Source organism: Priestia sp. HNGD-A6 (assembly GCF_045784335.1).
Classification (GTDB): Bacteria; Bacillota; Bacilli; order Bacillales; family Bacillaceae_H; genus Priestia; species Priestia zanthoxyli.
Genome location: NZ_CP138621.1, coordinates 2,422,672 through 2,480,342, shown reverse-complemented (window position 1 = coordinate 2,480,342; position 57,671 = coordinate 2,422,672). Strand labels below are relative to the sequence as shown.

Sequence of the window (57,671 nt, the reverse complement as noted above, 5' to 3'; positions counted from 1 at the left end):
ACGACGTTGGAGTAGAAGAGCGTGCGCGCAGACTGCTGTTCTTCATTCAAAATATGCTAAAGAGCTTAGTGGAAAAGAGAAATCACACAGAAAATCATTTGATTGAAAGTATTAAATGGAACGAAGATATGCTTGTGCGATTAAATGGCTTCTTGCATCGAGTGGATGACTTAGAACAAGAAAAAGCGAGTAGTATTGTTTCAGCTTATCATGGCATTAAAGAGGATATCAGCAAAAAGCTAAAAAATAAAATTCCTCGTTTACTCAAAAAGTCTTCAGAATTAGTGAAGGAAGACAGTGATTTTAGTACAGTTCATATTGAACTGAATAAACAAATGAATATGCGCGTGGAAGAGCACTTGCAGCAAGATGTTCTACCTAAGTTCCGCATTTCTTTAAAGGACTGGATTGCTACATCAAATGAAGAGCTGATTGCGAGTCAAGTAGATATTGAAGAAGTAGCAGAGTCATTAAATAAGATGTACAATGAGCAAAAATTAACGTTAGCCTGCGATTTTAAAGTGTTGGACGACTGGCGCCGCGACGTTAATCGTATGGCTAATCGGGTTCAGCTGGATGAAGAAAATATTTTACTTCGCGTTAATCCAACGCAGCTTTTGTTAAAAGGAGCAGGAAAACTGTTTTCTTCCATTCTTCAAAATCAAACGCTACTTTATAATCAATATAAAAAGTACATTGAAAGTCAAGACTATCAAGATATCACAGAATCTATGCTGGCAAAGTTTTTTATGCAATTTAATTTATTTGAGAAAAATTTAGAAGTTGATATTGAACTATTCTTTGAAAAGCCAAAAGAGGTTCTAAAAGAAACGATTGAAGAAACACAGGCACATATTAATGAAAATCAAGACGTATTAAGTCATATGAAAGCCAATCCTGAAGCTTACTATGATCCGTTAACATTATTTCAGCTTCGCTTGCGTCAGTATGAGTTAATGGTTAAAGCTACAGAAGAAGTACACTATAACGTCTAAAAGGTGGAGCAGGATGTATTTAACGATAAAAGAAGCAGCAGAGTATCTATCTTTTCCTGAAGAATATGTACAGAAATTGATTCAAGAAGGAAAAGTAAGGGCTATATTTGATGGTGAAAACTACTTATTAAATAAAGAGCAGTTTAACACCCATTTAGAGCAAATGGAAAAGTACAAAAAACAAATTGAAGAATACCTAAATGAGCCAATCCCTGAAGATATGGACGTAAAAGATGAAGATTGAAGGCCGAAGCAGAAAACAGATGTTTTCTGCTTTTTCTTTTGGAGTGAAAGTGTTAAAAAAGGTAAGATATGAAAGAAATGTCGAAAAAAGTTGGAATTTCGTTAAAGATGTAGTCTTTTTAGATGCTTTTTTTATATAATGAAAGTATGCTAAACAAAAAGGAGAAGGTTTATGCAACGATCAAGACAGTTAAGGCTGATTTTATTGCTTGCCCTGATTGTTGTCGCTTCGTTTTTAATTATTATTATTTCGAAAACACAAGGGATTATAAGTCAGCAAACGACAAAAAAAGTAGAAAACACAAGCGTTGCAATTCTCACCTCTGATGTACTGACAGATCAAAGCTGGGGCAGTCTGGCTTATAAAGGGAAAATCAACATCGAGCAGAAGTACCCCGTTTCGGCTCAAGTTATTAGCGAAGTAAATACGAACCAAAAAATGAAGGAAGCTGCTGAAAAAGTTATTCAAAATGGAACAAAAGTCGTAATTGGACATGGAAGAGAATTTTCTACCGTTTTTACAGAACTCGCTCCTAAGTATCCTCATGTTCATTTCGTCACCATTCACGGTACTTCACGTTATAAAAACCAAACTGTATATACATTTGATCAAACAAAAATAGAGTATCTGGCAGGCACGGCAGCTGCCATGAAGACACGAACGAAAAAAATTGGATTAATTGATGCATTTGAAGCACGCGAAAAAAATCCAGGGTTTGAAAAAGGCCTAAAAGCGTCTGATTCCTCAATTGCTTTTTATTATCGAGTGGTAAACAGCCGAGACGATGGAGCAAAAGCAGTAAAGCTGCTCCGTGAGTTAAAAGATGAAGGCATCGATATCGTCTATGCTAAAGGAAATTCATATAATCAAGAAGTTATTCAAGAAGCGAAAACACAAGGAATGTACGTAATAGGATATTTAGATGATCAGGCGTATATGGGGAGGTCTGTTATTTTAACAAGTGTGATAAATGATGTTCCTCAAGCTTACAACGCGATTATGAAGAACTATTTTAGTAAAAAGGGCCTTCCATCTGGAGAAGTCAAACTTGACGCCCGGGATGGTGTTTATAAGCTTGCGCCTTTTGGACCAATGTACAGTAAACAAGAAAAACAAATATTATATTCGAAAGTTAGAATGTCTACACAGCCGAAGTAACTATGAAAAAGAAAGAGATGATTATGAATCAATTATTTCGCAACATGTCATTCCGTAGCCAAATATTAACGATTCTTCTTTTGATTACATTCATGTTAAGCGGGTTCTCTTTAGTTTTAGTGCATGCCATTGATAAAATGAATCATGTAAGCAACGAAATTAAAGATGAAGATGTTCCTCAAATGGTATGGCTTTCTTATTGGGAAGAGCAGCTGAACATAAAAGAATACATTGTGAAAAATAATCTAAAGAACCCCACTGTCTCTTTGATAGAAGAATATCAATCATATGATACACGAGTTATTGAAGACAATGAAAAGTATAAGCAGCCTGTACCAAAATTGCTGATTCCATTAAAGGAAAAAATTGAGCTGCTGGATTTTAAGATTTCTAATAACGTGCAGGGACTACTGAAGTACGGAGATGTAGAGGGAGCACAAGAGTATCTTAAGGGAAATTATTTGCCGGATCTGCATCAGATAAAAAAAGATATTAATAGTTCAAAAGAAGAGACGGTTGATTCACTTGATACACTATCAGATACACTGTCTGTTATTATTAAAGATTCATTAATTTTACTATTGATTTTAACAGTAAGTGCTATTGTCGCTTCTCTTTATGTTTCGTATCGTATGAGTGCGAGCCTCACGAAACCAATTGAACAAATGATTGAAAAAGTAAATGACATTGCAGACGGAGAATACGGTCTTGTTCTTCAAGACACAAAGCAAATCGAGCTGAAGCAACTTTCGGCTTCTATCAATCAAATGTCGGTTAGTTTAGAAGATTCATTTTGGAAAATCATTAAAGATAAAGCATATCGCCAGCAGATCTTAAATTCACTGCCTGTTGGAATTATCACAATAGAAGATGAGACAAATAGTATATTTGCTAATACCTCAGCAAAACAGTTTTTAGATCTCGATGAAAAGGATATTTGCGGGTATATGAAGGAATGTCCTGAATATAATACTGAATTTTGGAGCATGTTGAATTCGGGAGAAATTCACGAAAATAAAAAAGTATTATTTGGAACGAAAGAGACGTGCTATTGCTTTTTAGCCTCTCAAACGCAGCTGTTTAATGAGAAGAACGAAAGCATTGGAAGGATTTTTTATTTCATTGATATATCGGATACCGAAGAATTAGAAAAGCGAATGCATCAGTCTGAGAAACTTGCCTTGGTTGGAGAAGTGGCAGCCGGAGCTGCTCATGAGATTCGTAATCCTCTTGCCGTGATTCATGGATTTATATCTCTTATGAATCAGTCTCTTTCTGATGAGGAGAAAAAGCGTTTTTACCTGCCTCTGCTTATGAAAGAGCTAGAGAGGATTAATTACATCATTGAAGAAATGCTGTTGTTATCAAAACCTGGGACTCCGGTGATGAAAAAAGTCAGCATGCAGGATATTATTAATGAGTTATTGCCTTTGATTACTCACTCAAGCAAATTTACAGAAAAAGATAAGCTTATTTTCGATGTGAAATTGCAGCCGCATGTATTAAAGGTAGATGAAAAACAAATCAAACAAGTTCTTCATAATTTAATTCGAAACAGTATGGAAGCCATGGATGGAGAAGGAGTCATTACAATCTACTCGCAGGTTCATGAAGATAGCTACTGTCTATACATTGAAGATACTGGAAAAGGTATTCCGGTTCATATGCAGCAGTCGCTGTACCAGCCTTTTTCCACTTCGAAGGATAGCGGCACAGGTCTTGGTCTGCCCATTGCTCAGCGTATTCTAGAAAGCCACGGAGGACAGATTAAATTATTATCTACTTCTTCCCGCGGCACAGTTTTTGTTATTAAATTTCCTCTACATTAAGAAAACAGCCTCAAAAGGGCTGTTTTTTAATGTGCTGTTAAAATAAGAGGACCGTTTTTCGTAATCGCAAGCGTATGTTCAAATTGAGCGGATAATTTACCGTCTGTTGTACGAGCAGTCCAACCGTTTTTATCCATTTTAGAATGCCATGTACCAGCGTTTACCATTGGCTCAATTGTAATAACCATACCTTCTTTTAAACGTGTACCTTTGCCAGCTTTTCCGTAGTGAAGAATTGTAGGCGCTTCGTGCATGGTATTTCCAATTCCATGTCCTGTGAAGTCGCGTACGACAGAGAATTTTTCGCCTTCTACATAGCTTTGAATAGCGTGGCCGATGTCACCTGTACGGTTTCCTGGCTGTGCTTGCTCGATTCCTTTTAAAAGCGCTTCGTATGTAACATCTACTAGACGCTGTGCTTCGTCTGAAATGTCTCCAACGGTATGAGTCCATGCGGAATCTGCTAAGCCTCCGTTTAAATTTACAACCATATCAATGGTTACAATATCCCCGTCTTTTAACGGTTTAGTTGTTGGGAAACCGTGGCAAATTTCATCATTTAAAGAAGCGCACGTTGCATATTGATATCCTTTGTATCCTTTTTGTTCCGGCGTTGCTCCGTGCTTTGCTAAGTACTCTTCAACAAATTTATCAATTTGCATTGTTGTTATGCCTGGTTTGATCATTTTAGCGATTTCTTTATGACAAGAAGCTAATAGTTTACCTGCTTCGTGCATTAAATTAATTTCGCGTTCACTTTTTAATGTGATCATTGTTGTTCACTCCTTTTTTGATGTAACTTTACGAAAAAAGTTGAGCAGCGGTTATAGCGATGAAAGTCGACTATTCATCAGTCGATTCTTCTTTATTTGAAAATCTAAGAAATACAGGAACCGTCTGCTATTGGGCGATATAAAATCATCCTTAATCATAACGCCCAATAGTAGGAAAATGCAAGATGCAGGCTTAAAAAGGAAGGGTTTGACGCTAGGCATGTAGGGAAAACTGATAAATGAACGTTGAATTGGAGCATTCTCTATAACAAATGCGGTATGATATAGTAAAATAAATGAAACAAAACAATTCTTTAGGAGGGGTATAGGAAAATGAGTGAACATGGAAAATTTATTGGATTTGCAGGTACATATACAAAAGCAGGCAGTGAAGGTGTCTATACATTTACGTTAGATACAAAGGCTAAAAAAATTGTAGAAGTAAAAGCCGTGGCTAAAATTGAAAATCCTACATACTTAAATGCGAGCAAAGACAATGAACATCTTTATACAGTTATTAAAGAAGGAGAAAAAGGCGGCGTAGCTGCTTTTAAGATTGATCCAAACACAGGGCAATTGAAATTTGTAAACAAACAGCTGCTAGACGGCGCGCCTCCTTGCTACGTTTCAGTGAATGAAGATAATACGCTTGTTTTATCTGCTAACTTTCATAAAGGGAGCGTTGAGACGTATTCTGTTAATGAAGAAACAGGAGAAATTGAATATGTAGCATCCGTAGTGGAACATCCTCATTCAGACCTTAAAAAAGGACAACAAGGAAAACCACACGTACACTATGCCGATTTTACTCCTGGAGAAAAGCACGTGGCGGTTGTAGACCTAGGTATTGATGAAATTGTGACATATGAAGTGGAAGAGAATAAATTGAAGGAAGTCAACAGCCTTTCTACATCTGTTGGTTCGGGTCCTAGACATTTAACGTTCCATCCAAATGGCCGCTATGCGTATGCAATGACAGAATTCAGCTCCGAAGTTTTATTTTTAACGTATGACGAAAGCACAGGAAGCTTTACTCAACAACAAGCTACTTTAGCAATTCCGGCTGATTTTACAGAAAATAATCAAGGGAGTGCGATCCACATTTCTTCAGACGGCCGCTTTGTCTATGCAGGAAACCGCGGACATAACTCGATTGCAACATTCAAAGTAGACCAGGATTCTGGACAGTTAACATTCGTAGAATGGACAGGCACTGAAGGCGACTGGCCGCGCGATTTTGTTTTAGATCCAACGGAACAATTTATTGTGGCGTCTAATCAAGAGACAGGAAACTTGGTGCTGTTTGAAAGAGACCAAGAAAATGGAAAGCTAACGCTTCTTCAATCTAACGTTACGGTTCCAGAAGCTGTATGCGTAAAGTTCCTCCACTATAAGTAATCGATGTAGAAAGCCAGACCTGATCCAAAAACAATCAGGTCTGGCTTTCTAAACCTAAGCGGCTGTCACTCCCCTTTCGGGGTTAGTGCCATCCGCATAGGTGAACCTTTGAGGGAATAGTCAGGTAGTGCGCATTCCTAAGCGTCATTTATGATCCCAATTTTTGAAATGAGCATAATCTATATATGGAAGAAAAGCCCTTTTGGAGGGCTTTTTTTTTCTGGTTTTGTAGTAGAATGAAGAGAGAACGCATGAAGGGCTGAGGTGATAAGTGTGGAAAATATATGTGAGTATCCAATTGTACAAGCTCCTATGGCAGGAGGAGTTTCGACGCCTAAACTAGCTGCAGCTGTATCTAATAGCGGAGGGCTAGGGTTTTTAGCCGCAGGATATAAAAGTGCGCGTGAATTGGAGCAGGAAATTATAGAGATGCACTCACTTACGAAAAAACCTTTTGGAGTAAATCTGTTTGTTCCGACAAATGAAAAAGTAGCAGTTGATGCACTTGATTGTTATCAAAAAGAATTGTCAAAAGCCGCTGGATATTTGGAGTGTCAAGTTGGCATACCAAAGAATGATGATGATGAATGGAGTGCCAAGCTCGACATCATTCAAAAACATCGAGTACCTGCTGTGAGCTTTACATTTGGGTGCCCGGATCGAGAGATTGTAGCAAGCTTAAAGGGAATTGGAAGTCATATTTTCGTTACGATTACAACACCTCAAGAAGCCGAAGTGGCTTTGAGAGCAGGAGCAGATGCGCTGTGCTTGCAAGGAATTGAAGCCGGCGGCCATCGGTCTACTTTTTTAGAGAGTTCGGTGGACTTTTCGCTTATAAATTTGCTAAAAGAAGTCCGTCTAATCACTAAAAAGCCATTAATTGCTGCGGGAGGCTTGATGACGGGGTCTGACATTAAACGCGTGTTACAGGAAGGTGCTTCTGCTGCGCAGTTAGGTACGGCTTTTATTTGTTGTCCAGAAAGCGGAGCGAGTGCTCTTCATAAAGAAAGCATTCTTCAAAAGCGTTTTAATGAAACAGGTGTTACAAGAGCTTTTACAGGGAAACGTGCTAGAGGATTTGTGAATGCTTTTTTTATTTCCTATGATAAATCAGCACCATCCGCTTATCCTCATATTCATTACATGACAAAGCCTATTCGAACAAAAGCTACACAAATGAATAATCCAGAGTACACTTCTTTGTGGGCAGGAACTGGATTTACGCTGGCAAAAGAACTGCCTGCACATCTTATTGTGGAAGAGCTTGTACAAGAACTAAATGAACGATGAGAATTACGGTGTTGCTTGCTTTAAGTGCAAGCAGCTTTACATAAAGAAGGTGAACTTATAGTGCAAAACAAATTTACGATTGGGCAAATGGCCAGACTGCACGATATTCCAATTAAAACACTTCGCTATTATGATGAAATTGGCCTGTTCGAGCCTTATGAAGTTGATCCGCAAACTGGATATCGTTATTATACGTTAGAACAATTTAAGAAATTAGATATCATTGTCTATTTAAAGCTGATGGGGGTTCCGTTAAAAGAAATTAAAAGAAAAATGGAGCACAGCAGCTTGGACGAATTTATTGAAACCTTAGCGGAATATCAGAAGGTAACAAAAGAAAAAATTCGTCACCTTCAAAGAGTGAATGCGCAGTTAATAACTCGAATGAAGGAATTAGAACAGACGAGACATATTAACCAAATAGGAGCCCCGTTCATCAAACACCTTCCTTCTCGTGAAGTTGTGCAAGTAAAAGCAGAGGTAGGTACGTTAGACGGAACTGAAAGTGTTCTGCGTGATTTAAAAAAGAAAATCAGTCATATTACCCCGATTATGATTGGGAAAGTAGGGTTTATACTATCTGTAGAAAACACAAAAAAACAACAATTTACAGATTACGATGGCATTTTTTTATTGGTCGAAAGCGATGTTTCTTTTAAGCATGAACTCGTTACGTTAATACCTGAAGGCGATTACGCATCTATTTATATGAGAGAAAAGAGAGATACCACAGGAGTCTATTACGATACGTTACTGAACTTTATTAAAGCCGAAGGATACAAAGCAGAAGGGCCTTTTTTAATTCGGCGAATTGTAGATTCATTTATTTCTCATCATGAAGAAGAGCGGCTGACGGAAATTCAAATTCGAATTACGTCTTGACTATCCAGTTGCTGGAGGGTTTAAGATGAGACTATTGTAAAACTGCTGAAGGGAGAGACAACAATAGATGAATCAGCAAAGTATTTCCCAAGGAATGTCTTTAAGCCGAGGAAATCGCATTTTATTTATTTTAATTTTGGGTTCACTAAGCGCATTTGGACCGTTATCAATCGATATGTATTTGCCAGCGCTGCCGACTCTTGCTAAAGAACTGCATACGTCAGCTTCTTTAGCCCAGGTCAGTCTGACAGCTTGCTTATTAGGCTTGGCATTTGGGCAAGTGGTAATGGGGCCATTCAGTGATATCCGGGGAAGGAAAAAGCCGCTTGTAGCAGCATTAATCACCTATGCAGTTGCCTCTGTGTTATGCGTGTTTGCGCCTTCTATTTGGATTTTTATCGTTTTACGATTTATTCAAGGTATGGCGGGAGCAGCAGGAATGGTTATTTCAAGAGCAAGCGTGCGAGACTTGTTTTCAGGTTCGGATTTAACAAAGTTTTTCTCCATGCTCATGCTCGTAAATGGTTTAGCTCCCATTTTGGCTCCGGTTGCCGGCGGACAGCTGCTGACGGTTATGTCGTGGCGCGGAGTATTTGGTGTGTTAGCCGTAATTGGTGCACTAATGTTTTTTGCCGTTTTATTTGGCTTGAAAGAAACGCTGCCGGCTGAACGCCGTAAAGAAGGTGGATTAACAGAAGTACTGCGTACATTTAGCGTATTGCTAAAAGATAGTGTCTTCGTGGGATATGCACTGGCGCAAGGTTTTATTATGAGTGCTATGTTTGCTTATATTTCAGGCTCTACATTTGTCCTTCAAGACATTTACGGGCTGTCTCCGCAGATGTTCAGCTTTGTTTTTGCTATTAACGGTTTTGGTCTCATTATAGCTACTCAAGTGACAGGACGTTTAGCTGGTAAAGTAAAAGAAGCCACTCTTCTCATGTATGGATTGCTTCAAGCAGCCGTTGGAAGCGTGCTTTTAGTGGCTGTAATTGCTACTCACACGTCCGTTATTTTGGTCTGCATCTTGCTTTTCTTTGTTGTATCAAGCGTAGGAATTGTGAACACCACCGTTTTTTCACTTGCTATGCAAAATCAAGCTTCCAATGCGGGAAGTGCTTCAGCGCTTCTTGGATTGCTGCCGTTCTTGCTCGGAGCAGCCGTAGCTCCTCTTGTGGGACTTGGAGGAGGGCAAAATGCTCTGCCGATGGGCATTGTGATTATGGTCTGTGATTTATTAGCATTAGGTGTATACATGGCATTAGTGAAACGGAAAAATGAATCATAAAAAAGCTACTTGGCTCTCAACAGCCAAGTAGCTTTTTTTAGTTATTGAACTTTGTGCTCGTTCTTTTCAAACGGCATTGTGACACCGAGTTTTTGAATTTCTTTTTTTGCATTTTCTAAAATGGTTTCGGCCTTAGCTTTTGTTTCAGCATCTAAACCATTTAGAAAATCTTTCTTTTTAGCAGGAAGATCTACGCCAAGTTCTTTTAATTTGGCTTCAGCTTGTTCCTTAGTCAGGGTGCCGTCGCGAAGCTGATCCATAATAGCTTTGGCTTTTTTCTTAGTGGCTGCATCTAGATTGCTAAAAGGACCACCTTTATGTTCAGGGAAGTCTACGCCAAGTTCTTTTAATTTGGCTTCAGCTTGTTCCTTAGTCAGGGTGCCGTCGCGAAGCTGATCCATAATAGCTTTGGCTTTTTTCTTAGTGGCTGCATCTAGATTGCTAAAAGGACCGCCTTTATGTTCAGGAAAGTCTACGCCAAGTTCTTTTAATTTGGCTTCAGCTTGTTCCTTAGTCAGGGTACCGTCGCGAAGCTGATCCATAATAGCTTTCGCTTTTGCCTTTGTACCAGCATCTAAATTGCTAAAGGGGCCTTCTTTATGATGCTGAGGTAAGCTTACGCCGAGTTTCTGTAATTTTTCCTGTGCTTTTTTCATAATATCATCAACTTTTTGTTGTGTTGCATCACTCGTAGTTGTTGTATTGCCATTTGTTCGCTCTACAACCGTTGAAGAGCTTGTTTCATCTTTGCTTGCTGCAAATGCCGTGGAGTTTGCAGCGGCCATAACTCCTAGTGTTAAACCGCTTGCCATGATATAACCGAATAGTTTCTTTTTCATGCTGTTGTCACTCCTTAAAAGTTATAGGGGTGTGGTACAGAGCTGTCCACAATTGTTAATGTAACCACCAATAGTGAAAAAATGGTGAAAATAGATAAAAAACGAAAAAATATAGACGTTTGTTGAACACTACAGCTCTTTTATTGGATAACAAAATGAAATTCGATATGATTTTATCTAAGTAACAGCAAAAAAGAATGGAGACTTTATATAGATGAACGTTCTTAAAAAATTGGCAATAGCTTTGATAGTTGTGATAGCGGTAAGCCTGTTATTTTTGTTTCGCGATGAGTTAAAGCCAGGTCCAACGTTAAAAGATTTTTCAGGAGCAGCTGAGTTGCATCCTGTCGTAGAAGAAAAGAAAAATAAACTTGTTCAACAAGCAAACGACCAAGGAATCTCGATTGTCATTACGGAAGGTTTCCGTTCAAAAGAAGAACAAGATAAGCTTTATGCAAAAGGCAGGACGGAAGAAGGCAACATTGTTACCTATTCAAAGGGCGGCCAGTCTTATCATAACTATGGACTAGCTATTGATTTTGCTATTGGGTTAAAAGACGGACAAGTTATTTGGGACATGAAATATGACGGTAATAACAATAATCGGTCTGATTGGATGGAGGTTGTAGATATCGCAAAAAGTTTAGGGTTTGAATGGGGAGGAGATTGGCAAGGTTTTAAAGACTATCCGCATTTTCAAATGAGTCCGGAAAATATAAAAGGCCACACACGCTAATAAAGCGTGTGTTTTTTAGAGAAATAATATAATTTTACTATATTTATGTCAGAACCTCTAACATGAATGGAAGCTTGTATTTACTTTTTTTATTAATTTATTGCTAAGAGAATTATATATATTAATATAATAAAATGATAGACAGATAATTAGAAAAAGGGCTGATTAGAGAGAACTGCCCTAGAAAAATGAAAGACAATTCGTATAAAGATATGCGTTAACTAATATAATCTATTGATTAAGCTGATACAAGTACCTTCAGCCTAGCGAACGTATGCTTACATATCGGCAAATGCCAACAAAACCTTTTATTTTTCTAGCATATTTTATTTGAAGATAGTTCATTTTGATTACAAAAAAGAGATAATTTGTCAACTGTTGACTTTGCTTTAAGGGTAAGAATATAATTTTTAACATATTTTAAATATTTTAAAAATTTAAATATTTATCATTGTTCGTAGATTAGGAGGAGGAAAATGATTGTTTTTGACGGAGTGAACAAATATTACGGTGATTTTCACGTATTAAAAGATATCAATTTAACGATTAAAAAAGGTGAAGTTGTCGTCGTAATTGGACCTTCGGGTTCGGGTAAAAGCACGATGCTGCGATGCATAAATTATTTAGAAACAATATCTAACGGACAATTGACGGTAAATAATATATTGGTTGCAGATAAAAAAACAAATATTAACAAACTGCGCCGCAATATAGGTATGGTTTTTCAGCATTTTTATTTATATCCGCACAAAACGGTTTTAGAAAATATCACCTTAGCGCCTATGAAAGTACTGGGACAGTCGTCAGAAGAAGCTAAGAAAACAGCTCTATACTATTTGGATAAAGTAGGAATCGGTGAAAAAGCCAACGCCTACCCATCCCAGCTTTCAGGTGGCCAGCAGCAGCGTGTAGCCATTGCGAGGGGACTTGCGATGAAACCAGAGATTATGCTTTTTGATGAGCCTACCTCTGCTCTTGATCCAGAAATGATTGGAGAAGTGCTGGATGTCATGAAAACATTGGCTAAAGAAGGAATGACGATGGTAGTTGTAACTCATGAAATGGGGTTTGCTAAAGAAGTAGCAGACCGCATTGTATTTATGGATCAAGGAAAAATCTTAGAAGAGGCAACTCCGGCTGAGTTTTATGAAAACCCGCAAGAAGAAAGGGCACGTTTATTTCTTAGCCGTATTTTAAATCATTAATTGTTTAATAGGGGGAGTAATATGAAGAAATCAAAAACGTTTTTAAAGGCAGCCGTGCTTTCATTAGCAGCGGCTATGATGTTAGCGGCTTGTGGAGGAAAAAGTGAAGAAACGAGTGGATCATCAGCTAAAAAAGATGCGCTCATTGAAATTAAAGACAGAGGGAAAATTATCATTGGAGTTAAAAATGATACGCGCTTATTTGGCTTAAAGAATCCAAAGACGGGTGAAGTAGAAGGTTTTGATGTTGATATTTCTAAGCAGCTGGCTAAAGAGATTTTAGGAGATGAAAACAAGGTAGAATTTAAAGAAGTTACGTCCAAGACAAGGGTTCCTCTTCTTCAAAAAGGAGATATTGACGCTGTTGTTGCAACAATGACCATCACAGATGAGCGTAAAAAAGAAGTGGATTTTACGGATGTGTATTTTCAAGCTGGCCAGTCTCTTCTTGTGAAAAAAGGCAGTAAAATTAAAAGCGTTGATGATTTGAAGAAAGGTACTAAAGTGTTGGCTGTTAAAGGATCAACTTCAGCTATTAATATTCGCGAAAAAGCACCGGAGACAACGGTATTAGAGTTTGAAAACTATGCAGAAGCATTTACCGCTTTAAAATCTAAGCAAGGAGATGCTTTAACAACTGATGATGCTATTCTTTATGGAATGGCTGATGAAGATCCTTCTTATGAATTAGTAGGAAAGCCGTTCACAGAAGAGCCTTATGGCATTGCTGTGAAAAAAGGAAACAAAGAGCTTGTAGATGCATTAAACGATGCGCTTAAAAAGATGAAAGACTCTGGAAAATATGATGAAATTCACGACAAGTGGATCAAACAATAAGCGTACAGTTTTCTTTTCTCAGGATGAGCAGCATTATGCTCATCCTGCTTGTTTAGTTGAAAGGAGGAAGAAAATTGCTGGATTTTTCAATTCTGACGAACAATATGGATCTTTATTTAGAAGGTTTTAAGTACACCATTATCGCCAGTCTGATTGCTTTAGTGGCCAGTTTTGTACTTGGTACAATCATTGCGGTAATGCGAATAGCCCCTCTCAAAATAGTAAATGTAATTGGCACTGTCTACGTAGAGTTTATTCGAAATATTCCACTTGTGGTTATCGTCTTTTTTATTTTTATTGTGGCAGGAATCAGCGGTACAGCAGCCGGAGTGCTGGGATTAACTATTTATACGGCAGCTTTTATAGCCGAAGCCATACGAGCGGGAATTATGGCAGTTCCAAAAGGGCAGCTTGAAGCGGCGCGTTCATCCGGCCTTACGTACGGTCAGGCTATGCGATTCATTATATTGCCTCAAGCCATTAAAATTGTCATTCCTCCTCTTGGGAATCAATTTATTAATTTAGTGAAAAACTCATCCGTGTTAGGGATTGTTGCTGGTTTTGATTTAATGTATCAGGCAGATCTTGTTTCCTCTCAAACTTATGTAGTGTTTGATGTGTATATTTTTGTTGCTCTGTTTTATTTAGTTCTAACCATTCCGTTGAGTTTAGGAGTTGGTTATCTTGAGAAACGTCTTGGTAAAACAAGCTGAAAGGAGTGAAAGTGATGGATTTTATGGGTGCTTATTCTCCTGATCACCTTTCCTTCTTAATGGAAGGATTTTGGGTCACTTTAAAAGTGGCATTCATTTCGATTGTGTTAAGTTTTCTTATTGGAAGTATAGTAGGTATTTTAAGGTATGCCCGCATTCCAGTTCTGTCTCATGTACTCGCTTTTGTCGTAGAAATTATCCGGAATTTGCCGCTTCTTTTAATCATCTTTTTTACATACTTTGCTTTACCTGAAATCGGAATTGATATGGAAATTACGTCAGCAGCGATTGTGGCCCTCACTGTATTTGAATCTGCTATGATTTCAGAAATTATCCGAAGCGGATTAAAATCAATTGAAAAAGGACAAATTGAAGCGGCACGTTCATCAGGTTTAAACTATTACCAAACGCTTCGTTTTATTGTATTGCCACAAGCTTTGCGACGAATGGTACCTCCTTTAGTTAGTCAATTTATTTCCTTATTAAAAGATACGTCGCTTGCAGTAGTGATCGCACTTCCTGATTTGCTGCATAACGCTCAAATCATTTACGGACAGAAACAAAGTTACGTAGTCCCAATGTTTTTGATCATCGCGATGATGTATTTTATTGTAAACTATGCTTTATCCATCATTGCAAGAAGACTAGAAGTCAAAAGGGTGTAGATACTCTTTTGACTTTATTTTTGGAAAATAAATAACATTGACAATGTATTAATTCAACGCATAAAATGACTAAAGTAACAGTGGTAAAATCAGATCATTTTCATTCAACATAGAGAAGAAAAACAGTGTTGGTTCACCCCCTACTGAATATCCGGTAGGGGTTTTTGCGCAAGAAGTGATTTGGTTAAACTAACACGTAAAATGAACAGAAGGGACGGGCATCATGGAAAAACAAGATCAAAATTTAAAAAAAGGTCTGTTGCCTCGTCATGTGCAGCTCATTGCGCTTGCCGGTATGATTGGGACAGGTATTTTTAAAGGTAGTGCTGATACGCTAGGTATTGCAGGACCAAGTGTGGTACTGGCGTATTTATTTGGCGGTCTTATCTTATTTATTGTAATGACAGCATTGGCGGAGATGGCAATTGTCTATCCGAATATGAACGTACAAAATTTAGTGCATAAGGCATTCGGTACGCAAACCTCTTTTATTGTAGGGTGGCTGTATTGGGTGAACTGGATTGTCGTGACAGTTGTTGAACTGCTTGCGGGAGGAAGCTTTTTGAAGTTTTGGTTCCCTTCTGTACCTCTTTGGCTCTTAAGCTTTCTCTGTGCAGTGCTGATTGTAGGGATGAATTTATTTCAAGTTAAGTATTACGGAGAAATTGAGTTTTGGTTTGCCGGTATTAAAGTAATTGCTCTTACCGCTTTTATCATTTTGGGAGCTTTCATTTTATTCGGTGTGATTCCAAGTGATGTGCAAAACCCCTGGGCAAATTATACGGCTCATGGAGGCTTTTTCCCTCACGGCATGAGTGGTGTGCTGAGTGCCTTTTTAATTGTGATGTTCTCTTACGGCGGAGCTGAATTAATTGGTGTGGCCGTAACGGAAACAAAAGATGTGAAAAACGTGTTACCGAAAGTGATCAAAGGCACAGTATGGCGGGTGATTGGCTTTTATATTTTGCCTATTTTAATTATTTGCGGCCTTATGCCCTGGAATTCTGTATCAGGACAAGACAGTCCATTTGTGCAAGTGTTTAGTATCACCGGACTGCCGGGTGCGGCTCATATTATGAACTTCGTTTTATTAACGGCTGTTTTATCAGCAGCGAATTCAGGGATGTATGCAACTTCGCGTACGCTCTATGCTATGGCTCAAAGCGGAGAAGCATCAAAGCGCTTCTTGAAAGTTTCGAAAAACGGTATTCCGATTAATGGTTTGATGATTACGGCTGTTTGTATTTTAATGGGTGTGTTTTTAGCTTATAAAACACCGGATAATGTAATTAGTTATTTAATGACCATTCCCGGCTTCACGATTATTCTTATTTGGGTAAGTATTTGTTTAGCTCAATTAAAGCTGCGTAAAGGGTATAAAGAAAAGCCGTTTTTCGCATTAAAGTGGTTTCCTTATACAACGCTCTTTGCAACAGCAGCACTGCTTGTTATTTTTGTATCATTTATGTTTAACAAAAACAATGTGATTGGATCCAGTGTATGTGCGGTTATCTTGGTCGTACTCCTCATTTTTTCATTTATTAATAAAAGTCGAAAAGAAAAAAAGTTTGAAGTATAGCAAAAAGGCAATATACTAGAAAGACGAGGGTAAAAGCTTGTCTTTCTTTTTTTGCGAAAATTTCTGTATCACGTTACATATTTCTAGATGAAATGTTTAGTTAAATAAATAAAGGATGAGGACTACAATGGAATCAAATAATGTATTTACAACAAATCCAAAGAAGAAATCAAAGCACTTAGCCACGATTTCTTTGGCGATTATGGGAGTGGGCTTCGTTGCCACCATGCCTTTTGGTGATTCAATTTGGGGTCGGTTGCTTCAAGGTGGGTTCGAAGCTGGATTAGTCGGCGGATTAGCGGATTGGTTTGCCGTTACGGCTCTTTTTCGTCACCCTTTAGGCATTCCTATTCCACACACTGCGCTGCTTCCTAAAAACAGACAGCGTATTACAAGAGGGCTAGTCTCAACCCTTGAAAACGACTGGCTGTCAAAAGAAAGTATTCAAGAAAAAGTAAAAAGAATTGCGTTTACACAGCGTTTGCTTCCGATTGTTCGAAAAGGTGTTCATTCGGAAACGATTCAACAAAAAGGAACCGCACTGCTTGTTGATGCGATTAATCGTGTGGATACAGAGAAAGTCGTTCCTATTATTGAAAAAGAGCTCAAATCATCGCTTTCAGCAATAGAGTTAAAGCCTATTGTGCATTCGATTGTTGGAGAAGTGGTGAAAAATCAGTATGATGAAAAAGCGCTTGATGTTCTTTTAAATAAAGGGGAGAGCTGGATTAAAAAAGAAGAAACGCAGTATCAGCTCGGAAGTATTGCTAAAAATGCGCTTGATAATATTGAGCTTGATGGTATTTTACAATTTGCTCTCAAATCATTTCAAAGCATGATTAATGAAGAGAAGCTAGGGTCTATTTTGCAAAATTTATTGCTTTCTATTACAGGGCGTCTTCGTAACGAAGAGGATGAATACCGCCTTGCTTTGGTAAACGGAATTAGAAAAGAGCTGCAAGGCTTGGAGCACAATGAAGAGCTTCTTGAGAAATTAGAAGCATGGAAACAAAAAACGATTAATGAATTAAATGTAACGAATAAATTAACAGAAATCGTCGATAAAATGAAAGCGAAAGTGGCGGCATTTATTGAAAGCCCTGAATTTATGAAAAGCTACGCCGTTCCTTACGTAGAGAGCTGGCTGGATGCTCTTGAAGGGGATGCACAGCGTCAAGAAGCAATTGATACGGCTATTCAAAAGCAAATCATGAGTTTTGTAGACGAGAATCATTCAAAAATTGGGCAGCTTGTTCAAGAAAACTTAGATAAATTAGATGATGAAACGCTTGTGGATATGATGGAAAACAATGTCGGAAAAGATTTGCAGTGGATTCGAGTGAACGGAGCTCTATGTGGATTCTTGATTGGTATTGTGTTAACGGTTATTAAATTAGCGGTATAAAAAAGAAGCACGCTCCTTTTGGAGCGTGCTTTTTCTATTAATCATCTATTTCTACACTGATTACGTCGCCGTTTTTGGCATCTACTGAAACAGTTGCTTCACGTTTATCGGCTGTGTCAATTTCGATTTCATATACTAAACGGTTGTTTTCTTGGTCTAAATCCGTTTCGTTAACGGTTCCTTTAGCACTCTTTAAAGCTGTTTTTATCGCTTGATCTAATGAAATAGCAGGGGAAGCGTTTTGGAGATTCTCTTCTTTCTTATCTTCATCGTCTTTTTGGTCTTCATCAAATTCAATGATTTTACCACTGCTGCTGTCAATATCTACATCGTATTCTTTATTACCTTTTGTGATATCTACTTCATATTGTTTAACGCCGTCATCTACGGCTAATTGGATATTTGTAATGTCACCGCCGTCTGTTTTTTGAAGAGCAATGTCTTTTGCCTTTGCTTCTTCAATCGTTTTGGTTTGCTTCTTGTCATTGCTTTTGGACTGATCCGTCATGGCATATGCACTTGCACCTAATCCACCGACTAATACTGCACTGGCTAAAACGGTTGTAATAACTTTCATATATTACGGCCTCCTTGATTTGTTGTTAAGACTATCTTAGCCCATGAACTTTAAAGGAAAAGAAGAAGAAGTTTAAAATTTTCTTAGAAATAAATAAAGGTGTATAAAAAAAGCACAGCTTTCCGCTGTACTTTTAGTCGTCGTCATTTTCGTAGGTGATGGAATCTACATGCCCAGAGTAAGCGTTTATCATTACTTTAGCTTCTCTTGTTTTAGACTGATCAATTTCGACTTCGTAGAAGGTTTGGCCTTCTTCCTCTTCTATTTCAACTGAGGAAAACGTTCCTTTTACTTTTTGTAAAGCAATATCTCTTGCTTGTTCCATTGAAATGAGAGGCTCGTCGGATGTAGGAGAAACGGGTGGCTGCTCGCTCTTTTTTTGTTCTTTTTCTGTATTATTTTTAGTTTGAGTAGACGTTTGTTTCTCTACTTTTTGTTTGATTAATGACTGGACTTCTCCATTTTCTCCATTTACTGTGATGTGGTATGGAATATCATCTTTAAGCAAAGTAATTAGATAAATCGGTTCATCATCTTTTTGAGAAAAGCTTGCATTTTCAATTGTGCCGCCATATTTCTGCTGAATCATACGGCTGATTTCAGACTCGGATAAAATGGTATCAGATCGATTCATTGCTTTTGCTATTCCGTAAAAGCAAGCTGAACCAACGGCAAGAAAAATAAGTATAAAAAGCACCGTTTTCTTCATACATTCACCTCCAGTATTATGAAAAATAGTATAGCAGGCAATTCTTAAAAATCTCTAAGAAACGGTGAGAAATCAAAGAGGAAAGCAAACCGTTACGGATGTCCCTTTTCCTTCATCGCTGCTAATCTCAATACGTCCGCTATGGGCTTCTACAATCTTTCGAGCAATGGATAATCCAAGCCCTGAACCACCGGTTTCTCGATTTCTTGCTTTATCTACGCGAAAAAAGCGTTCGTACACGTTTGATAAGTCTTCTTTTGGGATACCAATTCCTTGATCTGTGACCGTAATCATAAAGCTTTCGCTTCTTGCTATAGTTACTTCTACTGCTTTTTCACTATATTTAATGGCATTATCTAAGAGGATGTACAGCAGCTGCTTTAAGCGTTTTTCATCCGCTGTTACGACGGGATGATCCGTTTTTATATTTAAATAAATGGTTCGTTCAAAAGCTTGTTCTAGATGCTTGATTGTTTGGTTACAGACGGCCGCCGCATCTACGTGTTCCATGTGAAGCTCCCGCTGCGACTCATCTTTCGCAAGCACCAGCATTTGAGATGTAAGCTGTTTCATGCGTAAAGACTCAGAGTGAATGGCTTCGATGGCTTCTTCTAAAATATCTGGACGCTTCATCCCCCATCGTTTTAGCATATTGGCATAGCTTTCTACAACGGTCAGCGGTGTTTTTAATTCATGAGAAGCATCGGATACGAACTGCTCTTGCTTTTTATAGTTTTCCTCTAATAAATCCATCATATTATTGAAGGTATTGGCCATTTGATCTAACTCATCTTTAGAAGAAGAAGAGAGGTCAATTTTTTTAAATGTGCGAGACACTTGAATTTCTTCCATAGTATGAATAAGAGATTTGATAGGCCGCAAAATAATTTTACTTAAAAGCCGTCCGGCAAATATGGTCGGAATTAATATAACAAGAGAGGCAATGAGCAAGATAAATTTTAATGTCTGCAGAGATTGTTCCACATCTGCCAGCTGTTCTGTGACTTCCAAAGAAACAACTTCGCCGTCCGTCCAAATGACGGGAGTATGCGAAATTGCGTATAGGTGGCCGTCGTCTTCTTTGATGGTTGTTTGTTCATTTGAATAATAAGAATAAGGTAAGTCCTGAAGTTCTTTGGTTTGATCAGTAACCGATACAACTAAAGGACTCCCTGATTTAGGCAAAATGCGAATCATCCCGTTAGGAGGCAAATAGGCACGAAGCAAATTGGCTTGTTTAACTGTCGCACTCGTTTGTTTTAGCCCATTTGTTACGTTGCTTGTTTCTGCTTGCAAACGTTCAATTGCGTTGTCTTCCATGGTTTTCTTGAAAATGAAGTAAATCGAACTGTTTGCAATTACTAAGAGAATAAAAAGCAGGGCAGTTGATGTAAGGATAATCTTTGTTTGCAGTTTCATAAGCTACTCCTTAAGCATATAGCCAACGCCGCGCACTGTTTGAATGTAGGGTGTTGAAAATGGAGCATCAATTTTTTTGCGCAAATAACGAATGTATACGTATACAATATTCGTGTCTCCGTAGTAATCGAATCCCCATACGTTTGTAAGAAGCTGTTCAAAGCTTAGCACTTGATTGTTGTTTTGAAGCATATAGACAAGTAAATCATATTCTTTAGGAGTCAGCTCAATAGCTTCATTTTCACGCGTGACTTCTCGCGTTTTTTCATTAACAACTAAAGTTCCTAGCTGCAGAGTATCTGCTTCTTTTTCAGCAGGAGATGCTGATGCAGGATGGCGAAGCCAGACGCGGATACGTGCAAAAAGCTCCTCAATTTGAAAAGGCTTTGTAATGTAATCGTTCGCTCCTAAATCTAGTCCGCTTACCTTATCAGGAAGGGCGTCTCGAGCGGTTAATAAGATAACGGGCGTCTGATCATCGTTTGCTCGAATGCGACGAAGTACTTCAAGTCCGCTCAGTTCAGGAAGCATCACATCTAAAAGCAGCAAATCCCAATTGTGTTCTTGAAACTCTGCCAATCCTTCTGTCCCTGTATAAGCCATGCCCGTTTCGTACCCTTCGTGTTCAAGCTCTAGCTGAATTAAACGAGCAATTTTGCGCTCATCTTCTACAATTAAAATTCTGCCTTTACTCAAAAAAATTCCCCCTTGTGTCTATGTATAGTTGCGTACATTATAGCATGGAGAGATTCGGGGTGTATAAATGATAAGGAAATCAATGGTTATTTACTAAATATATCAATAATAGCCCGAGAAATAATGTTCATTTTCTTCAGAAACTGATAAGATAGCTAATGACATTTAAAAATAAGAAAGGATTTCGATTATGTTATCAGCTATTAATTCAGTAGACTATACCATTTTCCATGCGGTGAATCAGTACGCCTCGCATGTGAAGTTTGTAGATTCGCTGATGGTATTCTTTGCAGATTATGCCCAGTATGTACTTATTGTTTTACTCGGCTTGTTTTTACTTATTAATAAAAACGGCAGCCGTGTTGTAGCATTCCAAGCTTTATGTGCTTGTGCCACAGGAGTCATTATCAATAAAGTGATTAGTTTATTTGCTTATCGAGATCGTCCATTTATCTCTCACCACGTGAATCAGCTTATTGATCACGCCGCGAATTCTTCATTTCCAAGCGATCATGCTACGTCTGCATTAGTTATCACTTTTACCATTTGGCTACATTTCAAACGTTCAGGGCGCATGTGGGTTGTAATGGGTGCACTCATTGCATTTTCACGCGTATGGGTTGGCGTTCACTATCCATTCGATGTGTTAACAGGAGCTATTCTAGGCTGCGTGCTCGCGTTGTTTATTCATTATGTTATTTTTAATACCAAAATTATGAGAGCTATTACCAATCTGTCTATTTTTCGAAAATCAGCTTATGACGGGCAGTCTCAATATTATTAAGAAAAAGCCGCAAATACGCGGCTTTTTTTATTGGGAAATTTTTAATGCATTTAATACTTGTTTTTTAAAATTAAATTGTGTACAATTAAATTACAGAAACGATAAACAAAAAACTTTTAATAAAATTACTAAAAAAGAGGAGAGATTTATACATGAAAGCTTTATATGAAACAACAGTCGTTAACACAGGTGGAAGAACAGGAGAAGTTCATTCTTTAGATAATATCTTTAATTTAGATGTTGCAACACCTCCAGCACTTGGTGGAGAAGCAACAACAGCAACAAACCCAGAGCAGCTATTTGCAGCTGGATACAGTGCTTGTTTCAACAGTGCGTTAGAATTTATGTTGAAAAAACATAACGTAGAAATCAAAAGCAGTGAAGTAAAAGCTACTGTTCAGCTGCTTCCAGATAAAGCTGATCAAGGAGTAAAAATTGCTGTAGCGCTTGAAGCTCATATCGAAGGCTTAGATTTAGAAACAGCGAAAAAATATGTAGACCTAGCCCACTCATACTGCCCGTATTCAAAAGCAATCAGCGGTAACGTAGACGTAACGGTAGAAGTAATTTAATTGCTTTAAAAATCCCTGCTAAGCATGTAAAGCTTAGCAGGGATTTTTTATTTGAATTTTCTCTATTCATTTGTAAGCGGTACTAGTATAATGAGGAAGAAAATGAATTATTCGCACAGTTTAGGTGCTCTTACATAGCGTAAGAGGTAACAGGGAATCGAGTGCAAATCTCGAGCGGTCCAGCCACTGTAAGCAGGGAGTTTTCTATCTTATCGTCACTCAAAACGGGGAAGGCGGTAGAAAATGATGATCTCAAGCCAGGAGACCTACCTATTCTGTACACTTGACTCTTCTAGGAAAGAGGCGGTGTATCAAGGTACGCAGTGAGCAATTGCTGTTTATTTTCATATGCCGACACATCCTCAATTTCTATAGAATTGAGGCTTTTTTACGTTTTATTTTAAAAAAAGGAGTGTAGGAAATGGAAGGTTTATCAGTTTTTTTACTTGTCTTTTTATTAGGAATCAGGCACGGATTGGATGCAGATCACTTAGCTTTTATTGATGGCCAGACCCGATATAATTGGCGAATGGGGAGCCGTTTTGCCCCGTGGGTCGGCACGCTGTTTTCACTAGGTCACGGAGGAATGGTGGCCGTCACGGCCGGGGTGCTTGGCGTGGTGATGAAGAATTTTACGTTTCCATCGTATTTCGATCATTTTGCATCCTGGGTATCCATTATCTCCCTCTTTCTAATCGGGACATTAAACACATATCATTTGCTTCGAACTAAAAACAAAGAAGAAGAGTTTCAGGTGAGCGGGTTAAAAGGGAAGTTTATTCCGAAAATCGCAAAAGGAACAACGAATCCTTTTTTAATTATTCTTGTAGGAGCGCTGTTTGCCCTAGCGGCTGAAACGGTCAGTCAAACGGCCGTGTGGTCTCTAGCTGTAGGGAACGCAGGCAAATATACGCCGCTTTTATTAGGACTAGTATTTATGTTTGGTATGATGCTGACAGATACAATCGATTCACTGATTGTACATAAAATGGTGAATGAATCGAGTAAGTTTGGGCAATCTGCTTCCCGCTTGATGGGCTGGGTTATTGTTATCCTCGCATACGGGGTGTCCTTCTACTTAGCATTCACTTTCTTTAATCCATGGGCCGAAGTAAACTTTGAAATGGTTGGCGTTATTTTGTTTGTTTTTTTAGTGTCTATGTTTGTTTTTGTAAGTGTGAAGTCAAAAGGGAAAAATATTAAAATAAATGTCAATTAGTCAAACGAAAGCTTTAATCTGTTGAAGATTGAAGCTTTTTTGTATGAATTTGTTGAAGTTTATGGCTATTTTCGGTCGGTTATGAATAAGTTAAAGTATTATCTATATTTAAAGGATGGAAAATTGTCTGAAAACCATTATAATTAAGGATAATTTAAGGTCGTTATGTGAAACGTAGAACATAGTTATACGTACGATAAATAAAAGCATTTAATGCAAGCAGCAGGGGTTGTTTGGAGGAGGAATTGATTTGAGTCAGGTAATGGTAGAACAAAGTGTATTTAGTTATTTAAAAGAACACGAACAAGAGATGCTTGAAGATTTAGTTGGATTTGTGAAAAAAGAATCACCGTCCTACAGTAAAGAGTTAGTAGATCAGTGTGGAATGTATTTAACGGAGCTGTTTCAAAAGCGTTTAGGAGTAGGCTACGAAATTATAGAAGAAAAAGAAGTAGGAAACCATTTGAAATTTACGATTGGAGAAGGAGAAAAGCAGCTTTTAATTATCGGTCACTTTGACACGGTATGGGAAAAGGGAAGGCTAAGTCTAAGAACAGAGGGAAACAAGCTGTACGGTCCGGGAATTTTAGACATGAAAGGCGGCATTGTGCAATCTATATGGGCGATTAAAGCGATTCAAGAGCTTGGCTTATCGCTCGATAAAAAAATTGTGTTTTTCTGCAATTCGGATGAAGAGATTGGGTCAATTTCTTCTAAAAAATACATTGAAGAAGAAGCACAAAGAAGTGAAGCAGTGCTAGTAGCAGAACCGGCGGTGGCGGGTTCAGGTGCGTTAAAAACGTCGCGCAAAGGAGCGGGAATTTTCACCGTAAAAGTATGGGGACGAGCAGCACACGCGGGTAATCACCACAAAGAAGGAATCAATGCGATTGAAGAGCTTGCGCGCCAAGTGATTTTCTTGCAGGGCTTAACAGATTATGAAAAAGGTACAACGGTGAACGTTGGAACATTTACGGGAGGCAGCGGTACAAATGTAGTGCCTGAATATGCAGAAGCACACGTAGATTTACGTGTTTCTACAGAAGAAGAAGCGAAACGTATGACGGATATTATTTTGAACTTAACACCCATCTTAAAAGGGATAAAGCTCGAAGTAACGGGAGGCATGAACCGTCCTCCGATGGTGAAGTCTAAACAAACGGAAGAGTTATTTGAATGCGCTCAGTCAATCGCGGCCAAACTGGGTATGAAATTAGAAGAAGCGGCTGTTGGCGGCGGAAGTGATGGCAATTTTACAGCGGCCATTGGTGTTCCCACGTTGGATGGATTAGGAGCATGCGGAAAAGGAATACATGCGGAATATGAACATATTCAAATTGATACGTTGTCCGAGCGCTCTTCTTTATTTGCGAATTTACTGCTTCAAATATAAAAAAAGCCCGCCTCAAACGGCGGGACTAACCTGAAAGCTTATATTGGGAGAGTATAAGCTTTCTTTTTTATTTACTGCTTTCTTCTTGAAGAGAAAAAGCAGTTTCTTTCTTTTTAAATACCACTTTATCAAGAGCAAGGAACTGGCTTCCTGCAAGAAATAGGTGAGCAGACATTGCAATTAAGGCGATATCAAACTCAAATCCGCCAACAAATCCGCTTTTAAGCTTGGCTGTGAAAATAGCGCCGAGCATTACTGCTATAAATAAAGCGCCTATGACTCTTGTTGCTAAACCAAGGATAATAAGAATACCACCTACAAGTTCAATTGTTGCCACAATATATGCCATGAAACCAGGGATTCCTAAGCTATCGAAGAACCCTACTGTATTTTCAATCCCGCCTTGCCATTTTTGAAAGCCGTGTACTAAAAATGTAAAACCTAATACTAAACGAATAATAAGTGAACCAATTTCGACGTTTTTATTCACTTTACTTCCTCCTTTAAGTGTATTTGAAAAACACTACATTATGTAGTGTGAAAGCCCGAAAAAAGAAATGTAGCAATTAAATCAGAAAGTCTTTCTTATTTGGATAATTTTACAACATTATGAACACTACACTACACATTGTAGTGTGGTGTTTGTCCCCAGTCAAGTGAAAATATAAAATTAGACAATTTGGCATACAAAAAATTTCTGAAGGGCACTTGAAAAATCCTTTAATTATGTACAATTTAGTTCCTTATTTTCAATCTTATTCTCCAACATGCTATACTGATGGCGGAGGTGTTACGATGCGCTTAGAAAATAAAAGAGTTATTGCGCTTGTTAGTGCAGACTTTGAAGATCTAGAACTATGGTATCCAGTGATGCGTCTTCGCGAAGAAGGAGCAGAAGTACATTTAGTTGGAGAAAAAGCAAACGAAACGTACATGGGGAAATACGGTGTTCCAGCCGTATCGGACTACGCATTTAAAGATGTTGATCCAGCTGAATATGACGCTATTTTAGTACCTGGAGGCTGGGCGCCGGATAAACTGCGCCGCTACCCTGAAGTAATTGAAATGGTTCGTCATATGGATGAACAGCAAAAGCCAATCGGCCAAATCTGCCATGCAGGATGGGTATTAATCTCTGCAAAAATCTTAGATGGCCGAAACGTAACAAGTACGCCAGGAATCAAAGATGATATGGAAAATGCGGGAGCTATTTGGCATGATGAAGCAGTCGTAATCGACGGCCACATCATTTCAAGTCGCCGTCCGCCAGACCTTCCTCCTTATGCAAAAGCATTTGCTGATGTACTAGCAGAGCAATAAGAAAAAAGCCGAAACCATATTGGTTTTGGCTTTTTTATAAGATTCCCTAAAAAAAGAAATGATAAAGTAAATAAAAAATCATCATTAAAAAAGCGAGCAGATGCATCTGCTCGCTTTCGTTCGTGTTTCTTATCAGTAACTTGCTTTTTGCAAGTGTAAAAACAAAATGATTACTTTCTTTATAAAATCCATGATTACGGTTTTTGTATGTTTCGTTGTTGTTAGGGCACAATTAGCATTGATTGTGCTTGCATGGATTTCATCCATTGCCGCGGTTTGTTTTTCCACATGATCGATTAACCTAAACGACGCAAGCCCTACCTCTCTTGCATCCTTACGGCTCCGAAGCCGATCCAGTGTGAATAAGTTTTGTTCAAAGACATGTGTCGAATGCCAGTATTTTTACCTTGCATTGTACGATACATCCTCTCAAGTTACTTTCACTATGTCTAGCTCTTAAAGAAAAGCCAGAAATCTAAATATAACACCCTGGTTAACCAATGTCAAATAGAAAATATGATTTTTTCACGTGAAACAATTGCAGTTAAAACAAGGTTAAGTAAAGGGATATCTTTTTTATATGGAAGAGTTTTTTGGTACGATAAGTTAGAGGAATCCTGGAGGAGGATGAAAAATGAACAAAAATGAACAGTTTCGAAATGATGTATTGAACAGTGTAGAATCATTAACATACGAACAATTAAATCAGCAGCCAGCATCTAATACATGGAGCGTTATGCAAGTATTAGAACATTTATATTTGATGGAGCGCATGATTGTTTCACGTGTAAAGGATCAGTTAGAAAACGGTGTAGATCAGCCCACTGAAGATAAGCCGTTTCATTTAGCGGTAGACCGTTCGCGAAAAGTAGATGCACCGGCTCAAGTTACGCCTTCTAATGAAAAGCAGACATTAGAAGAAATGAAGAGTAAGCTGGCAGAATCAAGAGAGGCTTTAGCAGAGTTAGAAGAAACAGCAAGTGAAGATAAGCTAAAGCAAAAATCATTTCCACACCCTGTATTTGGGTTAATGGATTTAAAGCAATGGATTGACTTTATTGGTTATCACGAAAAGCGTCATCAAGAACAAATAGAAGAAATCAAAGCAGCAATCGGTGCATAAAAAAACAGGCTTTCCGCCTGTTTTTTATTTTTGGACCAAAATAGGATAATCCGACATCATCCAAATGCCAACACTGTACGTTTGGGGATTATGGTTCCCTACGGTAGAACCTGTTTGAATGGTAAATGAGAGTTGAAGAGGGTCTTGATCGTAATAAATTGTTTGCTTGGTGGAAGGGGAATAGAGTCGCTTCGGAGGGATTTTAGGAACCGTATCCGTCGTGTTAACAAAGCAGCGGCTATTTGAAACAAGATTTGTGTATGTTTGAACGAATTGAGGATCACCTACTCGAGGAGCTCCGTAGTTGTACATTGTAACCTCTGGAAAAGATGCGTTTGTGGCGACATCTAAGGCATGAAGAGCAGCGAGTGCACCACCTAGGCTATGACCCGTTATATAAATGGGCTTGGTGGGAAGGGATTTATATGTTTCAAAAATTTCATCACGGCATGATTCGTAAACAGCTAAAAAACCTTCGTGGACGAGACCCGCTTGTTGATTGTATGGATAAGGGCGCTGCCGAATGCGAGCATCAGCAATCCAGTCTGCCTCAGATTGAGTTCCTCGAAAGGCAATCACAATGGCTTCATCAGATTCTAAAATAAAACCAAACCATTCTTGCACCCCTACGGCAGAAGCTTTAAACGATTTAATAAGCCGGTAGCCTTCAGGTACATCAAATGTGCCTCCCTGTGCGTATTGCTTATAAGCTAAGACGCACGCATAAAGAAGGTCTAGAGCTAAAGGACGATAAAATAAAGGCTCTATTCTCATCATTGTTTTTCACACCTTCTAATAGAAAATAACTCCTATAGCCTATGTGTTCCTGATAAGAAAGGTGCAGATATCTCTCTTTTGAAAGCGATAATTACGGAATGTAAACGGTTCATCGTTGGATGTTTTTGAGGATTTTATAAGTTTTTTTGTGTATTTTAACTAAAAAAAAGTTTTAATTTAGAGTTTTATTGTTAAAATTTATAATTTAACTTATAATTTAAAATAGTCTGAATAAAAAAATAAGGGGGTTATCTTTTGGAGCAATTTGTAACGAGTTTGAATAATGTGCTATGGAGCACGCCTGTTATTTATGGATGTCTTGCGATTGGCCTGTTTTTCTCAATTTTAACGAGGTTTTTGCAGGTAAGACACTTAAAAGACATGGTTATGCTTATGTTTCAGGGTAAAAGCTCAGAAGCAGGAGTTTCTTCCTTCCAAGCCCTGTCTTTAGCGCTGTCGGGACGAGTCGGAACAGGAAACATTGCTGGAGTGGCAACAGCTATCGCTTTTGGAGGTCCAGGAGCTGTATTTTGGATGTGGGCAGTTGCTTTTATTGGTGCTTCTAGTGCATTCATCGAATCAACACTTGCTCAAATTTATAAAGTTAAACAAGATGGCCAATATCGAGGTGGTCCAGCGTACTATATTGAAAAAGGAACAGGTATGAAATGGTATGGCATTTTATTTGCTATTGCAGCACTTGTTGCGATGAGTATCCTAATGCCGGGCGTTCAGTCTAACTCCATCGCGCTTGGCATCGACAATGCATTTGGCGTTAGTCCAACGGTTACAGCAGTAGGATTAGTTATTATTCTTGCTTTTATTATCTTTGGAGGCGTTAAGCGTATTGCAGGGGTGGCCCAATTCGTTGTACCTTTTATGGCACTTGGGTATATTATTTTAGCTCTTATCATTATTGCCATGAACATTTCCGAGTTGCCGGGAGTTATCGCTCTTATTTTTAAAAGTGCTTTTGCATTAGATTCTGCTTTTGGAGGAATTGTTGGTTTAGCTGTTTCTTGGGGAGTGAAGCGGGGCATTTATTCAAATGAAGCAGGACAAGGAACAGGGGCGCACGCAGCAGCTGCAGCAGAAGTTTCGCATCCTGCGAAACAAGGACTTGTACAAGCTTTTTCGGTTTATATTGACACCCTGTTCGTTTGTTCAGCAACGGCTTTTATGATTTTATTCACAGGCATGTACAATACGGAAGGACCAGGCGGTTCATTTATTATTTCGAATTTACCGGGTGTAGAAGCAGGACCTGGATTTACACAAGCTGCTATTGAAACAGTGTTACCTGGATTTGGGGCTGGTTTCGTGGCAGTTGCTCTATTTTTCTTCGCATTTACAACGATTATGGCTTATTATTACATCGCCGAGACAAATATTGCTTATCTAACTCGCGGAAAGAACGGAAAGTGGGCTATGTTTGCATTAAAGCTTGTCCTTCTAGGAGCTACGTTCTACGGGTCAGTTAAACAAGCATCACTAGCTTGGGCGCTAGGTGATGTGGGGCTTGGTATCATGGTATGGCTAAATTTAATTGCTATCTTAATTTTAGCTAAGCCTGCGTTAGTTGCATTAAAAGACTATGAAACTCAGAAAAAACAGGGGCTAGACCCTGTGTTTGATCCTGTTAAGCTAGGAATTAAAAATGCGGACTACTGGGAGAAAGAATATAAGAAAGATGAGTCACAAGTTTCGTAAACAAGAAAATCCTCACATATGTGAGGATTTTTTTATGAAGAAAGTGAGACAGGCGAATTGTTTAAGTTATAGCGTTCCTTCAAACAATGAATACGGTGTAGTTCTTCAAGCAGGTGATGAATCGCAAGAAGTTCGTACAGCATGGTTGTTTCTGTTGAAAAAGGCTGATCCACTCTGTTTTCTTCCTGCTTATGTGTCCAAAACCTTTGTTTTAAAGTCAAAACAAGCGTTTGATGCTGCAAAGAGCTTTTATATTGTTCATTTTGTAAGACGTTATGAAAGGAAGTGAAAGTGTCCCAAATCACTTGATGTTTTGCACTTTGAAGCTGGTGAGCAGGCAAATAAATTAAATTACCAATATGGTAGACAAGCTGCCTCATAAGTGAAAGTTTCTTATATTCATAGTGGAATTTTCTCATAGCTGTACGAGTGAAATGATGAAACTTCCATTCTTTTCGCTGATACTCACAAAGCGTTTCAATTTTTTCAATTTCAGCAGAAAGCTGCTGAAATTGAAGCTTTGTTTGTTTATGACAAGCGTGTACTTGAGAAAGTTCGCTTCCTCTTTGCTGTAAGACGCTACTCATTTGTTTTGAGAGATTTTGAATTTTCCTCGTAATAATCGGTGTATAATTAGGAGGAAGAACAATGATATTTACAAGTGAAGAAGTAAGCAGCCCAATACTAGTGGTCGCTAGGCGAATTAAAAATGATATGAAATAATGGTCGTGCACAATCGTCAGCATAGCCACTCCTGTTAGCGTTGCAACGAGTGTTCCGGCATGTAAACGCAATTTATAACAGGATATAATAGTAGAAACAGCAACAAGCATATAGGTAAGCGGCGTTACGCCTAAAAGAAATGTGTAAATCATGGCAAAAGCAGCTCCAATTGCTGAAGCAGGAAAGCGAATGAACGCTTTTTTGATAGAATCGGCAGCGGTTGGTTCAATCGTAACAATGGCTGTAATAACAGCGAGCATATACGGCCAGCCAACGGACTGACAAATGAGTGCAGTCAAAAAAACGGCAATGCCTGTTTTAATAATACGACCGCCTAAAAAATTAAATTTTTTTACGTTAATCATTATGCATACCTTCTTTAAAACAGTTAGTAGTTTAATTATAAGGCATATTAAGGTGATAGGAAAACACGTCTTAAAAACTAGCTTTCAAAAAACGAATAAATATACTATAATTTGTTTAAATATTTAAAAGAGGAGTACAACTAATGAAACAATTAATAAATGAAACAATTAATAAATTACAGGATACATTTTATGATGTAAGCAAATATATTGGACAAAATCCTGAGCTTGGCCATGAAGAATTTAAGGCTTGCAAAGCATTAACAGATGTTTTAAAAGAACAAGGGTTCACAGTTGAAATTGGTACATGTGACTTGCCAACGGCTTTTACCGCTGTTTATGACAGTCAAAAGCCAGGTCCATCGATTGGGTTTATGGCAGAGTACGATGCTTTGCCGGATCTCGGACACGCATGCGGACATAACTTAATTGGAACCATGTCAATTGCCGCTGGTATTGGTCTGAGTAAAGCAGTCGCAGAAACGGGCGGTAAAATATACGTATACGGAACGCCTGCAGAGGAAACACGAGGCGGCAAAGTAACGATGGCTGAACAAGGTATTTTTAATCATTTAGACGTAGCTATGATGGTGCACCCTTATTACTGTCATCAAAAAAGCGGGCGTTCTCTTGCGATGGATGCGATTCAGTTTGAGTTCTTCGGAAAATCTGCACATGCAGCCGCTGCCCCTCATGAAGGAATCAATGCGCTAGACGGTGTATTACAAACGTTCAATAGCATTAATGCGCTTCGCCAGCATGTGAAGCCGGATGTACGTATTCATGGAGTGATTACAGAGGGTGGCAAGGCGGCCAACGTTGTACCGGATTATGCAGTAGCGCAATTTTATGTTCGCGCTTCAACTCGTGCATATGTAGATGAAGTAACAGATAAGGTGAAGGCATGTGCACATGGTGCTGCTTTAGCGACGGGAACAAAATTAAAAATCTCAAACTATGAGTTTTCTTATGATGATATGCAAACGAATCAAACATTATCCGACGTCTATACAAATAATCTCATCTCATTAGGTGTGAGCGAGCAAAGCATTACGGAAGACCAAGGCGATCATGGATCTTTAGATATGGGGAATGTGAGTCAGGTTGTTCCGGCTATTCATCCGTATATTCAAATTTGTGATGATTATTTTGTTTGTCATACGCACGAATTTAGAGAAGCAGCTTTAAGTGAGCAAGGAAGAGAAGCAATGATACTTGGTGCAAAAACAATGGCATTAACAGGGTATGACGTATTAACAAATCAAACGCTGCTCCAAAAAATTAAAGAAGAATTTAATGCTACAAAGTAAGAGATAATAATAAAACCATACTAAATAATACGCTTGCAGTGGCAAGCGTATTATTTAGTATGAGAAGTGGGACTGAATGGTTCGAAAAATTTGACCGTGGCGCTGTTCATCTCTCGCAGCTCGAACAATACGGCTTTGAATTCGAGCATTTGTGATTCTTCTAGCGATTGATTGATAAAATGGAACGGTTTCTACTTCATCTTTAATGGATTCAGAGACCCCTTCTTGAAAAGTATTTGGCAGTTTTATGTTTAATGAAATCTGTGGGTAGCTGCCTGATAAATCATAATAGGCTTTAGAAAACCAGTCAAAGTGTTTAATTTCATCCTGCCGAATACCTAATATAGCTTGTTGAAACTGATCATTAGGAGCCAGCTCTGCTAGGCGTGTATAGTAGTGAATAGCAGAAAACTCATCGTTTACAGCTTTGTTTATATCTCTTAAAAGCTGTTCGTCTAGTCTTGTATCATCTTCCCAATATTCTTCATGCCGGGAGTAAAATTCATACATATGGATATACCTCCTCACCGTTTTGTTCTCTTGTCGTCACCATCATCGTATGTATAGACAAGAAAAGGCGTACATTAAAAGAAAAAAGTTTAACAAAATGGTAAAAAGGGTATGTGCAGAGAATAGTATCAAAAAAGACAGAGGTTATCTTATGATTAAAATTGTAGCTAAAACCAAAGAAGGGGCTATTAAAGAGATAGAAATGAATGAGATTCGTTCAAGCCATGACTTTCAATGGTATTGGGTTGATTTTTACAATCCCACCGAGGAAGAAAAAAAGCAGCTTGAACAATTTAATTTTCATCCTTTAGCAGTTGAGGACTGTTTGAATCAAGGTCAGCGGGCTAAATTTGAGTTGTATGATGAGCATTATTTTTTAGTGTATTATGCACTTCATAAAGAAGAGCTTGAGCACTTAGAAGTATCTGCATTTGTGGGGGATAACTTTTTAGTCACTTACCACTTGGACAAGCTAACGAGCGTGGCTAGAGTGTGGGAGCTTATCAAAAAAGACCCTGAGGCTACCGAAGATGGAACATGGGATATCATGTATGAACTCTTAGATCATACCGTTGATGAATACTTCCCTGTGCTTTATAAATTTGAAGATCACATAGACGACATTGAAGACAATGCAAAAGACGAACCTATGGATGAACTAATGAGGCAGCTTTATGACATCCGAAGTGATTTGTCACGAATGCGCCGGATTTTAAACCCCATGAGAGATTTAATGTATCGTATTATGTCAACCAATGCGTTAAAAGCAAAAGAGCAGGTTCGCTATTTTAATGATATTTATGACCACCTATTAAATATGATTGAAATTATGCAAGCAAGCAGGGATTTGTCAAATGATATTCGAGAAAGCTTTATGTCCATCAACTCGGATCGTATGAATTCAATCATGTTTACGCTAACGCTGATGTCAGCTATTTTCTTACCGTTGACGTTTATTGCTGGCCTCTATGGCATGAACTTTTCATATATGCCGGAACTGACGGGAAAATATAATTATTTTATTGTACTGGGCATTATGATTGGGCTTGTAGGCGTAATGGTCTTTGCCTTTTATAAAATGGGATGGTTCAAATATCGAAAAGGACCTAAACTATAAAGTAGATTGTTAACCTTCCTGTATAAATGTTCATCAACTCAGTAAAAATGAAATTAAATAAGCGAAGATCTTATCTGCCTCTAGATAAGATCTTTTTCTTGTGCTATAAACAAGGAAAGCAGGGAAGCGAGGGAAGAATGTGAAACACGGAAGAATGGGGCTGCGAAGCATCACGGTGCTGCTTGTATGCATGGTGGTAATTCTATCGCTATTGTTAACGGATTTATTAGTTAGCAATTCAATTGGAAAAAACATCCGAGATCAACAGGCTGAAAAAGCTCGGACTATTGCTACAATTATTTCAGAATCAACGAACGTGAAAAAAGGACTAGAGACAAAAACACCTCAGTCAATTCAGGAATTTACTGAACGAATTCGTAAAAAATCAAGCGTCTTGTTTATCGTTGTTATAGATATGAATGGAATCCGCCAATCTCACCCAGATCCTAAAAAGATAGGAAAGAGGTTTGCCGGAGGCGATGAGCAAAAATCATTGCACGGGAAATCTTATGTATCTGTATCAAAAGGAACGCTTGATAAATCTCTGCGCGCTTTTGCACCTATTTATAATGAAAAAAATCAACAAATTGGCGCAGTGGCTGTGGGGATTTCTTTGAATAATGTAAATGAAGCGATTAGAGATGGGCATCGTCGAATTGTTTTAGGTTCATTAATTGGCTTACTTGTAGGCGTTCTTGGTGCTATTTTATTAGCGAATTACATAAAGAAAATTTTATTTGGCTTGGAACCTTCTGAAATTGCTAAAATTCTAGAAGAGAGAAGCACCATGCTGCAGTCGGTTCGTGAAGGAGTGATAGCTGTTGATAAAGAAGGTAATATTACACTTGCTAATCGTTCTGCACGCCGCTTATTTGTTAAAGCAGGGTTAGCACCAGAGCCAATCGGTTTGTCTATTCGAGAATATATGCCCACCTCCAGATTGGACGACGTTTTGTCTACGGGGGAATCTCATTATGATGAAGAGCAAGTCATAAATGGAGTAGCCATTGTAGTTAATAGGGTTCCGCTAGTGGTAAACGAAGAGATTGTAGGAGCACTTTCTACGTTTCGGGATAAAACAGAAGTTAATATCTTAGCAGAACAGCTAACAGGTGTTAAAATGTATGTGGAAGCGCTTCGAGCACAATCGCATGAATTTATGAATAAACTTCATGTGATTTTAGGAATGGTGCAGATGAATTATTATGATGAGCTAAAAACGTATATTCATCAGCTTGTTAATCATCGTGTCGATGAATCTAGTTCAGTGACTAAATCTATTAAAGATCATGCGTTGGCAGGGTTTCTCATGGGCAAAATGAGTTATGCTAGAGAGGAAAGCGTAGAACTGACGTTTTCCGCTGATGAAGTTATTCCAGAACCTTCAGATCCACACGTTACTCATCATCTTATTACCATTATTGGAAATTTAATTGATAATGCAATTGATTCAGTTTGTCATCAAGCCTCTAAAAAAGTGTCCGTTATGCTTGTGTATAAAAACAATAAGCTTACGATTCAAGTTACGGATACAGGCTGCGGCATTCCTTCCGATACAATGAATCAGATTTTCAAGAAAGGCTTTTCTACAAAAGGAACGAGCAGAGGGTTTGGGCTGCATTTAGTGAAGCAAACGATTGATGAACTAGGTGGCCAAATCGTTATTGACTCATTTATAAATAGCGGTACCACATTCTATATTGATATTCCGTACGAAACAAGGAGAGATCAAGTTGATTAAAGTATTAATTGTTGAAGATGACCCAATGGTTGCTCAGTTTAATCAAAAGTACATTGAAGAGATAGAGGGGTTTACAGTGGTCGCTGTTGCTCATTCGGGTCATGAAGCCTTAGTGAAGGTAAATGAATATCAAGTTGATTTAGTACTGCTTGATATCTTTATGCCTGGGCAAAATGGTTTGAGAGTTTTACAAGAGATTCGAACAAAGCAAGAGGAAATAGACGTCATTTTTATCACCGCTGCTTCGGATGCCCAAACGATTCAGCAAGCTTTACGCTATGGAGCGATTGATTATTTGATTAAGCCTTTTACATTTGAACGCTTTTATCAAGCACTTTCGGCTTATAAACAAACATTTCGTACGTTAAAACAGCAACCTCAGCTTAATCAACAGGAATTAGACGGGCTGCTGTCTAATAAAAAAATAAAAGAAGCTCCGGTAGAGCCGTTGCCTAAGGGTCTAACGACAGGAACATTAGAAGTCATCGTAGAAGCCATTGTGCATCTTAAAGATCACCCTTTTTCGACCGATGATGTGGCTGAAAAAACGGGAATTTCTAGAGTGTCTATTCGAAAATATTTAAAATTTCTAACAGATATAGGTCTTCTTGGAGAAAGAATGACTTACGGCACAATAGGACGTCCTGTGTATGCGTACTTATACAATGAACAAAACCGTCACTTGCTGCATCACTACCTCGTTGACTTTGAAAAATAAAAAGATTTACCTGTCAGAGACGTCCGGTGCTATTTTGTCGGTGTGAGAATATTTTACTGTAGAGTGCCGGTGAGTTAAGTGGTATGGTTGATAATAACAAAGGAAAAAAACAAGTCGTTTGACTGAAAAAGAGGTGGTTTCTTGATTGAAAGCATAGAACGCTTGACTGAATTACTGTTATCAGGGAATCAAGATGAAGTTTGGAATATTGTGTGGAAAAAAAGACAGCAGGGTTTCGACACATTTTATATTTTTCAGCAATTCATTTCAGTGTCAATGGCTCAAATCGGTATGATGTGGGAAGAAGATGAAATTTCAGTGGCTGATGAACATTTAGCTACTACTACCTGTGACTATGTTTTGTCACGCTATCAATTGTGTATAAGACAAGAAGTTATTAAAAGTGAAAAAAAAGGTCTGTTTTTGTGTATAGAAAATGAACAGCATTTTTTAGGTTTAAAAATGATTTCCATTCTCTTTGAAGAGCACGGATGGCAGACGAAACTTTTAGGAGCAGATTCTCCGCTTTTACATGCAACGCACGCTGTTGAACAATGGAAACCTGATTTAGTAGGAATCTCGTTCAGTTTAACTCATCATATAGAAAAAGCAAACGAATATATAGAAGGATTAAAAAAGACAAAACATCAGCCGCTTATTTTAGTTGGAGGCCGAGTAGTTTCAAACTATAAGTTTCCTCTTGTTCAAACAAATCAAGTTCGATTTATTGCACAGCTAGAGGAGTTGAAAGAGCTTTTTCATTATCAATCAATTAGGGGGATTAAGGTTGTCGACTATTAAATATGCTCCGCTTCCTGCTTTTATTATGGATGAGGAAATGAATATTCTAGCGCAATCTGATGAAGCAGCCGCTTTATTCGGAGAGGTTCAACATTTTTTAGAAATTGTTGATGAAGATAGTCAGAACAAAGCTAGAAAACGATTAGGAAAGAAGGAAAAAATAAAAACAGAATTAGTCATGCATTCGCGTAAAGCTAAGATGTCTCTTTATACTGTGAATTGCAAATGGGAGCAAGATAAGGCGCATGTAATATGTGTAGAGGAAGATTCTCAAATTAGAATTCTCTCAGAAAAAATCGAACAGCATACAGCGCGTTTATCTGAAACAGACTTAGAACTGCTGCTGCAAAAAGAACGATTAGAAAAGGCCATGAACCGAGTTATAGAGCTGTCGGGACCGTTTATTCATTTATCGAACAACATGGTGCTTATACCTCTGTTTGGCGATTTATTTGAGGAAGTCATCATGAAAAATGAACATCGGCTGCTCAGACAAATAGATGAGGAAACGGTTGATCGAGTTATCATTGATTTTAATGGAATCGGTCAAATTGATGAACGAGGTGTTGCAGCCCTAGAACATTTAATATGGGAATTTCAGCTAATGGGCGTACAGATTTATTTAACAGGTGTGACACCCGATCACAGTCAATGGCTTCACCAGTATCATTTTCAAGCAAATGTAAAATCTATTAGTAACCTAGGTCAGGCCATTCATCAATTTTTTACAACGGCATGAAATGGCTACAAAAAGTGAACACTTCATATAAAGGCAATAAGACAGGGGATCAATACGGATAAACAGGTGATTAAAATTTGGTGAAACACGCGCGTAAAGTAGCTTTAAGAATTTCAATTATATATATCATTATTGGCGCTGTATGGATCTTGATATCTGATAATATATCTAGAACATTAGCGCAAGGTCGTTTTGAAGTATATATTTTTTTTCAACAATACAAAGGTTGGTTTTTTATTTTAGCTACGGGCATTATTTTGTATGGGTTGGTATATAGGAGAGCTTATAAACTAGTGGAGTCCCAGCAAGAGCTCGTAGTGAAAGAACACGAACTTCAAACGAGCAATCAGCACTATCAATCTTTGTTCAAACATAATCCTGATGGTGTTTTTGAAATAAGTAAAACGGGTGAAGTACTTCTTGCTAACCCGGAAGGTGAAGCAATCGTTGGATACTCCAGTGAAGAACTGCAAAAGATGAAACCTTCAGCTCTTATCGCAGCTGAAGAGTTTGATATGTGTAAAGAGTATTTTAAAGAAGTGCTGAATGGAAAAGGTGCTAAGTTCGAAATGAATGTGATCAATAGAAAGCGAGAAAGACGGTTGCTTAGGTGTTCTTTGCTTCCCATTATTGTTCATAAGCAGGTAGTAGGTGTATTTATGATTGCACGCGATATTACTACATACCGTCAAGATGAAGAGCTTATGATAACCTCGGAAAAAATGTCGGTTATTGGACAAATGGCAGGTGCCGTAGCACATGAAATTAGAAACCCCCTTACTTCTTTAAAAGGTTTTGTACAGGTTATGCAAGCCTCTAAGGAAACAAATGACACATATTTAGATATCATGATGTCTGAAATCGACCGCATCAACTTAATCTCCAGTGAAATGCTCATTCTTGGAAAAAAGCAGCATGTATCTTTTGAAAAGACCAATTTATGCGAGATTTTAAAACAAGTTATTACGCTAATGGAAGCGCAGGCCAATTTAAATAATGTTTCTATTTTATTGAAAGAAACAGCAAAAAGGCCTATTTATGTTTCGGCTGATGCAAATCAGTTGAAACAAGTGTTCATCAATGTGATCAAAAACGGTGTAGAAGCTATTATTGAGAAAGGCCATATTACAATAACAGTTGAAGAAAAAGATACACGAGCATTGATTCACTTCGAAGACAATGGAATCGGAATGAGTCAAGAGAGGATTGAACAAGTAGGGACGCCGTTTTATTCTACAAAAGAAGCTGGAACGGGCTTAGGGCTGGCCGTGTGTTACAAAATCATGGAGCGTCATCAAGGTACCATGCATTTTAAAAGCGGTAAAGGAAAAGGGACAACGGTTACTATTGATATGCCAATTACAGAACGAAACAGCCGCCTTTCGTAGTTCAGAGAGGCGGTTGTTTTCTTGAAAAAGAGGAAGTAAGCAGCTGAGCCTTTTGCATTCGGATCCATATAGGACATAAAACCTCCTTCTTATACAAGTTTTCGTCCATAATAAAGAGGATCATATTGTTTTCTATAGAAGCAATAGTGTATCATAGTTGAAGCTATGTATATCGATGTAGAAAAGTTAAGGCAACAATCGACTTTTCTACTGACGGATTGACAGGGTCCCTTGGGATAAGGAAGGTTTATTTATAAATAGAAATTAAGGTCAGTATTAACGCACATGGCCACTGATACATTCGTTTAATTGAAATAAAAAAATCGTTTATAATATCGAGAAAAGCATGGAAAAGGAGATAGATATGAGTCAGTTTATAGAGACTTTACAGCCTTTTTTACAAGAGGCGTGGAAAAAAGCAGGGTTCAATGAGCCTACTGCCATTCAAACGAAAGCTATTTCAGAGATTTTAGCTAATAAAGATGTAATAGGAGAATCCCCAACGGGAACAGGAAAGACACTGGCATATTTGTTGCCTGTCTTACATCGCATTCAGCCGGGACCATCTCATGTTCAAGCGGTTATTTTAGCATCTTCCCATGAATTAGTTATGCAAATTCATGGTGAAATTCAAACTTGGTCGCAGGGAAGCGGTATTTCAAGCGCTGCGTTTATTGGCGGAGCAAATATGAAACGGCAATTAGAAAAACTCAAAAAGCGCCCTAATATCATTGTTGGTACCCCAGGACGTTTGAACGAATTAATTAAAATGAAGAAATTAAAAATGCACGAAGTCAAAACAATTGTGATTGATGAAGCGGATCAATTGTTTGTACCTGAGCATGTTCAAACGGTTCAACAGATTGTAAAAATGGCGTTAAGTGATCGTCAAATCCTAGTCTTCTCAGCTACTGTATCAGAACGTACCAAATCGCTAGCGAAAGACATGATGAACCAGCCTCTTGAAATAGAGGTAGGAAGAGATGAACTCCCAGCTTCGAAGGTAGAGCATGTATACATCAAAAGTGAAGCTAGAGATAAAGTGGACGTGCTTAGAAAACTAGTTCGTCAAGAACAAATGAAAGCTTTAGCCTTTTTTAAAGGGATTGATACTCTGATCGAGTTTGAAGAAAAATTAACATTTAAGCGTGTAGAAGCAGGCTCTTTACACAGTGAAACGAAAAAAGAAGATCGTGCTACGACGATTAAAGGGTTTCGAAAAGGAGATTTCCCTGTCTTATTAGCAACGGATGTCGCAGCTAGAGGATTAGACATTAAGGGATTGACGCATGTAATTCATATCGATGTTCCTCAAGATGCAGATCAATACGTACATCGCTCAGGTAGAACAGGCAGATCGGGAGCAGAAGGTACAGTCATTTCTCTTGTCACTGAACGAGAAGAGCGAAATTTAAAACAAATCGCACGTGAACTTCAACTTTCATTAGCGAAAAAAGAGCTTTATATGGGCGAAATCGTCGATGAAGGTACAAAAGAGCAGTCCCGTACAGCTAAAAAACCTTCAAAAAAGCCATTTAACAAGAAAAAGAAACAAAAAGGTCGGATGTAAACTAGGTATTCTTCCTTTTTATAACAGCAGTGTCACAACCTAAAAAGCAACGTCTACTGCTTTATTACAGCAGCCTGGCGTTGTTTATTTTCTCTATTTCCCCTGTATAAATAAGTAAAAAAAGAGAAATGTAGATATTTTTTCCTAGGTATGAAAATAGTTTGAATGATGGATTTTGTTTTTTGTAACCTTATTTTAACATTACTTTAAGAGACTTCTAATAAAAGAGGAAGAAGGACGTGGGGACATTTTATGGATGCAATTGATGATCTCTTTGACGACATAGAGCGAAGAAGAAAAAGCAAAGAATATAGTCGAGATGCAGATCAATTAGAATCATATTTACATGAAGTTCAACATATCATGGAATTTCTTGAAGAAGGTATCTATCTGTTTCAAAATTCGCACCAACAATATGCGTCAGATTGGTCAGGGCGTTCTAAGAGCTCATATGAGGATATTTATAATGATATTACGCAATCCACTTTTCATCTGTACGACGTAAGGGATGAATTGTTTCAAACTTTACGCTTAGAAATTTCACGATTAAGAGAGCTAGCATCGGCGTAATAAATAACATTATCGACTCACTCTTTTAGAAAGTGAGTCTTTCCGTATAGGCTTAAAAAATGTTTGGATGATGACTGAAGGCTTACAAGAGATAGGGGGACGGACATACATGGAGATAAAAGTAAATCCAGAGGTGCTGCAGACATTTGCAGAGCGAATTCAACAGTCTCATTCACAGACGGCTGATGCACTTCAAAAACTAAGCTGGGAAGCTACAAATCTACATTTCTTGTCTGTTGCAGATATTGATAAAGTGCTGGACTTGCAGGAAGAGTTACAGCATATGATTCGCAAACTTGATTCGCTAACGGAAAATGCACATTTATTAGTAAAAGACACTGCGGAGCAAATGAGAAAAGCAGATGGAGAGCTAGAAGGCTCTTCAGGCTGGACGGAGTTTTGGTCGAGCGTATGGAGCGATGGGAGCGCCCATTCGCAAGATACGTGGAATGACATAAAGAACTTAAAAGAATGGAACACGTATGACAATATGCATAGAACGATTGAAAAACCTCTAGGTACTCTTAATGTTATGTGGAGTTCGCTTTCTATGTCTTGGGAAGAAAAAGTAGTGAATGGTTCTACATGCAGTCGAACGGAATTTTTTACTTATGGGGTTATTCAAATGGGATTGGGCATTTTAAGTCAGGAGATGAATCCTTCAAACATTATGTTTAGTGACAGCACAGAGGAAGTGAAGAGAGAATGAATGAAGTATATGATGGCGCTGGAAGTGAAATGGTACAGTTCCTTACAGGATTGTCTCAGCAATGAAGTATACATTTAACTTATTAGAAAAATCGTTAATTGAAGCAATGAAAGATAATAAAAAAATTGCTCAATTTTATAAAACTTTAATGAATAGCAATTTATGGCTAGTTGTTAGCTCAGAACATGTAGCATCAGATATATTAATTGCAGAGCACTACGTTCAGACGATGAAAAGTGCAGCGTATCGATATTTACCTGTTTTTTCGTCAAAATATCCGATTGAACAGATGCTAAAAGATGAAAAGACCGTATGTGTATCATTTAAGGATATGCTGCCTGTATTAAATGAAGAAATAGCCATATTACTTAATCCTGACACGCCTCTCTCAAAATTATTCATCCCGGAAGAAATAAGAATGTTAAAAGAAGATCAAAATTATTTTAAGCAGTAGCCAAGGCGATAACAAGCACATGTCCTTTTTTCAAGCATGTCTGAGTCTTAAATAAATAGGATATATATATATAGGCAGGGCCTTAAACAGGCTGCTGCTTTTTTATTACTAGTAAATAGTTCTATAGATAATAAATAGAAATGTAATTTAATAGTCTTATAGTTTTTATTTTCCTTTAAATAGGTACCTATAGATTAGATGGAAAAGGTTTAAATGAGAACAAAATCTTGGTTTTTAAGGTTTTATTTGCATTTTTTAGGGGTATTTGTAGATACATATTCTCATTTTTGGAGGCTTTTGCAAGTAACCTTTGACCTTATCACTAGAGTTTCTTACAATAATAGTAAATATATAAACCGAAGGAGAGATATGTATGTCAGGAATTATTCGCGTAACACCAGCAGAGCTTCGCGACATGTCAGGTCGCTATACTAACGAAAGCGGTCAAGTTCAAGAACTAGTAAGCCGTCTTGATACAATGAAAAATCAACTTCAAGATATGTGGGAAGGTGCTTCAAGCGAAGCGTTTGCTGCTCAATACGAAGAATTAAAACCTTCTTTCGTTGAAATGTCTAACCTACTTACAAAAATTGCTAAGCAATTAGACGACTCTGCAAATGTTCTTGAAGATACAGATAACCAAATCGCTAGCCAAATCCGCGGTTAACTTCATCTAATAATCTAAGTGAAGTAATAAAAGGAGCGCCCCATTCTCAAAAGATGAAGGCGCTTTTTCTATGTTTTGAGGTGATGAAACCCTATGTATATAGAAGTAACAGTAGACTTAAAGCACTATACAGGTGATCGGTTCGATTTGCGACTATCAAACTATCATTCAATCAAAAAAGTAGTCGAGATCGTTTGGCAAGCTAAAAAGATTACTCAATCACCAAAGGACGGTGCGTGGATACGTGTTTCAAATAAAAATCTTATTTTCTCGGGAAATGAGACGATGATTAACTGCGGAATTACCACAGGTGATTGTATCGAAATTCTCTAAAGGAGTCTATTAGAATGTCAGAGAAGAAACCGACTTACTTAGAAGAGCAGCTCGAAGCTGTAATGACACGTCATAATAATGAATATACATTTGTTTTTCAAAAAGAAAAAATTCGACTTGATCGTTCTGTTGAAATTGAAATGTTAAAGGATGTAAACACGGCTTTTCAAAAAGAAATCATGATGAGCGATGATGAACTTAAAATAACAATTAAGCCTACCTCTGAATTTCAACCTTTTACAGCATTAAGGGGAAAAGAAGAACAGCAAAAGTGGCTGTTTGCAGATCAGCTTATCAAAAAGGTAAAGCAGCATTCTTTTTCAAGGCTGCATTTGTTGATTTGTCCAGAAAATATCATTTTTGATAAAAGTTTAAGTCCTGCTTTTTTACATTATGGAGTGAAAGAAAGTTTACCTCCTTATGAGCCTAACGAGGAACAAAGCTTTCAGGAGTTAAAGGCTACGATAGCGGCGGCCGTTGACTCATCGCATACATTTGAACAGTATTTTAAGTTATACGAGACCTTGCAATTAAAAGAAGACGCTAAAAAAATAATGCATATCAGCAATGAGGAAGAGTTGAGTCAATTTGTTCAGCATAAGCTAACCCAAATTGAAAAACATCAAAAGACACTTGTTCAACTTCCTCAAAAACGCTGGACCATTTTTAAGTTTTCATCTGTCGGTATACTTGTCTTATTAATTCCAGCTCTTATTTATACTTTTTATTCTTATTTTTTTGCTCAGCCGAAACAAGAAGCATTTGTAGAAAGCAACGAATACTTTCTTGAAAAAAACTACAGCAAAGTAGTCGACACACTTGAAGATTACGATATTGAAAGTATGCCTAAAATTGTGCAATACGAAATAGCAACCTCCTATCTTGTTAATGAAAAGTTGGGAGAGGAGCAAAAGGCAAATGCTTTAAAGACTATTACGCTTCAGTCAGATCCTCAGTACTTTGCCTATTGGTTTTACATTGGCCGAGGAGACAACAAAAAAGCTTTAGAAGTGAGCCGGTTGTTAGAAGAACGTTCGTTAATTATCTATGCATTAATGAAATACGAAGGTCAGCTAAAGACAGACAACGATTTAGCGGCTGATAAAAAGCAAGAAGAGCTTGATAAAGTAGCGAATGAACTGGAAGAATTCAAGAAAGAAAATGATCAGCAAGAAGCGGAAGCAGCCAAGCAGCAAGAAGAGAAACAGGCTGAGGAAGCACAGGCGGCCAAGCAGCAGGAAGAAGAACAGAAAGCTGCAGAAGCCGAGAAAAAGAAACAAGAAGAGCAGAAAAAACAGCAGGAAGATCAATCGAAGTAGGGAGGTAGTTGTATGAATATGCTTTGGATAGTTAGTGGGCAAACGTATCAGCAGCTGCCTATAGATTTTAAAACCTTTCGCCAAGCAACGGTTGGAAACACTCAGCATCAAACGTTTACTTTTTCCTATCCGTTTGAGAAAGGGCAAATGACGCTGTCATCTGAAAAGAACGGCCGGCTCTTGATTTCCTATGGAGAAGAAAGGATAGCAGAGCTATCTGTTTCTGAGTCGTTTGTATGGCGAGAACAAGGACAGGCTTTAACCTTTGCCCTTACAGAGACGGCTGTTAAAGAAGCTGTCTATTATATTGATTACGGATCAGAAGTCTCGTTTTCCACAAGTGATGAAGCAGCTGATGTGTATCAGCAGAAAGAAAAGTATGTAGTAGAGCCAAAAGAAGGATTTTACTTATCAAAGATAAACGGGAAGTGGAAGGTCTTTTATAACCAAGAACGGCTTTATCTTAATGGACACCGAATAGAAGAGAATAGGAACCTTCAGCCCGGAGATCTTATTTTATGGTCTTCTATGACGATTCAATTAATCGAAAAAGATTTGCTGAAGATTCAAAGCTACTATGATTATGCATCTAAGCTTCCGGCTACGGCGCAACCTATTTCTGAAATGAAAAAGAAGTACCCGGTTTATAGACGGACACCGCGCATGATATATGATTTGCCTAATGATAAGGTGAGCTTGTCCTTTCCGTCTCAAGACAATGATGAAAATAACCGAAGCTTATGGCTTACCATTTTACCCCCATTAGTCATGCTTTTAGTCATGGGTACGGTATCGATTATTCAGCCCAGGGGAATTTTTATTATTATATCTGTCATGATGTTTACGACCACGCTGATTGTATCTACCGTTCAATATTTCAAAGATAAAAAACAGCGCAAGAAGCGCCAAGAGCGTCGTCGTCGAATTTATACAAAGTACTTAGAGAACAAGCGCGAGGAATTACAAGAACTAGCATCAGTTCAACAAGATGTATTATCTTATCATTTTCCAACGTTTGAACGAATGAAATATTTAACAGAACAGATTTCCGATCGAATTTGGGAACGAACTGTGGAAAGCAGTGATTTCTTACAGGTGCGTCTTGGAAAAGGAACAGTTCCTGGAAGCTACCAAATTTCTTTAAATAGCGGAGATATGGCTAATCGAGAAATTGATGATTTGCTTGAGCAGTCTCAGCACATGGAAAAAGTCTATCGAGAAGTCAAAAATGCGCCTGTTACCGCTCACTTAGGTTTAGGCTCTATCGGTCTGGTAGGAAAGATGAAGACGGTGAAGAATGAACTGCATCAGCTTGTAGGACAGCTGGCATTCTCCCACAGTTATCATGATGTGAGATTCGTATTCATTTTTGATGAAGAAGAATATAAAGAGTGGGAATGGATGAAATGGCTCCCTCATTTTCAGCTGCCTCATTCTTTTGCGAAAGGCTTCATTTATAATGAACAAACGAGAGATCAGCTTTTATCTTCTATTTACGAAATGCTGAGAGAACGCGACTTAGATGAAGCAAAAGGAGAAGGGGTTTTCTTGCCTCACTTTGTTTTTATTATTACGAATCAGCAGCTAATTGCAGATCACGTTATCTTAGAGTATTTAGAAGGGTATCACCCTCATCTGGGGTTCTCTACGATATTTGCGGCAGAGACGAAAGAAAGCTTAACGGAGCATGTTCACACACTCGTTCGTTATATTAACGAATCCGAGGGGGATATATTAATTCAAAAGCAAAAAGCTGTGAATATTCCATTTCAGCTTGATAAACACACGCTTGATTATAATGAAAGATTTGCAAGGATGCTGCGGACATTGGATCACCAAGTTGGCATGACCAACTCAATTCCAAATAGCGTTTCATTCTTAGAATTATTTAAAGCAAGAGAAATTGGTGAGCTGGATATCGTGCAAAGGTGGCACACCAATGAATCAGCTAAGTCGCTAGCGGTTCCAATTGGTTTAAAAGGAAAAGAGGATATTGTTGAACTAAATCTTCATGAAAAAGCTCACGGCCCTCATGGATTACTTGCAGGTACGACGGGGTCAGGGAAAAGTGAATTTTTACAAACGTACATTCTTTCTCTAGCGGTGAATTTCCACCCCCATGAAGTCGCATTTTTATTGATTGACTATAAGGGCGGAGGAATGGCTCAGCCGTTTAAAAACATGCCTCACCTGCTTGGAACCATTACAAATATTGAAGGAAGTAAGAATTTTAGTACAAGAGCCTTAGCTTCTATTAAAAGTGAATTAAAGCGACGCCAACGCTTGTTTGATAGATATGAAGTCAATCATATTAATGATTATACAGATTTATATAAGCAAGGTATGGCAGAAGAACCTCTGCCTCACTTATTCTTAATCTCGGATGAATTTGCTGAGTTAAAAAGTGAAGAACCAGAGTTCATTCGCGAATTAGTCAGCGCGGCGCGAATTGGACGTAGTCTAGGCGTTCATTTAATTTTAGCAACACAAAAGCCAGGCGGTGTTATTGACGATCAAATTTGGAGTAATGCGCGCTTTAAAGTAGCGTTAAAAGTCCAAGATGCCGCTGATAGTAAAGAAATCTTAAAAAATGCAGACGCTGCTTCTATTACGGTGACGGGTCGAGGCTATCTGCAGGTTGGAAATAATGAAGTGTATGAACTGTTTCAGTCAGCCTGGAGCGGCGCGCCGTACATGGAAGATACGTATGGGGCTGAAGATGAAGTAGCCATTGTCACAGATCTCGGGTTGATTCCTTTATCTGATGTATCTACTCAGCAGACGTCATCCAAACAAGCGGAAGCAGAAATTGATGTTGTGGTGCAAAAAATCGAACAAACGCAGCAGGAATTAGGTATCAAAAAATTAAATAGTCCATGGCTGCCGCCTCTTAAAGAGAGATTGCTTCGCAGTGAGTACAAAGAGAAGCGAGACGGCGTATTCCCAATTGGCTTAATTGATGAACCTGAAAAGCAAAGTCAAACGGTATATAACTATCAGCTAATGGACGATGGAAACATTGGTATATTTGGTTCGTCAGGATACGGTAAATCGTTTACAGTCATGATGTTGCTTCTTAGTCTAGCTGAAAGACAGAGCCCAGAGCAGCTTCATTATTACATTTTTGACTTTGGGAACGGTACGCTGCTGCCGCTTCGTCAGCTGCCTCATACGGCGGATTATTTCTTAATGGATCAAATGCGTAAAATTGAAAAATTCATGACGATTATCAAACAAGAAATCGCAAGGCGAAAGCAGTTATTTCAACAGCAGGAAGTTAGCAATATCAAAATGTATAATGCTTTAAGTTCAGAAGAGCTTCCTCTAATTTTTATCACGATTGATAATTTTGATCTTGTCAAAGAAGAAATGCAAGATCTAGAAATGCAGTTCACGCAGCTTGTGCGTGACGGCCAGTCTTTAGGAATTTATATGATCTTTACCGCAACGCGCGTGAATTCTATTCGTCAGTCACTTATGAATAACTTGAAAACGAAGGTGGTTCATTACTTAATGGATCATTCAGAAGCGTATTCTATTTTAGGGCGTACGCCGTATGCGCTAGAGTCTATTCCAGGCCGGGCTATTATCAAAACGGATCAACCTTATTTTGCACAGCTGTTTTTACCTGCGGAAGGAAAAGATGATTTTGAAATTTTTGATGCAGTTAAGCTGCACATTCAACGATTAAAGAATCAATACGCTGATGCTATTCTTCCGGAGCCGGTGCCAATGCTGTCATCGAAACTTGTACTTGCCGAATTTATGACGGACAGAAGAGTTATTCGCGAAAAAGGAGTTATTCCTCTTGGGTTAGATGAAGAGTTTGTTCGACCGGTGCATATGAACTTTACGAAAAATAAGCATTGTATCGTCATGGGACAGACGCAAAAAGGAAAGACCAATGTAGTGAAAGTCATACTGCAAACAGCGCTTGAACAAGGCGTGAAGCAAATCGGACTATTTGATTCGGTTGACCGTGGTTTATCAAGCTATGCAGCTGAAGAGCAAGTTGTTTACATGGAAACAAAAGAACAGATCGTCGACTGGCTTGACCTAACCGAAGAACGATTGCAGCGACGTGAAAATAAGTATTTGGAAGCAGTGCAGGAAGGAACCGTACACGGCCTTTCATTTGCCCCGATCATGCTTGTAGTAGACGGATTTGTACGATTCCAGCAAAACTTAGACAGTGTCTTGCAGGATCGTATTACAAAATTGATGAAAAATTATAGCCACCTGGGCTTTAACTTGATTGTTGCAGGGAACAACAATGAGTTTTCAAAAGGATTTGACGCGTTAACAACAGAAGTGAAGCAAATTGGCCAAGCTGTGTTGTTGATGAAGAAAACAGAGCAAAGCTTATTTACACTTCCTTATGACCGAAAAGAAGCCGACGTTAACCCTGGCTTCGGTTATTATATTAAAAGTGGAAAAGAAACAAGAATTCAAATCCCGCTATGTGTAAGTGAAAGGAAGATCTTAACATGACCGAACAGCGTAAGTATACACTTAAAGTCATATTAGCTGTTGTTTTAATTTTGGCTCTTCCTTCTTTCTTTTTCCAGTATATTGGAGACAACCCGCTACAAGTCACAGAAAACTCAACAAGAACGATTGCGGTTGTTAACGAAGATAATGGAGTAAAAGAAAACAATGAAAAAGCGATAGAATTTGGAGAAAAAGTGACTCCTCTTTTACAGGAGGGGTCGGATTATCAATGGACCGTGCTTGGACGAAGCGCAGCTACAAGCGGTTTACAGAATGGGAAATATGATGCGGTTATTTATATTCCCTCGACTTTCTCACAAAATATTTTATCGTATCAGGAAAAAAAGCCAGAAAAAGCTACTTTGGAATACAAAGTTCAAAGTCAGCTTAACGCAGTTAATAAGGAAAAAGTAGTAGGGGAATTAGAAGATGCTACTACAAAGGTTAATAATGAAATGTCCTCTTTGTACTGGAGTTATGTATCACAGGAAGTGGATAAGGTACGCGGACAGTTCGATAAAATTCTAAATAAAGAAATCGCCTTTCAAAAAACAATGGTCGCTTTTTATAAACCGAATTCAAAAGATTTAGCAGGTGAATTAAATGATCAAAAGAAAATTCTTCAGCAAATCCAAGATAATGTAAATAAAGCAGAAAAAGGTTCTAGCGACAGACAAGGCGACGTAGAACAGGTTGAAAAGAATTTAAACAGCTTCATTGAATATGTAAATCAATATCAAACATATCAAGAAACACAGAAACAAATGCTTGAAAAAACGCAGGCTCAAAGCGTCGCTGCGATTCAACAAGGGTTGTCTTCCCTTGAATCTAATCAGCCAAGCTCTAAGCAAAATTTTAATGAGCAGGCCAATCAAGTGTTTATTGGCTTATCTTCCATTCAACAGCAGCTGGATGAAAATCAAAAAGCCGTTGGAGAACTTGGAGATCAACAAGCAGATAACGTCAGTGAACAAGAAAAAGCTCTGCAAGATTTGAACGGCCAAATCATCAGTTCATACAAACAGCAGTCTGAGCAAACAACCCTAAATCAAATTGAAAGCAAGCTAAAGCCGCTTCGTGCGCAGCTAGAGACAGCTTCATCAAATGATGGCGGCGGGGGCTCAACGGATCCAGGGGAAAGTGATGGAACTCAGCCAGATCCTAATCAAGACGGAGAGACGCCAACGGACCCTGGAGAAGGTGACGGAACTCAGCCAGATCCTAATCAAGGTGGAGAGACGCCGACGGATCCTGGAGAAGATGATGGAACTCAGCCAGATTCCGGTCAAGGCGAAGGAACGTCAGAACCAATTCAAGTGGATTTATCTCAGCAAACAGCAAAGCTTGATGATATATCAAAAGGGCTTGATGATTTAGAACAGCAGCTTCAAGGCATGACGAGTGAAACACCCGAAGCGCCTGAAGCACCTGAGACACCTGAGGGCACGGAAACGCCTGGAACGCCTGAAACACCAGATACACCGGATACACCTGATACATCAGGCACATCCGATGCTGTGAAAAGTGCGCTTGAAAAAGTGGCTAATCTAAAAACACAGGTACAGGCAGTCAAAGATGAGCTGCAAAATGTAACCGTTCAGCCTGAAACTTCAGGAGAAAATACGGATGCGCTGAAGCAGAAAATTGCCAGTTTGGAAGCAGACGTTAAGTCTTTGACAGCACAGAAAAACAAAGCAGAGAAAGACTTAGAAGAAGCAACCAAGTCGTCGAGCAGTCAAATTGCTAAGCTTCAAGAAGAAAATGAACGATTAAAAAAAGAGAATGAAAAGTTGAAAGAAGACGGCAAAAAACCTTCTAAAGGCAGTGCGGATGTTGATGGTCTCATTACGATGATTAAAAACAAAGAAGATAAAATCTTATCTTCTCCAAACCTTTCAGCTTCTCGAAAGGAAAAGCTGAGCAATACATTCTCAGGTAAGATTAAAAGCAGCAGTGCCGAAGATCTGTTAAAGTACTACGGTGATTTATCGCAGTATGATTTGACTTTAGCTCAAGTAGGAAATACAGACATACAGAACAGCGTCCTTAACAATGACTCTATTAAAGGAAGTTTGCAGCAGGCGTTAGCTGGAACCGTTTCTTCTCAAGACGCGCGTAAGCAAATTCAACAAAACCTGTCTCTAACAAAAGAAGAGTTAGCACAGTTCCAAAGTTCAGTGCAAGATTTTGCTGATCAATATGGACAAACAGTTGATGCTGAACAAGCATCGATTATGGAAGAGCTATCAGCTATTCAAGAAAAAGCAAATGCAATGAATCAAGAGCTTCAATCTAGCGCAGGTGAAGATCAAGCATTAGAAAAGAAAGAAGCTCCGGACGTAACAGGCTTAATGACGCTGCAGCAAAGCATGGGTCAAGAGTTGAAGGGAATGAACGAACTCATTTCATCTTTAGGTGAAAGACAAGCTAATGTTGTCACGTACACAGATGAATTGCAGAAGCGTGTAAATGAAGTTCAGGATAAGGCTGACACGCTTAACAGCAAGTGGGCCCAAAACGTGGATTCAACGAAGTTGGTGCGAGGCCAGGTATACCGCTTGTTAAATAATACATTAGTAGATGGACAGAATAACGATTACGTTTATCATTATTTAGCAAATCCTCTTCAAGTAAGCGGTGAAGTGCCGGCTGAAAAAGTAAAAGAGGTTCCACCGGTTGTCATTTTGGTTATTATCTTAATCAGCAGCCTACTAATTGGCTATTTCAGTCAATACTACCGACATGCACCGATGCTTGTAAAAGGTACGCTCTTTGGATTATTGAATTTGATTGTAGGGTTAATGGTAAGTATCTTTAGCCTTAATATTTATTCGTTATCGGGAGACCGGGCAATGGAATGGTCAATCTTTACGATCGTCTTATTGCTTGCTTCATCTACACTTGTGCGTATTGCTTTCTTATTAGGAAGCTTCGCTGGATGGGTGACGACAGTAGGGTTGATTTTATTTTATATTACCCCACTTCTTAACTTATCTATGCCAAACTTTAATTACGAAGATCCAGTATCTAAAGTGTACATGTCCATTCAATATGATACGCAGTCTCTGTTTGGACAGGCGCTTATTGTATTACTGGGAATGACTGCCGTTTTAAGTGTTCTGCCATCTATTATTCGTGCTTTAAAGACGACTAAAGAGGTTGAAAATGATGAAACCTATAGTGCTTAGTAAGAAGATTGGAAGTGTTGTTCTTATTTTTTCACTTTTTTGTTTCCCTATAGCAGCAGCGGCTGAAGCTGATGATGGAAACGTTGAAGAGATTAAACCAAATGTATATAAAGATGATCCCATTAACTTAGACCCCGAATCTTTGCTAGAAAATAAAAAAGAAGTAGGAAATATTCCGGAGGAAATAAAGGATCTTACATTTGAAAAAGAGGAAGATGCAGAGAAAGAGAGTTTAAAAGAAAGTCTTTTTGCGAACGCATCAGCTGAAGATAATACGATTTCTGCGAAAGCAAAAGAATATAACTTGTTTTCTTCTAAAAACACTTCCTACAAGAAAGATCGGACAGAACAAACGGCTTCTGAAAAGTCATCAGATCTACAATGGTTTTATTTATTATTGATTGGTGTGGGGGTTGTTGTATTATTTGTGGTTTTAATACCGCGCATTAGCCCTCAGCCTTCTGTGAAAAAATGAAAAAACCTCGCTGTTAATCAACAGCGAGGTTTTTGCGTATAGACGTAAATTTACAGGCGGCGGAAGCCTTCTTCAAACAAATAATCTTCTGCTTCTTCGTAAGATAAAAATGCTGCCTCTAAATTCAAGCCAGAATAAATATTCCACAGGTCATCTTCATGAACAAGTAAAAGCGTTGCATTGTCTGGGCCGTTCCAGCGCTGTTCATTTCCATTCCCTACAATAGCTTCTTCTCTAGCTGTATCAGGAAGGGTAGACAAAGATTCAATAGAAGCTTCAATAATTGATCGAAGATCTTCTTCAGTGTAATCACGGATATTCACAAGACCTTTGTCATTTGTTTCATATCCTTTTAAAAAACCTGCATATACAAATCCATTTCCGTTAGGATGCAGATGATGCACAACAACCGTTTTATCGTACACGCTTTCTTCATAATGAAAATTCACGCGTCCTAAAGATACATCTTTTCGATGCAGCTCTGGAAACGATGAAATAATAGCTAATTTTTCGTCAAAACTAAGCATAGACAATCCTCATTTCTATTTAAATCATTTCATTTTCTGAAATGGTATAAGCTCTTTTACGATTCGGTTGATTATACCATATATAAAGAAAGACACATAATGCTTTTTCCAGTGTGGACTTTTAAAAATATAACCCTTCGCATAAAGCAGCCGCCACTGTAAAGAAGAACACATCTTTTTCACTATAAAACTTAACAAAAAACAGGCAGGGAATTCACAGTGAAAAAATAATATAAAGAGGTGGAAGGAAACGAGTTTTTAAACCTATCATAAGGAGGAATAAAAAAGTGAGATTACATGCTCTGTGTAAAAAAACATGGGTAATGTCCCTGCTTGTTTTTGCTCTTGTAGTGAGCTTAACTCCTGTTAGTCAAGCAGCGGCATCTTTATCTGTGTCACAAGCTCTTGAAAATCAAAACAATAGTGTACAAGCTGTTAAAGGATATGTAGTAGGTCAACCTACAGGCACATCTACAGTTATTACGAGCAATTACCCAAACGATTATGCACTTGCTCTCGCTGACAGTGCAAATGAAACCAACACAGACAAGATGGTATACGTTCAAATTCCTTCAAATTTGCGAAGTACATTTGGACTTCAAAGTCGCTCGGAGTTAAAAGGGAAAAGTCTTACTGTTACGGGCACACTCACCCCTTACTTTTCACACCCGGGAATAAAATCAGTTACTTCTATCAGTACAGAAACAGGAGGAACTGATCCGACTCCAGACCCCACAGAGCCAACTGTTCCAGTAGAAGACTATTATCGTACCGCAGCTGGAAAAACAGGAAACACCTTAAAAACAGAGCTTCATAACATTATTGACCATCACACAGAACTTTCGTATTCAGCCGTATGGGAAGCTTTAAAGAAAACGGATGAAGATCCAGCTAATGCAAATAACGTTATTTTGCTCTATACGGGGCGTTCACAGAGTAAGAGTACAAATGGAGGTGGAGTGGACGATTGGAATCGTGAGCACGTCTGGGCAAAGTCTCACGGGGACTTTGGAACAGCTATGGGTCCTGGAACAGACCTTCATCATTTACGTCCAACCGATGTGTCTGTAAATGGTACGAGAGGAAACTTAGATTTTGATAACGGAGGGACGGAACATAGCGAGGCACTCGGAAATTATTTTGACAGTGATTCATGGGAACCTCGAGATGAAGTAAAAGGTGATGTGGCTCGTATGTTGTTTTATATGGCCGTACGCTATGAAGGCGATGTAAGTGATGAGCCTGACTTAGAACTTAATAACACAGTGAATAATGGCACTGCTCCTTATCATGGGAAATTATCTGTGCTTCTTCAATGGAACGCAGAAGATCCAGTAGATGATCGAGAACGACGCAGAAATGATATTATTTATTCAGACTATCAGCATAACCGCAATCCGTTTATTGACCATCCTGAATGGGTGAATGAGATTTGGAACTAATGTAGGAGGCGTCCTGGCGGGGCGTCTTTTTTTATAAAAGAAAAAGGAAAAAACTAAAATCCGCCGAATACCTATAGGTGATTTTGAAAAAATGGAGGGAAGCTATGAAACAGCTATGTAAAAAAGGATTGGCTTTTATTTTGGTGCTCATTTTTGTTAACGCTTTCATTTTGAATCCACTTAATGGAGCGGCTGCCGTAGATGGAAAATCAATGAATCCTGGTTACAAAACCTACTTAATGGCGCCTTTAAAAAAGGTAACAGACTATACAACATGGGAAGCGTTTGAGAACGATTTACGCAAAGCGAAACAAAATGGATTTTATGCGGTGACAGTAGACTTCTGGTGGGGAGATATGGAGAAGAACGGCGATCAGCAGTTTGATTTTTCCTATGCTCAGCGCTTTGCTCAAGCTGCTCGTAATGCAGGTATAAAGATCGTTCCTATTATTTCTACTCATCAGTGCGGCGGTAATGTTGGAGATGATTGTAACGTTCCGCTTCCGTCTTGGGTATGGAACTTAAAAAGTGATGACAGCCTTTACTTTAAATCTGAAACAGGTACGACAAATAAAGAAACGCTAAGCCCGCTGGCAACTGACGTTATTTCTAAGCAATACGGAGAGCTCTATACGGCATTTGCGCAAGCGTTAGCACCTTATAAAGACGTGATTGCTAAAATCTATTTATCCGGAGGCCCTGCAGGTGAAATTCGTTATCCGTCCTATACAGCAGCAGACGGAACCGGCTATCCTTCTAGAGGAAAATTTCAAGTGTATACGAACTTCGCCAAAAGCAAGTTTCAATCATATGCTTTGACTAAATACGGTTCACTCGCCGGCGTCAATCAGGCATGGGGAACCAATTTAACCTCTGCATCGCAAATTTTACCGCCATCAGATGGCTATCAGTTCTTAAAAGATGGTTATTCAACAGCTTATGGAAAAGATTTCTTAGCATGGTATCAAGGAGCTTTGGAAGATCACACAAAACGTATTGGACAGTTAGCTCATCAGGCTTTTGATGCCACCTTTAACGTACCAATCGGTGCAAAAGTGGCGGGAATTCATTGGCAGTATAATAATCCGACGATTCCTCATGCTGCAGAAAAACCTGCTGGATATAATGATTACAATGCGCTTTTAGACGCTTTTAAAACAGCTAAATTAGATATAACGTTTACGTGCTTAGAAATGACGGACAGCGGAAGTTATCCCGAATATTCTATGCCAAAGACGCTTGTACGCCAAGTAGCAGGTATTGCGAATGCAAAAGGAATTGTTTTAAACGGGGAAAATGCTCTAACTATAGGCAGTGAAGATCAATATAAAAAAGCAGCTGAAATGGCCTTTAACTATAATTTTGCAGGATTTACTTTGCTTCGTTTCTACGATGTCATTAACAATGATACGCTGATGGGGCAATTTAAAAATACGCTGGGCGTTACACCAGTTGCGCAAACGGTTGTAGTAAAAAATGCGCCAACTGCGGTAGGAGAAACGGTTTATATTGTTGGAGACAGAGCTGAGCTAGGTCAGTGGGATACGTCCCTTTATCCAATTAAATTAACATATAATTCATCTACAGCCGATTGGAGAGGCACCGTCTATTTTCCTGCGAGTCAAAATGTTCAATTTAAAGCAATTGTGAAGAGAGCTGATGGCTCGTTAAAAGCATGGCAGCCTTCGCAGCAATATTGGAGCGTGCCGTCAACAACAGCAACTTATACAGATAATTGGTAAACAAAGCCGCATAGCAAATGCTATGCGGCTTTGTTTCGAACATGAGAATTATTTCCAGTTCGCTTGAATAAACTCATCTCGACCAGACTTAGCGCGGTCTTCTTTATAATGCTTTGGATTTTTCTTGTGGAAATCTTGGTGATACTCTTCCGCTTCATAAAACGCAGAGGCAGGAAGGATGCTTGTCACGATTGGTTTTTTAAAACGTCCGCTTTTTGCGACCTCTAGCTTTGTCTCTTCAGCTTCCTGCTTTTGGCTATCGTTATGGTAAAAAATTGCTGTTCGATACTGCGAGCCTCGATCTTGGAATTGACCTCCATCATCTGTTGGATCAATTTGCGGCCAATAAAGATCTAACAAACGTTTATACGGAAACACTTCAGGGTCAAATGTGATTTGAACCACTTCGTAATAACCGCTTGTGCCAGATTTTACTTGCTCATAGGTAGGGTTATCCACAGTTCCCCCCATATATCCTGATACAATGCCGTGAATACCTTCTAGCTCTTCAAATGGTGTAACCATACACCAGAAACATCCACCTGCAAATGTAGCTTTTTCCATACGTAATCCCTCACTTAATCCGTTGTTATGAAGGGTATTATAACAAATTTATATTGAAACAGCTAGAAAAGGG

At 38.5% G+C, this 57,671-nt stretch carries 54 protein-coding genes and 1 riboswitch (1 of these 55 running past the window's edge); of the genes, 41 read left to right on the top strand and 13 right to left on the bottom strand.

What is annotated here, in order from left to right; all coding sequences use genetic code 11:
* The 4 genes from SCI76_RS12520 to SCI76_RS12505 all read left to right on the top strand — a co-directional run.
* Positions 1-995, top strand: partial view of a GTPase domain-containing protein gene (locus SCI76_RS12520; protein WP_048021527.1) — the 3' end only. Its footprint begins 1,744 nt before the window's first position; the window shows 995 of its 2,739 coding nt (coding positions 1,745-2,739); its start codon lies beyond the left edge, outside the window; it ends in the stop codon at positions 993-995.
* Positions 996-1,008: 13 nt separating this feature from the next.
* Positions 1,009-1,239, top strand: coding sequence for a helix-turn-helix domain-containing protein (locus SCI76_RS12515; RefSeq protein WP_013055062.1), 231 nt, complete (start codon positions 1,009-1,011; stop codon positions 1,237-1,239).
* Between the two features lie 171 nt (positions 1,240-1,410).
* A complete protein-coding gene (locus SCI76_RS12510; protein ID WP_048021528.1) occupies positions 1,411-2,397 on the top strand; it encodes a BMP family ABC transporter substrate-binding protein in 987 nt (328 codons plus the stop codon).
* A gap of 23 nt (positions 2,398-2,420) precedes the next feature.
* Positions 2,421-4,226 carry an ATP-binding protein gene (locus tag SCI76_RS12505; protein WP_048021532.1) on the top strand — a complete coding sequence of 602 codons (1,806 nt, stop codon included), beginning with the start codon at positions 2,421-2,423 and terminating at the stop codon, positions 4,224-4,226.
* A 26-nt stretch (positions 4,227-4,252) separates the two neighbouring features.
* On the opposite strand, the gene map is transcribed toward SCI76_RS12505, so the two are convergent.
* Positions 4,253-4,999, bottom strand: coding sequence for a type I methionyl aminopeptidase (map, locus tag SCI76_RS12500; protein WP_025752900.1), 747 nt, complete (start codon positions 4,997-4,999; stop codon positions 4,253-4,255).
* Between the two features lie 333 nt (positions 5,000-5,332).
* Here map and SCI76_RS12495 point away from each other — a divergent pair, with 333 nt between their 5' ends.
* The 4 genes from SCI76_RS12495 (at position 5,333) to SCI76_RS12480 (ending at position 9,857) form a co-directional block, all read left to right on the top strand.
* On the top strand, positions 5,333-6,397 hold the full coding sequence (locus SCI76_RS12495; protein ID WP_033580820.1) for a lactonase family protein: 1,065 nt from the start codon (positions 5,333-5,335) through the stop codon (positions 6,395-6,397).
* A gap of 273 nt (positions 6,398-6,670) precedes the next feature.
* Positions 6,671-7,687: a nitronate monooxygenase gene (locus SCI76_RS12490; RefSeq protein ID WP_328174665.1), complete on the top strand. Its 1,017-nt coding sequence runs from the start codon at positions 6,671-6,673 to the stop codon at positions 7,685-7,687.
* Between the two features lie 60 nt (positions 7,688-7,747).
* Positions 7,748-8,569: a MerR family transcriptional regulator gene (locus SCI76_RS12485; protein ID WP_048021534.1), complete on the top strand. Its 822-nt coding sequence runs from the start codon at positions 7,748-7,750 to the stop codon at positions 8,567-8,569.
* 67 nt (positions 8,570-8,636) lie between these two features.
* Positions 8,637-9,857 carry a multidrug effflux MFS transporter gene (locus SCI76_RS12480; RefSeq protein WP_407545230.1) on the top strand — a complete coding sequence of 407 codons (1,221 nt, stop codon included), beginning with the start codon at positions 8,637-8,639 and terminating at the stop codon, positions 9,855-9,857.
* Between the two features lie 41 nt (positions 9,858-9,898).
* Here the strand turns inward: SCI76_RS12480 and SCI76_RS12475 are convergent, their stop codons facing one another.
* Positions 9,899-10,696, bottom strand: coding sequence for a hypothetical protein (locus tag SCI76_RS12475; protein WP_221831841.1), 798 nt, complete (start codon positions 10,694-10,696; stop codon positions 9,899-9,901).
* A 214-nt stretch (positions 10,697-10,910) separates the two neighbouring features.
* Between SCI76_RS12475 and SCI76_RS12470 the strand changes: the two genes are divergently transcribed.
* The 7 genes from SCI76_RS12470 (at position 10,911) to SCI76_RS12440 (ending at position 17,836) form a co-directional block, all read left to right on the top strand.
* Positions 10,911-11,432, top strand: coding sequence for a M15 family metallopeptidase (locus tag SCI76_RS12470; protein WP_048021637.1), 522 nt, complete (start codon positions 10,911-10,913; stop codon positions 11,430-11,432).
* A 476-nt stretch (positions 11,433-11,908) separates the two neighbouring features.
* Complete coding sequence (locus SCI76_RS12465; protein ID WP_028410185.1) at positions 11,909-12,637, top strand: amino acid ABC transporter ATP-binding protein; 729 nt, start codon at positions 11,909-11,911, stop codon at positions 12,635-12,637.
* A 21-nt stretch (positions 12,638-12,658) separates the two neighbouring features.
* Complete coding sequence (locus SCI76_RS12460; protein WP_407545229.1) at positions 12,659-13,474, top strand: transporter substrate-binding domain-containing protein; 816 nt, start codon at positions 12,659-12,661, stop codon at positions 13,472-13,474.
* A 74-nt stretch (positions 13,475-13,548) separates the two neighbouring features.
* Positions 13,549-14,187, top strand: coding sequence for an amino acid ABC transporter permease (locus SCI76_RS12455; protein WP_013055074.1), 639 nt, complete (start codon positions 13,549-13,551; stop codon positions 14,185-14,187).
* A 14-nt stretch (positions 14,188-14,201) separates the two neighbouring features.
* Positions 14,202-14,852 (top strand): amino acid ABC transporter permease, encoded by a 651-nt coding sequence (locus SCI76_RS12450; RefSeq protein WP_025752888.1) that lies wholly within the window; start codon positions 14,202-14,204, stop codon positions 14,850-14,852.
* 223 nt (positions 14,853-15,075) lie between these two features.
* On the top strand, positions 15,076-16,431 hold the full coding sequence (locus SCI76_RS12445; protein WP_013055076.1) for an amino acid permease: 1,356 nt from the start codon (positions 15,076-15,078) through the stop codon (positions 16,429-16,431).
* Positions 16,432-16,558: 127 nt separating this feature from the next.
* Complete coding sequence (locus tag SCI76_RS12440) at positions 16,559-17,836, top strand: DUF445 domain-containing protein (protein ID WP_048021634.1); 1,278 nt, start codon at positions 16,559-16,561, stop codon at positions 17,834-17,836.
* A 37-nt stretch (positions 17,837-17,873) separates the two neighbouring features.
* Here SCI76_RS12440 and SCI76_RS12435 read toward each other — a convergent pair whose 3' ends face one another.
* The 4 genes from SCI76_RS12435 to SCI76_RS12420 all read right to left on the bottom strand — a co-directional run bounded on the left by SCI76_RS12435 (position 17,874) and on the right by SCI76_RS12420 (position 21,237).
* The gene (locus SCI76_RS12435) at positions 17,874-18,413 is read right to left on the bottom strand and encodes a PepSY domain-containing protein (RefSeq protein ID WP_048021632.1); all 540 of its coding nucleotides are present in this window, start codon (positions 18,411-18,413) and stop codon (positions 17,874-17,876) included.
* Between the two features lie 133 nt (positions 18,414-18,546).
* Positions 18,547-19,122 (bottom strand): PepSY domain-containing protein, encoded by a 576-nt coding sequence (locus SCI76_RS12430; RefSeq protein WP_048021630.1) that lies wholly within the window; start codon positions 19,120-19,122, stop codon positions 18,547-18,549.
* Positions 19,123-19,194: 72 nt separating this feature from the next.
* Positions 19,195-20,541, bottom strand: coding sequence for an ATP-binding protein (locus SCI76_RS12425; protein ID WP_407545228.1), 1,347 nt, complete (start codon positions 20,539-20,541; stop codon positions 19,195-19,197).
* 3 nt (positions 20,542-20,544) lie between these two features.
* Positions 20,545-21,237, bottom strand: coding sequence for a response regulator transcription factor (locus SCI76_RS12420; RefSeq protein WP_243555742.1), 693 nt, complete (start codon positions 21,235-21,237; stop codon positions 20,545-20,547).
* Positions 21,238-21,427: 190 nt separating this feature from the next.
* Between SCI76_RS12420 and SCI76_RS12415 the strand changes: the two genes are divergently transcribed.
* The 4 genes from SCI76_RS12415 (at position 21,428) to SCI76_RS12400 (ending at position 25,205) form a co-directional block, all read left to right on the top strand.
* Positions 21,428-22,021 (top strand): undecaprenyl-diphosphatase, encoded by a 594-nt coding sequence (locus tag SCI76_RS12415; protein WP_014461896.1) that lies wholly within the window; start codon positions 21,428-21,430, stop codon positions 22,019-22,021.
* A 152-nt stretch (positions 22,022-22,173) separates the two neighbouring features.
* Complete coding sequence (locus SCI76_RS12410) at positions 22,174-22,593, top strand: organic hydroperoxide resistance protein (RefSeq protein WP_014461895.1); 420 nt, start codon at positions 22,174-22,176, stop codon at positions 22,591-22,593.
* 105 nt (positions 22,594-22,698) lie between these two features.
* Positions 22,699-22,882: riboswitch (cobalamin riboswitch) on the top strand.
* Between the two features lie 132 nt (positions 22,883-23,014).
* Positions 23,015-23,812 (top strand): sodium:proton antiporter, encoded by a 798-nt coding sequence (locus SCI76_RS12405; protein WP_394532550.1) that lies wholly within the window; start codon positions 23,015-23,017, stop codon positions 23,810-23,812.
* A 229-nt stretch (positions 23,813-24,041) separates the two neighbouring features.
* Positions 24,042-25,205, top strand: coding sequence for a M20 family metallopeptidase (locus SCI76_RS12400; protein ID WP_063248475.1), 1,164 nt, complete (start codon positions 24,042-24,044; stop codon positions 25,203-25,205).
* A gap of 67 nt (positions 25,206-25,272) precedes the next feature.
* Here the strand turns inward: SCI76_RS12400 and SCI76_RS12395 are convergent, their stop codons facing one another.
* Positions 25,273-25,695, bottom strand: a complete 423-nt coding sequence (locus SCI76_RS12395) for a DoxX family protein (RefSeq protein WP_014461891.1) — start codon at positions 25,693-25,695, stop codon at positions 25,273-25,275.
* Positions 25,696-26,000: 305 nt separating this feature from the next.
* On the opposite strand from SCI76_RS12395, the gene SCI76_RS12390 reads away from it, so the two are divergent.
* Positions 26,001-26,525, top strand: a complete 525-nt coding sequence (locus tag SCI76_RS12390) for a type 1 glutamine amidotransferase domain-containing protein (protein WP_013055087.1) — start codon at positions 26,001-26,003, stop codon at positions 26,523-26,525.
* A 132-nt stretch (positions 26,526-26,657) separates the two neighbouring features.
* On the opposite strand, the gene SCI76_RS12385 is transcribed toward SCI76_RS12390, so the two are convergent.
* A complete protein-coding gene (locus SCI76_RS12385) occupies positions 26,658-26,813 on the bottom strand; it encodes a hypothetical protein (protein WP_014461889.1) in 156 nt (51 codons plus the stop codon).
* Positions 26,814-27,159: 346 nt separating this feature from the next.
* Between SCI76_RS12385 and SCI76_RS12380 the strand changes: the two genes are divergently transcribed.
* Complete coding sequence (locus SCI76_RS12380) at positions 27,160-27,648, top strand: DinB family protein (RefSeq protein ID WP_014461888.1); 489 nt, start codon at positions 27,160-27,162, stop codon at positions 27,646-27,648.
* Between the two features lie 24 nt (positions 27,649-27,672).
* Here the strand turns inward: SCI76_RS12380 and SCI76_RS12375 are convergent, their stop codons facing one another.
* Positions 27,673-28,425 carry a lipase family protein gene (locus SCI76_RS12375; RefSeq protein ID WP_407545227.1) on the bottom strand — a complete coding sequence of 251 codons (753 nt, stop codon included), beginning with the start codon at positions 28,423-28,425 and terminating at the stop codon, positions 27,673-27,675.
* Positions 28,426-28,680: 255 nt separating this feature from the next.
* On the opposite strand from SCI76_RS12375, the gene SCI76_RS12370 reads away from it, so the two are divergent.
* The gene (locus tag SCI76_RS12370; protein WP_042992364.1) at positions 28,681-30,135 is read left to right on the top strand and encodes a sodium:alanine symporter family protein; all 1,455 of its coding nucleotides are present in this window, start codon (positions 28,681-28,683) and stop codon (positions 30,133-30,135) included.
* Positions 30,136-30,167: 32 nt separating this feature from the next.
* Here SCI76_RS12370 and SCI76_RS12365 read toward each other — a convergent pair whose 3' ends face one another.
* Positions 30,168-31,223, bottom strand: a complete 1,056-nt coding sequence (locus tag SCI76_RS12365; RefSeq protein WP_221831856.1) for an aromatic acid exporter family protein — start codon at positions 31,221-31,223, stop codon at positions 30,168-30,170.
* Positions 31,224-31,366: 143 nt separating this feature from the next.
* Here SCI76_RS12365 and SCI76_RS12360 point away from each other — a divergent pair, with 143 nt between their 5' ends.
* Entirely contained in the window at positions 31,367-32,533 is a 1,167-nt protein-coding gene (locus SCI76_RS12360) for a M20 family metallopeptidase (protein ID WP_047751748.1), read from the top strand.
* A 54-nt stretch (positions 32,534-32,587) separates the two neighbouring features.
* On the opposite strand, the gene SCI76_RS12355 is transcribed toward SCI76_RS12360, so the two are convergent.
* Positions 32,588-33,043 (bottom strand): ferritin-like domain-containing protein, encoded by a 456-nt coding sequence (locus SCI76_RS12355; RefSeq protein WP_063248471.1) that lies wholly within the window; start codon positions 33,041-33,043, stop codon positions 32,588-32,590.
* Between the two features lie 151 nt (positions 33,044-33,194).
* Here SCI76_RS12355 and corA point away from each other — a divergent pair, with 151 nt between their 5' ends.
* The 16 genes from corA to essA all read left to right on the top strand — a co-directional run bounded on the left by corA (position 33,195) and on the right by essA (position 53,323).
* The gene (gene corA / locus SCI76_RS12350) at positions 33,195-34,160 is read left to right on the top strand and encodes a magnesium/cobalt transporter CorA (protein WP_028412482.1); all 966 of its coding nucleotides are present in this window, start codon (positions 33,195-33,197) and stop codon (positions 34,158-34,160) included.
* Between the two features lie 154 nt (positions 34,161-34,314).
* Complete coding sequence (dcuS, locus tag SCI76_RS12345; RefSeq protein WP_063248489.1) at positions 34,315-35,901, top strand: DcuS/MalK family sensor histidine kinase; 1,587 nt, start codon at positions 34,315-34,317, stop codon at positions 35,899-35,901.
* Positions 35,894-36,619, top strand: coding sequence for a response regulator (locus SCI76_RS12340; RefSeq protein WP_028412480.1), 726 nt, complete (start codon positions 35,894-35,896; stop codon positions 36,617-36,619). Before dcuS ends, SCI76_RS12340 begins: the two co-directional genes overlap by 8 nt.
* A gap of 141 nt (positions 36,620-36,760) precedes the next feature.
* Positions 36,761-37,420: a B12-binding domain-containing protein gene (locus tag SCI76_RS12335; protein ID WP_407545226.1), complete on the top strand. Its 660-nt coding sequence runs from the start codon at positions 36,761-36,763 to the stop codon at positions 37,418-37,420.
* Positions 37,407-38,159: an STAS domain-containing protein gene (locus SCI76_RS12330; protein WP_033580723.1), complete on the top strand. Its 753-nt coding sequence runs from the start codon at positions 37,407-37,409 to the stop codon at positions 38,157-38,159. The genes SCI76_RS12335 and SCI76_RS12330 overlap by 14 nt, the downstream gene beginning before the upstream one ends.
* Positions 38,160-38,452: 293 nt before the next feature.
* On the top strand, positions 38,453-39,547 hold the full coding sequence (locus tag SCI76_RS12325) for an ATP-binding protein (RefSeq protein ID WP_224980631.1): 1,095 nt from the start codon (positions 38,453-38,455) through the stop codon (positions 39,545-39,547).
* 364 nt (positions 39,548-39,911) lie between these two features.
* Positions 39,912-41,117 (top strand): DEAD/DEAH box helicase, encoded by a 1,206-nt coding sequence (locus SCI76_RS12320; RefSeq protein WP_028412476.1) that lies wholly within the window; start codon positions 39,912-39,914, stop codon positions 41,115-41,117.
* Positions 41,118-41,369: 252 nt separating this feature from the next.
* On the top strand, positions 41,370-41,687 hold the full coding sequence (locus tag SCI76_RS12315) for a hypothetical protein (RefSeq protein WP_048021605.1): 318 nt from the start codon (positions 41,370-41,372) through the stop codon (positions 41,685-41,687).
* Positions 41,688-41,796: 109 nt separating this feature from the next.
* A complete protein-coding gene (locus SCI76_RS12310) occupies positions 41,797-42,396 on the top strand; it encodes a WXG100 family type VII secretion target (protein WP_048021603.1) in 600 nt (199 codons plus the stop codon).
* 61 nt (positions 42,397-42,457) lie between these two features.
* Positions 42,458-42,850, top strand: a complete 393-nt coding sequence (locus tag SCI76_RS12305) for an SseB family protein (RefSeq protein ID WP_033580724.1) — start codon at positions 42,458-42,460, stop codon at positions 42,848-42,850.
* 373 nt (positions 42,851-43,223) lie between these two features.
* A complete protein-coding gene (locus SCI76_RS12300) occupies positions 43,224-43,517 on the top strand; it encodes a WXG100 family type VII secretion target (RefSeq protein ID WP_028412473.1) in 294 nt (97 codons plus the stop codon).
* Between the two features lie 93 nt (positions 43,518-43,610).
* Positions 43,611-43,850: an EsaB/YukD family protein gene (locus SCI76_RS12295; protein WP_025752817.1), complete on the top strand. Its 240-nt coding sequence runs from the start codon at positions 43,611-43,613 to the stop codon at positions 43,848-43,850.
* Positions 43,851-43,864: 14 nt separating this feature from the next.
* Positions 43,865-45,169, top strand: a complete 1,305-nt coding sequence (essB, locus tag SCI76_RS12290; protein ID WP_048021601.1) for a type VII secretion protein EssB — start codon at positions 43,865-43,867, stop codon at positions 45,167-45,169.
* 12 nt (positions 45,170-45,181) lie between these two features.
* Complete coding sequence (gene essC / locus SCI76_RS12285; protein WP_048021599.1) at positions 45,182-49,660, top strand: type VII secretion protein EssC; 4,479 nt, start codon at positions 45,182-45,184, stop codon at positions 49,658-49,660.
* Complete coding sequence (gene esaA / locus SCI76_RS12280) at positions 49,657-52,848, top strand: type VII secretion protein EsaA (RefSeq protein WP_407545225.1); 3,192 nt, start codon at positions 49,657-49,659, stop codon at positions 52,846-52,848. Before essC ends, esaA begins: the two co-directional genes overlap by 4 nt.
* Positions 52,826-53,323 (top strand): type VII secretion protein EssA, encoded by a 498-nt coding sequence (essA, locus tag SCI76_RS12275; protein ID WP_033580728.1) that lies wholly within the window; start codon positions 52,826-52,828, stop codon positions 53,321-53,323. Before esaA ends, essA begins: the two co-directional genes overlap by 23 nt.
* 50 nt (positions 53,324-53,373) lie before the next feature.
* Here essA and SCI76_RS12270 read toward each other — a convergent pair whose 3' ends face one another.
* Complete coding sequence (locus SCI76_RS12270; protein WP_028412469.1) at positions 53,374-53,850, bottom strand: hypothetical protein; 477 nt, start codon at positions 53,848-53,850, stop codon at positions 53,374-53,376.
* Positions 53,851-54,137: 287 nt separating this feature from the next.
* Between SCI76_RS12270 and SCI76_RS12265 the strand changes: the two genes are divergently transcribed.
* Both SCI76_RS12265 and SCI76_RS12260 read left to right on the top strand, forming a co-directional pair.
* A complete protein-coding gene (locus SCI76_RS12265) occupies positions 54,138-55,292 on the top strand; it encodes an endonuclease (protein ID WP_033580730.1) in 1,155 nt (384 codons plus the stop codon).
* 104 nt (positions 55,293-55,396) lie between these two features.
* Positions 55,397-57,034, top strand: a complete 1,638-nt coding sequence (locus tag SCI76_RS12260) for a family 14 glycosylhydrolase (RefSeq protein WP_033580731.1) — start codon at positions 55,397-55,399, stop codon at positions 57,032-57,034.
* Between the two features lie 48 nt (positions 57,035-57,082).
* Here the strand turns inward: SCI76_RS12260 and msrA are convergent, their stop codons facing one another.
* The gene (gene msrA, locus SCI76_RS12255; protein WP_028412466.1) at positions 57,083-57,598 is read right to left on the bottom strand and encodes a peptide-methionine (S)-S-oxide reductase MsrA; all 516 of its coding nucleotides are present in this window, start codon (positions 57,596-57,598) and stop codon (positions 57,083-57,085) included.
* Positions 57,599-57,671 lie beyond the last annotated feature (73 nt).

Bases quoted from the DNA above. Each gene is read 5' to 3' on its own strand.
- SCI76_RS12475 (WP_221831841.1), bottom strand. From the start codon at position 10,696: ATGAAAAAGAAACTATTCGGTTATATCATGGCAAGCGGTTTAACACTA.
- SCI76_RS12365 (WP_221831856.1), bottom strand. From the start codon at position 31,223: ATGATTAACGTAAAAAAATTTAATTTTTTAGGCGGTCGTATTATTAAA.
- SCI76_RS12435 (WP_048021632.1), bottom strand. From the start codon at position 18,413: ATGAAAGTTATTACAACCGTTTTAGCCAGTGCAGTATTAGTCGGTGGA.
- SCI76_RS12460 (WP_407545229.1), top strand. From the start codon at position 12,659: ATGAAGAAATCAAAAACGTTTTTAAAGGCAGCCGTGCTTTCATTAGCA.
- SCI76_RS12375 (WP_407545227.1), bottom strand. From the start codon at position 28,425: ATGATGAGAATAGAGCCTTTATTTTATCGTCCTTTAGCTCTAGACCTT.
- SCI76_RS12310 (WP_048021603.1), top strand. From the start codon at position 41,797: ATGGAGATAAAAGTAAATCCAGAGGTGCTGCAGACATTTGCAGAGCGA.
- SCI76_RS12355 (WP_063248471.1), bottom strand. From the start codon at position 33,043: ATGTATGAATTTTACTCCCGGCATGAAGAATATTGGGAAGATGATACA.
- SCI76_RS12480 (WP_407545230.1), top strand. From the start codon at position 8,637: ATGAATCAGCAAAGTATTTCCCAAGGAATGTCTTTAAGCCGAGGAAAT.
- essC (WP_048021599.1), top strand. From the start codon at position 45,182: ATGAATATGCTTTGGATAGTTAGTGGGCAAACGTATCAGCAGCTGCCT.
- corA (WP_028412482.1), top strand. From the start codon at position 33,195: ATGATTAAAATTGTAGCTAAAACCAAAGAAGGGGCTATTAAAGAGATA.
- essA (WP_033580728.1), top strand. From the start codon at position 52,826: ATGATGAAACCTATAGTGCTTAGTAAGAAGATTGGAAGTGTTGTTCTT.
- SCI76_RS12260 (WP_033580731.1), top strand. From the start codon at position 55,397: ATGAAACAGCTATGTAAAAAAGGATTGGCTTTTATTTTGGTGCTCATT.
- SCI76_RS12415 (WP_014461896.1), top strand. From the start codon at position 21,428: ATGTTATCAGCTATTAATTCAGTAGACTATACCATTTTCCATGCGGTG.
- SCI76_RS12495 (WP_033580820.1), top strand. From the start codon at position 5,333: ATGAGTGAACATGGAAAATTTATTGGATTTGCAGGTACATATACAAAA.
- SCI76_RS12315 (WP_048021605.1), top strand. From the start codon at position 41,370: ATGGATGCAATTGATGATCTCTTTGACGACATAGAGCGAAGAAGAAAA.
- map (WP_025752900.1), bottom strand. From the start codon at position 4,999: ATGATCACATTAAAAAGTGAACGCGAAATTAATTTAATGCACGAAGCA.
- msrA (WP_028412466.1), bottom strand. From the start codon at position 57,598: ATGGAAAAAGCTACATTTGCAGGTGGATGTTTCTGGTGTATGGTTACA.
- dcuS (WP_063248489.1), top strand. From the start codon at position 34,315: ATGGGGCTGCGAAGCATCACGGTGCTGCTTGTATGCATGGTGGTAATT.
- SCI76_RS12390 (WP_013055087.1), top strand. From the start codon at position 26,001: ATGCGCTTAGAAAATAAAAGAGTTATTGCGCTTGTTAGTGCAGACTTT.
- SCI76_RS12445 (WP_013055076.1), top strand. From the start codon at position 15,076: ATGGAAAAACAAGATCAAAATTTAAAAAAAGGTCTGTTGCCTCGTCAT.
- SCI76_RS12425 (WP_407545228.1), bottom strand. From the start codon at position 20,541: ATGAAACTGCAAACAAAGATTATCCTTACATCAACTGCCCTGCTTTTT.
- SCI76_RS12450 (WP_025752888.1), top strand. From the start codon at position 14,202: ATGGATTTTATGGGTGCTTATTCTCCTGATCACCTTTCCTTCTTAATG.
- SCI76_RS12300 (WP_028412473.1), top strand. From the start codon at position 43,224: ATGTCAGGAATTATTCGCGTAACACCAGCAGAGCTTCGCGACATGTCA.
- essB (WP_048021601.1), top strand. From the start codon at position 43,865: ATGTCAGAGAAGAAACCGACTTACTTAGAAGAGCAGCTCGAAGCTGTA.
- SCI76_RS12470 (WP_048021637.1), top strand. From the start codon at position 10,911: ATGAACGTTCTTAAAAAATTGGCAATAGCTTTGATAGTTGTGATAGCG.
- SCI76_RS12510 (WP_048021528.1), top strand. From the start codon at position 1,411: ATGCAACGATCAAGACAGTTAAGGCTGATTTTATTGCTTGCCCTGATT.
- SCI76_RS12295 (WP_025752817.1), top strand. From the start codon at position 43,611: ATGTATATAGAAGTAACAGTAGACTTAAAGCACTATACAGGTGATCGG.
- SCI76_RS12270 (WP_028412469.1), bottom strand. From the start codon at position 53,850: ATGCTTAGTTTTGACGAAAAATTAGCTATTATTTCATCGTTTCCAGAG.
- esaA (WP_407545225.1), top strand. From the start codon at position 49,657: ATGACCGAACAGCGTAAGTATACACTTAAAGTCATATTAGCTGTTGTT.
- SCI76_RS12430 (WP_048021630.1), bottom strand. From the start codon at position 19,122: ATGAAGAAAACGGTGCTTTTTATACTTATTTTTCTTGCCGTTGGTTCA.
- SCI76_RS12465 (WP_028410185.1), top strand. From the start codon at position 11,909: ATGATTGTTTTTGACGGAGTGAACAAATATTACGGTGATTTTCACGTA.
- SCI76_RS12360 (WP_047751748.1), top strand. From the start codon at position 31,367: ATGAAACAATTAATAAATGAAACAATTAATAAATTACAGGATACATTT.
- SCI76_RS12380 (WP_014461888.1), top strand. From the start codon at position 27,160: ATGAACAAAAATGAACAGTTTCGAAATGATGTATTGAACAGTGTAGAA.
- SCI76_RS12410 (WP_014461895.1), top strand. From the start codon at position 22,174: ATGAAAGCTTTATATGAAACAACAGTCGTTAACACAGGTGGAAGAACA.
- SCI76_RS12305 (WP_033580724.1), top strand. From the start codon at position 42,458: ATGAAGTATACATTTAACTTATTAGAAAAATCGTTAATTGAAGCAATG.
- SCI76_RS12515 (WP_013055062.1), top strand. From the start codon at position 1,009: ATGTATTTAACGATAAAAGAAGCAGCAGAGTATCTATCTTTTCCTGAA.
- SCI76_RS12440 (WP_048021634.1), top strand. From the start codon at position 16,559: ATGGAATCAAATAATGTATTTACAACAAATCCAAAGAAGAAATCAAAG.
- SCI76_RS12405 (WP_394532550.1), top strand. From the start codon at position 23,015: ATGGAAGGTTTATCAGTTTTTTTACTTGTCTTTTTATTAGGAATCAGG.
- SCI76_RS12320 (WP_028412476.1), top strand. From the start codon at position 39,912: ATGAGTCAGTTTATAGAGACTTTACAGCCTTTTTTACAAGAGGCGTGG.
- SCI76_RS12505 (WP_048021532.1), top strand. From the start codon at position 2,421: ATGAATCAATTATTTCGCAACATGTCATTCCGTAGCCAAATATTAACG.